The sequence below is a fragment of the Streptomyces sp. NPDC005955 genome (genome assembly GCF_042871255.1).
Lineage (GTDB): Bacteria > Actinomycetota > Actinomycetes > Streptomycetales > Streptomycetaceae > Streptomyces.
The window spans coordinates 1-57,671 of sequence record NZ_JBIAIF010000012.1; the positions used below are offsets into that span (position 1 = coordinate 1).

Here is a 57,671-nt window from a genome sequence, read left to right on the forward strand (position 1 = left end):
CCGGTCCGGCAGCAGCGGCTCGATGCGTGCCCACTGGGCGTCAGTCAACGACACACATCAACCAACGATCAGATGATCCGAAAGAAACGGCCTAGCCGCGTCTACGGGCGAGCTGTACGTGAGCCTTTCCTTCGACAATCCCTCAGCATGGCGGGCTGCGTTGGACGGCAATCCTGGTACAGAAAGTGAACGTCCCTGGGTCGGCGTCCGTGGCGCCGAACCTGGGCTCCTCGATCTGCGCCTCTACGCGGAGGGCATGGCCAGCCTTCTCGCAGAAGCAAATGGAGCCGACCGCATCCTGCTACGAGCCCTGCTTGAAGGCATCGCGCAAACCGCCGGATTGGTGGAGGAGGATCTTGACGCGCTCATCGATCAACTGGCGCCCGAGGGTCCCAAACAGATGATGCACGTCGAACTGAACCCACGCCTTCCGCTGCGCCCCGGTCCACTCCCTACGGCTCGACTGGTACAACCTGCCGCTTCCGCCACGGTTCTTGACGTATTGGGCCGGTACCTCGATAGCGCGCCGGTACGCCAGTGGAGCCCATCCCCTCGGAGAAGCGTACCCAGGTTCTGCAGAAGGTCGTGGGGCACTACTTCGCGCTCATCGAGGATATGGTGGCCGGTCTGGCGGCCGAGGGACTCATCGAGTCGCTGATTTCGCGGCACGAAGCGCTCCTGCACGACGAGGCTTTCAATGACCAGATCCTCCCATCGCGCATCGCCTGCTTCGGAGAGGCAAGCCAGCCGGCCGAGAACCTTGTCAGGACCACCAAGCGCCAAGTGGAAGCTGCTCAGGCCAGCCGATTCCTCATCGAATACGTCGCTGCCCAACCTCCCAGTGGGGACTCGTCACTCACCCTGGACACGTACGACCACCTCATGGCGTTGTCTGCAGAACTCATCTCTCGTGCCACTCTCTCGGAAGCCATTCACCACGACTTCTCAGAGGCTCAACTTGTCTTGTTGCCCTCCGGCCGACTCGGTGTCTCCCGCGGCGACCAATACGAATCAGGCTCCAACGCCCTTGCTGCAGCCCGAGCAGAGGCACTCCTGCTTGCGGCACCGACTCGTCATTCCCGCCGGGGATCCGAGCCCCAAGGGCCCACCGCACAGGTAGAGGAAGCAATGGTCGCCGAGTTCGGCTTCTCTCTCACCGACTTGGCCCAGGGTGTCTGCGAGGTCATCGCCCTGGGGGATGAGCGCTGCCAGTCAGAGCCCTACACCCTTTCAGAGTCGGTTGTTGCCAATCACTTGTCCACGACGCTGTACTGGGAACATGAGAAAGCGCAGACTTTCCTCGATCGGCTCGCACTGCGTCCCCGGGCCAAGTTCCTCTCTGTCAAATCCGATGCGTGGCCGTGGCGCTACAACCGTGAATGGTCGTACGTTCGACGCCCGCTTATCCGTGTGGGCACAGGGGACGGCTCTCAACTCGTCTGGGGAGCTAGACACACTTGGAGCAGTGGCTCGTATTGGGTCAACCTCATCTACTCCGGACGGTTGCGCAGCACGTCATCGTCGATGAAGAAACTGCTGGGAGTGATTCGGCAGGACGAGAACAAGGCCTTCGAAGCGCATGTCGTCGACACACTCAGGGCTGGAGGCTGTTCCCTCGCTGTCAGGGATGTCTCCAAAATCGCGGGACGTAGACTCACGTCGGTCGAGGGTTACGATCTGGGCGACATCGATGCGCTTGGTATCAACGCGGCTAGACGCGTGATCATCGTTATCGAAGCCAAGGACTTCGAGATGTCACGTAATCCGACCGAAATGGCCAACGAAGCCGATGCTCTACTGCGCGGCGACAAAAGTGCTCTCTTCAAGCTTGGTCGCCGCACAGAGTGGGTACGCCAAAACCTTGCGGCAACGTTGACTCACTTCCTTGGGGATCGCGATAGCACCAGCTGGACTGTTACATCCGCCATCGTCACCAGCAGGGATCTTATGGCTCCCCGAGTGTTTGCCTCCAACGTGCCAGTAGTCCCTATCGGTGAATTCGAGCAGTGGGTCGCCGCGGAGCTCGTTCGGGGTAAGCGAGGCAATGGGCGACGCCGCTCTTGATCTGGACCCATATGTATGGGATCGAGGGGGGCGCCGTCCAAGCGAACCGCCATGTGGCCGAGGGTGCTGTCTGAGGTTCTTCCGGCGTGCGGTGGGTACTTTTATCGGATGGTCAGAGCGGGTTGTCGGTTTTCAGGTGCGTTTGGCCGTTGCCTGGTCGGTGTGGTGCTTCCCTTCGAACTCGGTGTGCTGAGGTAGCGGAGCCATTTCTGGCTGTGCCGGGAGTTGTAAATGCCCTCCATCTACCCGAACAGCGCGATGCTCGCCTCGGTCGTTGATGAGACTCGTTGGATTTGATTCAAACCGCAATTCCGTGAATGATCTTGGTATCCGCCGGCCCGCAGGCATCACGCTAGGGCCCATCTCAAGGATGGATGATCCCTGAAGCGAACCAGTCTTGAAGTGTGGACTCCGCCCCTTCCGGGAGATCGTTGACGAAAACCACGGCCAGGCCGCGCTGGGCTCGCGAGCAGCACACGTAGAACAGGTTGCGTGAGCGCTCGGTACGGTCGGGTTTGTCGGTGCCTGCGAGCATCTTGCCGATGTTGTACCTGTTCCAGGCGCTGTCGTCGACCACCACCACGACGTTCTCGAATTCGTCGCCCTTGACGCCGTGCTGGGTTGAGAACGGGGTGAGTTCGTCGATGAAATGGGTGACGCTGATCACTTCCCGGTAGGACACGCTGCGGAGGTTGTTCGAGAAATCCGCTCGTCGCTGGTCGCGCTCATCGAGACCCGTTGCGGTTCTGTGGCGTTCGAGGCTTTTGAGCTTTCCGGGCATGGCGAGGAGGTGGCCGTCGCCCATCAGGTCGAGCACGTCGCCGATGGTGCCGCTCGTACGTACGGCGTCGAGTGCACGGATGGCCTGACTGATGGCGCGTTTGTCGGAGTGACGGGTAATCCGTGTCCATCCCTCGTCTAAGAGGCTGGTCAGCTCCGCGAAGTCGTTGTTGCGGAAGGCCGTGCTCACGGACTCGACGCGCGTCAGGTACTGGATGTAGGGCTCATTGCGTGCCATGAGGTCGTCGGGGCCGTACCGGCTCAACTTTCTGTACTGTTCGAGGAGGTTGGCGTACTCCAGTGTGCCCGCGATCCTGCGGTGTGTGAGCAGGAGATATTTGCTGTTCTCCCGAGTCCAGCCGTTCTGGGCAAGTGTTGCTTCGGCGGCGGTGAGTCGCTCAGGGCCGGCTGGGGTGCCGGTGTTGAGGAACAGGTGGACCTCGCCTGTCTGCTGGTCGCCGATGGCGTCCTGGATGAGGTCGGGACGCATCCGGTTGAGCACCTCGACGACGGGAGGTGAGCACCGGTAGTTCTCGTGCTTGGTGATCTCGGTTAGGAGGCCGGGGCGTTTCACCGCTCCGACACCGGACTCGTAGATCTTCTGCATGGAGTCGCCGAAGAGGCCGACCACGCAGTTCTCGTGGCCGGCGCCCGCCAGGTGGTCCAGCAGGAGCTGGATCGTTTTGGGTGAGGTGTCTTGGTACTCGTCGACGAAGATGATGGGGTACTTGCTGGCGATGATGCGTATGAGCTTGGGGTGTGCTGTTACGAGGCGGAGCGACAGCGCGATGACGTCGTCGTGGGAGATGCGCCCTTCGCTCAGCCTGCGCCCGCGGTCGGAGTACTCGATCACTGGGGGAGCGGTGACGTCATCGAGGTCTTCGGGCTTGGTCAGGTCCTTGTTGTAGTCGAGGATCTGCAGCCAGAGCTCACGCTGGTAGGGCTGGATGGCACTCCAGAGGAATTCGTGGATGGTGCCGACGTCGACGAGGGGGTCCGCGGCGATGCGTTCGTGGATCTTCTTCTTGGCGACGTTCGTGTATGTAATGCAGGCGATCCGCCGACCGTGTGCCTCCAGGTCTGTGCGGTGGTGGTTCAGGAGGTGCTGCAAGGTGCGGACCAGGGTGGTCGTCTTGCCGGCGCCGGCTCCTGCTTCGACGAGGAAGCTGCGCCGGGCCTCCATCTCCGCGGCGACGGCTTCGAGGGTGTCTAGGCGAGCCACTGCAGTCCTTCGGCGATGTAGCGGGGAACAGCCCAGTCCTCCACGAGCATGACGTCGAAGGCGAAGTCGGTCTTGTGGTCGCTGAGTTGCTGTGCGATGTCGTAGGCCTTGGCTTCGATGTGGTCAGCGGTGGGGTCGGCCCCGACCTCCTTGGCGAAGGCCGCCTTCAGAGCGAGCTGGCGGAAGTCACGCGCGAGGGGTTCTGCGTTGGCGATGATGAAGGCATCCTCGAAGCTCCGCGCGCAGACTCCCGAATCTCTCTCCGGGATCTGGTAGGCGACGCGGACGTGTCCCTGCTCCTTCTCGGCCGGGTCGGTGGCCAGCAGCTCGGCGATGCTGGACTTTGCGGGCAGCCAGTTCTTGAGCGTCTGGTTCGAGGTGACCGTCTGTCCCTGGCCGGGTGGGCAGGCCTTGCGGTGTTTGGGGCATACGGAATCAATGTCGGTGATGACGAGGGTCTTGACGTTCAGGAAGGCGAGCAGTTCCCGGAAGCGGACGGCGTAGGCGTCGCCGACCTCGATTACCGATACGTACTGGTGCAGCAGCGCCTTGGCGCATCGTCGGACCATCTCGGGCAGCAGCAGGCGTTCCGCGGTGCCCTCGATAAGGATCACCTTGTCGGCGAAGAACATGTCGCACCGGTGCAGGACCATGTACTGGCGCAGGAAGCGCAGGGTCTCGTCGCCCTGCGGGGTGGCCTTGACGTTTGCCTGGAAGGTCGAGAGGTCCTTGACCGTGAGCTGCGGCTCGGAACGGTCGAAGTAGCGCACGGTTTGGAAGCCGCTGCTGGCGACGATGTGGGAGGAGTGCGTGGTGATGAACACCTGCACCTTCCAGCCCGTCTTGCGGTCGATGAAGTCCTGGATGTTTTTGATGAACGTCTCCTGCATCTGTGGATGCAGGTGGGCTTCCGGCTCCTCTATGAACAGCACCTGCAGCGCCGGCTTGGGCATGGTGCGTTCGTAGGTCTGGTGAAAGCTGATGACCTGCAGGATCGTGAAGATCAACTTGCTGTAGCCCAGCCCGTTGTGGCCTTCGGGAAGGTGGAAGTTGTCGTCCCCGGACGGGTACTGGATGCGGGTACTTCCGCGCAGGATTCCTGAGGCCTCGATGAGGGAGACGATGCGGGGCTTCTGGACTGGGGTGATGGTGCCCACCCCGAAGGTGCGCAGGTCCTCGAAGATCGGGTCGAACAGCGTGGCGTAGTTGTCGTCGAGCTGCTGCGAGGCGGACGCCAGAGCGGTCTCGATCTGCTCGATGCTTTGGTGGCGGTCCTCTTGCCCGCTGTTGACTTTGTAGTAGGCCTCGAACGTCTTCGACAACGTGCGGGCCTTGTCGGTCGGCGTGTCGTCCACCTTGGTCTGCGCGTAGACGAACTTCACCGACAGGATGGATTCGGCGGCGCCGCGCTTGATCTCCTTGCGGACGTTCTCATCCAAGGGACTGACCGCTCGGTAGGCCGTGGCGACGTAGTCCGAGAAGTTCTTGCGCAGCCACTTGATGCGATCGAACGGCTTCCTCTGGCTGGCCGACCAGAAATCCTTGAGGAAGTCGTGCGGGCGGGCAACCTCCAAAGCCGCCTCGATCTTGACCTCGAAGCAGGCATCGTCCAGGTCGAGGATCACACCCGTGAGTGGCGCGAGGCCGTCGTCTTCCGTGTACTCGATGGTAAGGACCAACCGGATGGCCGGGACGAGGTCGTACGCCTTAGCCAACAGGTCCTCGCTCGTCTCCGTGTCGCCCCGGTCAGCCTCCGTCTGCGCCTCGCCGAAAATCTGCCGCGCTTGCTCGATGTCGGCGATACGACAGGTGGAGAAGTCCTCCAGGACAAACCTCGTGTCCTCCTCGCCGAAGAACTTCTCGAAGAGATTGACGAACGATGTCTTGCCGCTGTTGTTGCGTCCGACAATCAGGGTGGCCTTCGGATCAACCCGGACGTCCACTTTCTCCAAGGCGCGAAAGTTGATCACTTCGGCACGGGTCAGCTGCATCTCACTCCCGACATCGTTCCCAACCCAGCCCCCGGGGCGACATATGCCTGTAACTACCGAGAGTCAGAGCAGTATCTGATACGGAAGGAACGGGGATCCCCACTTGGCTCAAAGTGGTCAGTGATGCGAAAAACTACGTCCAGTTCGGTCCTGACCGGTCACTCGGTCGTTGATCCCGCCCAGGTGCTTTCACGTGCGTGCAGGCGGTGGGTACGGGACGGCGCTGCCAGTCCGTTGCAGGCGTCCGGGCTCACCGACCACTGGGGGGAGGGCATTCCCGTGACAGCCGTACCGTAGCCTCCGACGGCCGGCTCCGCTTCGGGCACAGCGGATCGGGTCGTATGCCAAGGCTTTCCAGGACCAGACGGCGGGGCGTCTGCGATCCACTCGCCGACCGCCAGCAGGGAGGCCGCTCCGGTAAGAACCGCGTACGCGGTCAGTGCGGGTACGACGGCCCGAGCGTGCCGCACGCCGCGGATCTCGGGGGATCGGGCACCTCGGCCAGTCGCTCCAGCAGGCCCGGGATCTCTTCAGCGTGGACTGGCAAGCTCACCCGCGCCTACCGGCCGCAGACCAACGGCAAGTCGAACGCTTCAACCGCACCCTGCTCGACGAGTGGGCCTACCTGCGGCCCTACACCAGCAACACCGAATGCACAGAGGCCCTGGAAGACTTCCTGCACACCTACAACCACCACTGCTGCCACACCGCACTCGGCGGCCAGCCACCGATCAGCCGCGTGAACAACGCTGCGGCTCAATACAGCCAGAACCTGCGACGGAAGGCTGTGGCCAGGGTGTCTTCCTCTCTGAGTGTGGGCCTGTGCCGTCTCGTGATGCGCCGTGCTGCAGCGGCTGATCCGTTCATAGCCCGGCAGGACTGAGAGAGGCACACCGGACTGTCTTCATGTCCGGAAATGTTTGTGCGCGAGTCCCCCACATTGCCTGGCATGCAGCAGTCAGGGATCCTGAAAGGCTTGCCACAGTGGTAGGCGTTTGGGGGATGTGATGGCCCGCCCGGCAGTACGAGATGGCAGCGATCCCAAAGCCGTCCGTGACACTCGCGTCTTGATCGACTGTCTGCAGGAGCTGGTGCGGGGCGCCGTCTCCAAGACCATCCGCGACTGTGCCAAGTACCCGGAAACGGTATGGCTCGCGGACGCTCCCGATGGGACCGTGCGCCCTGCTGCGGACGCTGATCCTCGCATCATGGTGGTCAAGCACCGTCCGCCCCAAGAGGCACCGCGGCTGCCGGCGATCCTGCATGGCAGGGTCTCCGCCGAGGCCGCCGCCACCGCCGGACCGCAACCTCCCGGCCTGATCGACAGCACCCCGAATGATCGAATGGCCGACTTCCAGGCGGTTGTGGAGGAGAACCAGCCGGCATTGGAGAGCGGCAGCTCCGAAGAACGCAAGGCGTACGAGACGTGGGCCGGCAAGTGGATGCGATGGTCGCAGGAAGAGCTGGCGGCCGAGCCGCAGCGGCGACTGCACCGGCAGCTCTACCGGATGGCCAAGAAGATCGAGCAGGACAGTGACACCTTCGAAGTAGTCCTGGCCGTAGGTCTCTTGCAACTCGGAGCCGGTCGTCCCTCGGCCCGGGTCCGCCGGCACATCGTGACCACACCGGTGACCCTCACCGTTGAACCGGCATCGATCAACGTGACCGTTTCTCTCGTGCCGGAGCACCCCGGCCGTCTGGAGGACACCGACTTCCTCAGCGAGTCCGACGGCTACACGTCGGAGCTGCTGGGGGTCGTGCGCTCCGCTGTCGAGGACGTCCCCTTCCACCCGCTGTCGGACCGGGCTGCACAGGCCGTGCGCTCGTGGGCGCAGCGGGCTTTCGGAGTCGACCGCGTGCTCCCGTTCGACCCCACCGGCCAGCACCCCGACCGCACCGCTGAACCCCAGGCGCGGTCACTGCATCTCGCGCCCGCGCTCATCCTGCGCGAACACAGCCAGCGCTCCGTCCTCGGCTTCTACGAGAGCATCGCCCGGGCGCTGAAACGTCCCGGAGCACGGGCTCCTTTGGGGCTGGCGCAGCTGCTGTATGACCTTGAACCGGAGCACCGGACGGCCTGGGGGAGCAGGAATGGCTCCGTGCCGCCGGCACTGGGACCGGATCCGCTGTTCCCGATGGTCACCAACGCTGCCCAGCGCGATGTCCTGGACCGGCTGCAGCGCGACACCAGTGTCGTGGTCCAGGGCCCGCCGGGCACCGGAAAGACACACACCATCAGCAACCTGATCGCCGCACTCCTCGCGGACGGCAAGCGAGTCCTGGTCACCAGCGCCAAAAGCCAGGCTCTGAACGTGCTGCGCGACCAGCTGCCGTCCAAGCTGCGCAGCATGTGCGTGATCCAAGGCGATCAGTGGCAGGGCGGTAACTCCGATCTGAGCCAGTCGCTGGGAGCATTGGCCCACCTGAACGCGACAACGAACCTTGCTCGGCTCCAACAGCGCATCGACGACCAACAGACGCAGCGGCACCAGCTCATGGCAGAGCAGGCCAAAGTCCAAGACCGTCTGCGTCAGGTACGCGAGGTCGAGTGGTACGAGCACCCCGAGATCGCGCCGGGCTACCGAGGGCGGCTCGACGACATCGTGCAGGCAGTGGAACACGGCGCAGCTGAACATCAGTGGCTGCCGCCCCTGGATGTCCAGGCCCCACAGGTCCCGCCCCTGACCACGGACGAAGCTGAGCGACTGTGGCTGCTGGTTGCCCAGCACGGCCCCGGAATCCTCGACGCCCGCATCCAGTACTGCCCGGCCCCTGCCACGCTGCCCGACCCGACGGACGTTTCCCGCCGCATCACGGAACTTCAAGGAGCCGAAGAAGCCGTCGGCCGCGAGCCGGTCACACCGCTGGCGCAGGAACTGGCGGACCACGGTGACGCGCGGCTCATAGTGCTGGAAGCGCTCCTCGACCGAGCCCAGCAGGCCCTGCAGAGGGTAGGGCTGTCCGCGGACCCCACCTCCTGGCAGGCGGATACCTGGTCTACGCGCGCGCTGCAGGACGGCATCGCCCAGCGATGGCAGCAACTGTGGGACAGCATCCGAAACGCCTCACAACGTGCACAGCAGACCCACGACGAGATAGCCGCCTCCTCCTTCCCGGAAGTAGAGATCCCCCGCCTCTCCGAAAGTGAAGAGAAGGAACTCCTCATAGCAGGCCGCAATCTGGAGCAACACGTCCTGCGCACCGGAAAACTGAACACGCGATGGCCCCGGCCAGCCGCTGTCAAGCAAGCCCGATTCCTCCTCGAACAGTGCCGGGTGGAAGGCATGGCGCCAGCCGGCCGAGAGCACATCACCGCGGTCGTACGGCAACTGGAGATGCGCGCCCACGCCCGCACCCTGCGCGGCCGGTGGACCGGCGTCGGATCGGCCGTTGGACAGGACACCACCGAACTGATGACGTCCGAGCTCCTGGACAGGGCCGTCATCCTGCAAGCCATCGACACCTGCGTGGAGGTCATCCGCCAGATCCACGCAACCCTGCTGGCCGACGGAATCCAGACACCGGTCACCACCGCTGAGCAGTGGCGCGACATCCGCCAGGCCACGGCCCAGGCCCGCCAACTCCTGCACATCAGCACCGCAACACAACGCTTCGAAGAACTCCTCAAGAGCCTTCCGCCGCCCCACCCGCATGGCGTCGACGAGCTGCAGCGCGCGGCGGATGCCGTAGCGGCCCGTGATGAGCAGGCCTACGCACAGGCGGTGGACGCACTGGCTGCGGCATACCAGCGTGAGGCAGACCGGCGCGAGACCGGGAAACTCTTCGAGTGCCTCGCCGAGGCCCACCCCGAACTCGCCAAGGACTTCGCCGGCGATCCCCTCTCCCCGCACTGGCGCTCCCGGTTCGCCGCGCTGCCCCAGGCCTGGGCATGGCGGCAGGCGCAGGACTTCCTCGACACCCACCTGCTCCCAGGACGCGAAGATCAGCTCGAAGGCGAACTGACCCAGACCCAAACCCGGCTGCACGACCTGGTGGAACAGCTGGTCTGCGACCGCGCAGCACTCCATTGCGTCAGCCGCATGACCACCAAGCACAAACAGGCCCTGGCTGCGTACGCCAGCGCCGTGGCCAACGCAGGACAGGGAACCACCGAGTACGGCAAACGCCACCAGCGTCACGCGCGCTCAGCCATGCAGACAGCGCAAGGAGCGGTACCGGCGTGGATCATGCCGCTGAACCAGGTAGCGGAAACGATCAGTCCAGAGCCGGACTCCTTCGACGTCGTCATCGTCGATGAAGCAAGCCAAGTGGGCCTGGACGGCCTGCTCTTGCTCTGGCTCGCACCCCGCATCATCGTCGTCGGTGACGACCGGCAATGCGCCCCGTTCTACAGCGGCAGCAAGCATGACCGGATCACCCAGATCTTCGACGAGCGCATGGCCGACCTCGAACCCTGGCAGCGCGAAGGCTTCGACCCCAAGTCCAACCTGTACGAACTGCTGCAGTCCCGCTTCACCGAAGTGATCCGTCTCACCGAGCACTTCCGGTGCATGCCGGAGATCATCAAATGGTCCTCCATACAGTTCTATCCCGACAACCAGCTGGTCCTGCTGCGCCAGCACGGCTCCGATCGCCTACCGCCGCTGAAGGTCGTCCATGTGCCCGAAGGACACTGCGAAGGGCGCCGGGACAAACTCATCAACCGGCCGGAGGCGGAGGCCGTCGTCAACGAACTGCACCGCCTCACCCAGGACCCTGCCTACGCAGATCGCAGTATCGGCGTGATCATCCTGCGCCACGGCGACCAGACACGACTGGTACAGGACCTCGTCGACCAGCGCATCGACGTGTCGGCCCGCGAACGCCACAGCATCCTCGTCGGCACACCCGAGCAGTTCCAGGGAGACCAGCGCGACGTCATCCTCCTGTCGATGGTCGTCGACGGAGCCAACGTCATCGCCGCGACCGGCCGGAACCATGAACGACGCTTCAACGTGGCCGCCAGCCGGGCCCGCGACCAGATGTGGCTCTTCCATTCCCTGACCATCGACCAGCTCAGCAGCAAAGACCTGAGGCGCTCCCTGCTCACCTACATGGTGAGCCCACCCCCGCCCTACACACACCCACACCAGCCCGCCCACGTCAGCGCAGACCGACACTGCGAGCCCTTCGACTCGCTCTTCGAGCAACGTGTCTTCCTGCGCATCAAGGAACGCGGCTACGACGTGGTGCCCCAGTGGGAGGTCAACGGAAAACGCATCGACCTTGTGGTCACCGGAGGTCACGGACGCCTCGCAGTGGAGTGCGACGGAAGCCCTCACCACTCCACCCCGAAGCAGATCCACGACGACGCCGAGCGCGAGCGGGAGCTTCGCCGCGCTGGCTGGACGTTCTGGCGCATTCGCAGCAGCGCCTTCGCCCTCTCACCAGACGAGGCCTTGGAACCTCTGTGGGAACGCCTGACCGAGCTGGGCATCCATCCCCGCACGGTCCGCGAGTCATCCATCGATGACGCGCCAACTGACATGCCCTGGACTCCGGTCGGCCTGGCCGAGGCCGAACCCGACGAAGATGCGGACCCCTACGACGGCGAGCCGGACGAAGACAGCGAGGAACACTGACATGGACAACTTCGACGACAGCACCCTCGAAGAACTGGCCGCCATGGTCTGCGGTGACGAGCCGGGTATGAAACGCCGAGCGGGCTGGGAACTGGCTCCATTCCTCCGCCGGGCCGGCTGGGAAGACGTCCCCGACCACGACGGAAGCCCTCGCCACCGCTGGGTCCACACCATCCTGTGCGAACGGCAGGAAGACCAGGCAGGAGACACCGAGCGCGTCATCCTGCGTCTGGCCGACCGACGGGAATACCAACAACAACCCGCCGACTACGACACCGTCATCCAGCGCCTCCAGGAAGTCCTCGCCCTCGAAGGCCGCCGCATCGACTACCGCAAAGGGCAGCCGTTCCTCATTGAGTACGACCCCGACGAACCCCCTCGCCCGCAGCGCGTGGAGCTGAAGGTGGCCATCACCGACATCGTCTCCGATTCCGACCTGGCCCGCGCCGTTCAGCTTCGCCTCGACGAAGCCCGCATCTGCCAAGAACACGGCGCCTACACCTCCGCCGTCATCATGCTCGGGAGCCTCCTCGAAGGTGTCCTCGTCCACGCCGCCGACGTCAGAAACGCAGCCGTGCCGCTGACCCGGCCCGCCCGCGACACCCGGCTGCAGGACCTCATTCAGCACGCCCACACCAACCAGTGGATCGACCAAGACGCAAAAATGGCCTCCGACCTGCTCCGGACCTACCGCAACCTGGTCCACCCGCTCGCGGAGAAGCGAGCCAAACACAGCGCAGACTTCGACACGGCCGACCTCTGCTGGTCCACAGTAAACGCCGTGCTCAATGACCTGGCAGCAAGCCACCCTCATTAACCTCGAAGTTCGTGACGAGTGAGAATTCCTTGGCCAGGTCGTGGCCGGAGCAGTACTGCTTTCTCTCTGTGACGGGTGCGAGCCCTGCCTGCAACGCTGTAACCGGAATTCTTGGTAGGCAGGTCACGCTCTGAACGCGTCGGACTATTGGTTGACTGTTAATGACCTGCCTGTACCCGAGTCGATGCCCCGGGCGAGCTGTTGGGCATATCCGGCGAGGAGTTTCCGTAGGTCGGCATAGTGTCGAAAGGCATTTGGCCGGACGAGATTATACCAGGTGGTGTTGCGGCGAAGAGCCCATTCGCGTTGGACGTCTTGAGGCTGTTCGGCCTCGATGGGGCGTGGGGCGAAGAGGTGCTCGCCTTGTGTGACCTGTACCCAGATGTAGACGGAGGCGTCCTGGCGTTTGCGGTCGCCGACCGGTGGCCGGATGGGGCCGGAAAGCGGTGGCAACTCGCTGACCAGGGCGTCCCATTCATCAGGAGGAAGGGCCCAGTCCCTGAGCGCCTCGCGTCGGCGCTGGTAGTCGATGAGTGGTCGCCGGGGTGTTCGGAGTTCGGCACCGAGCTCGCGGAGGACTCGTTCGAACTCGGCTGGACTGCGTCCTGCGCGCTCCCAGCGTTTGAAGTCGGTGTTGGTTCTGAACCGCACCAGGCTTGGGGTGATGCCGAGGTAGGCCGCGGCCTCGTCGAGAGGTCCGCCTATGGCCCATTGGACGAGCCGGACTGCAGCGGTTCGGCGTAGCACCTTCGGGGCAATGCCGGTAATAGGTGCGAAGTATCTTTCATGCCAGTCCAGTTCCAGGTATGCGGGGATGTATTCTGGTCGGTAGTCGTCCCGCAGTGGTGCTCGGAATCCCTGTGGGCCGCCGATTATGCGGTAGGTGCGGGTCAGGGGTTCGGCTGCGTCTCGGAATCGTGGTGAGCACGAGTTTTCATGTCGGGCGTAGATGCGTACCCAGGGCGTACGTGTCGGCCGTTCCCCGGGGGTGTGGACGAGGTGGGAAAGGTCTTCGGACAGATCGTCTGCTTCGAGTAAGGCGTGTGCGGCGCGTAGGAGTCCGGCACAGGCGATCGGGTCACGGGGCGGTACATCGCGCAAGCGAGAGTGCTGCAAACCGTTGCTGGTACTCGAATTCCCTGAAGCGGAGTGGACGTACGCGGCCACATGCCCGGTGAAGGTGGTGTCGAGAAGATGTTGCCCTACTGGCCAAGTAGTAGCGATCAGTGCGGTGGCCAGCCGGAGATCAGTGAAGTACTCGGATGCGTCCGAGGCCGGAGTCAGCGGTTCTAGGCGGGCAAGCAGGGACTGCTGGAAGCGAAGGATGTCCGGTGTTGGGTGTGGCCGACGGTAAGGATCTGTAGCAACTCGCTGATCGAGTCTGCCGCCGCAGGCGCGGGACTTTCGTTTCCGGGTTGGGGTGCCGATCGTCCACCGGCATTTGCGCTGGGTGCAGGGTGTGATCGTTGGCCCGCTCAATCAGGCGCCCTGATATGGCGCGCGGCTGCCCACAGCGCGGGCAGCTTGCTTCCAGATAGGTCTGGTGTTCTACGCAACTGAAGACAAAGGGTAGGTGCCATAGCTTGCGCCAGGGACCGCCGTGGAATCGCTGGGCTGGGGTGTAGTCGCCCGCCAGACAGGTGGGGCAAGACCGTGGGGAGCCGACGAAGAGCCATGGGTCCGGCCTCTGTCCCGGTCCCGGTCCGGACACGGACGACCAGGCGATGGGGGGATACCGGTCTCGCCACTGTGTCAGTGTTAGTGCCGACACTTTCTCGGCTGTCTGGCGGGTCAGTCGGGCGAATCTTTGGGCCTCCGGCTCGGTGAGATTCAGCAGCAGACTGCCTGGGATGTGATGGGCTTGGACGCGATCGGTCCAGCCCGCCGCACGGATCAGTTGCAGAGGCGGGAGGCTGAGGCGATGCCCTAGCCGAAGCAGGTAGCTGACAAGGGACTCTCCTGAGGCAGGTTCGAGACTCCGGGGCAGTGGATGCATCGTGGCTTCTCCGTCAGGCGCCCGCGCGGGCAGCCGGGCCAGGGTCATCGAAAACGGTGTTCCGGGGTCGATTCGCCTGCGTGGCCTTCTTGACGGCGGTCCGTGGGGCGGCCGGGATGACGGGCTCGTCCGGCGGCTGTTCGGGCTCGTCCCGCCGGAGCACGATCTCGTCCAGCAGGCTCTCGTCGATCATTTCCTTCCCGGAGTCCATGGCTTCCTGGGCGCCGTCTTCGAGCAGGCGTCCCAGCAGGCCGATGACACCGCCGGTGCGACGCATCAAGTACTCCGGCATACCGCCGCCGGTGAGCATGCCCTGCGTCGCGTTCATCAGCCGCAGGTGCTTCTCGATTCCCTTCAGGTGATTGACGAAGGCCGCGATCTGTTTCGGGGTGGTGTAGCGGAACCGGTCGATCTCGATGAGCTCGAAGCGGTGTTCCGTCTGGGTGACCTCCAAACCGTGGATGCGGGTCGACTCCAGCGGTGGCATCTCCCATTGCCGGGTCTTCTTGTTCCACTTGGCCTCACGCAGCAGCCCGATGCCGGAGATGTTGACGCCGGTCAGGATCAGAGTGACGTCCAGGCTCATAAGGGCCCGCATCAGGTCGAGGACGTCCTGGTCGTCGGCTCTGTGCATCCGCAGCCGGCTGATGTCGTCCAGAATCAGAGCTTTGACGCCATGGTCGTAAAGGGAGTCGGCGACCTGCCGTACCAGTTCCGGCAGCGTGGCCGACTTGCGCGTCGGGGCCCGGAAGAAGCCTAAGATCGACGTGCAAAGGCTTTTCGGCGTTGCTGTCACCGGGGTCGAGACATAGACGACCGGTGCGTGGAGATCGCGGGTGCCCGGCAGAGCCTGGGGGTTGAGGTGGCTGTGGAGTTCAAGCCACTGCTTTTCGAACACGGCCCCGGCTGAGCAGACAGATGCGGTCTTGCCGTAGTTGCCCCAGCCGCTGATCATGACGCCGGCGCGGGTCGGGTCGTTCTTCTTCCTCGTGTTGCCGCTCAACCGGCGCCGGATCAGCTTGCCGACCTTGTCATGCATGGGGGTGTCCTGCAGCGGGAGGTTCGCGTTCGTCAGCTCCCGGTAGAGGTCGTAGTCGTGCCGGCGGCTCTCAGGGAGCATCGACCACTTTTGCGGGGAGATCGTCGGAGCGGGGACGAGTAGGTCGTAGTGGGTGCGGTAGTGCTGCCAGCCAACGTAGGTGTCGAGGGGCGGGCGGCTGCCCAGGATCAGCTCGGCGATCCTGGCTCGTGAAGGCAGACCGTCCAGCGGATCATCGTGAGAGAGGGCTCGGGTCACGTGTGGTCCTCCTGGACAGGTGTATCGGCTTCCGAGTCGTCGGGGGGCGGAAGCCGGAACATGGGACGCCGGTTCAGGGCCTCGTGCAGCGTTGCCGGGGCCACGGGCTTGACGTCGGCGAGGGCTTCTTCGCGTCGTCGACGGCGGTCGGCGTCTACCGCGTGGTCGATCGTGCGGGCGTGCTCGGCCCAGGCCGCGGGCATCTCAGCCGGAGCTAGCTCATCCGCGATGGCGGATGCGGCGGGGCGGTCAGCGGCCGCAGCCTGTGCGCGGGTGATCTCGTGGGCTTGGGCGACGCGCTGCTTCTTTCCGGCCTTCCTCTTGGCCTGGCTGGGCCATTGGTCGACTGGGGTGACCGAGCCGAGGATCCCGAGCAGATGTTCCAGGAGCTCGCTCTCGGAATGGATCCTGATCTTGTTCGCCCTCACGCGTGTCAGCAGGGCGTCGGCAGTCTTGTCCGAGAAATCAGGGATCTCACCTTCGGGCGGCAGTCCTCTCCAGCGCAGAATGTGCCAGGTCTCGTGGTCGGCAGGGTCCTGGAAGAACACCTGTCGGCGGTCCCTCCGGTCACTGCGGACAACCCATTTGCCCGCGTGTTTGCCGCCCCGGGCGGAGGGTTGCTGGAAGCGCGGCTCGTCGAAGACCGGGTGGTGATACCAGAGCCCGAGGATCTTCACCCCGCGACGAGGATGGATCTTCACGTGGTGTTTGCGCAGGACCTTGTAGTAGAAGCTCGGTTCGGGGAAGTCCAGGTCGAAGCCGCCCTGTTCCATCGCGGCAGCGAACAGGGTGTTGGGGCTGTGGTCTTCACCCGGCGCCCAACTGGGGGCGTGTTCGCCTAGTTTACGGTTCTGCCAGATCTGGACGATCCAGGTCGCGATGATGTGCTCGGCTTGCGCGAGCGTGAGGCTCGCATCGCGTTCCGGGTCGGCCCCGCGGTCCGCGACGTCACCGCCGGTGAATCCCAGCAGGTGCTCGAAGAGCATGGTCTGGACGGTGAGGAACTGGCGCTCGACCGCGAACTTGTCGGTCTGCCGCAGGACGCGAGCAGGCAGGATCCGGCAGCCGATCTCCGTCTCGGCTTCCACCAGGTCGTGATTCTTGTAGGGGCCGCCGTGGTCGGTGGTGACCGTCTCCGGGGCAAAGAACGGCAGAGCGGCGACCCGGTGCCCGGTGAACTCGGCGATCACCTCGGCCGGCACCCCTGCGTAGGGCCATTCCATGTCCTCGCCCCAGCCGTCCCGCATCGGAAGCGGCAGCATCACGTCCCGCAGCAGCATCGCGATGTCGACGGAAGTGTCGGACTGGAGCGTGAGCCGGAAGGCCGGCAGCCCGTGCGTGTAGAGATCGAGTGCGAGGGTCAGCGTCGCGGTGATCGCGTCGCCGAACACGGTCTCGCGCAGCTTCACCGAGTCCAGCACCAGAACCTGGCCCGGCCTGTGGACCACCACCCGGCCGGAGACCCCGGCCTCCGCGGCCGCCTCAGCCGTCCGCCCGTAACGCGGCCGGGCTCCGCCGGGCCCGAACCACTCCTTCCAGACGGCCGCGAGCGTCCAGCGTGAAGGGATCTTCTCAGTGGGAAACGTCGGGAACCGCTCACGCATGTACTGGTGCATCAACCGGTGCTTGGCACCCTGGCTCAGGCGGGCGCGTGGGCCGCACTCGGCCTTTACTGCGAAGATCGCCTCCCGGATCTCCTTCGTGATGGTGCGGTGCCCGCTGCGTCGCCGCGTCCAGCGCCCGTCCGCGCAGGCCAGCAGGAGACTGTCGCCCGCCAGGCCCGACGGACGTACCAGCGTCCGGTAGCTGAGGTGCTGCAGACCGCACCGGACCGTCTCCGGACGGGGCATCGCCTCTATCTCCGCAGCCTTCGCGTACCGACGCTGAGTCAACGTCGTGCGGTCCGGGTCGTAGGCCGGCCGAGGCTCACCCGGCAGGGCCCGAGCCGGGTGGCCCTCCCGGAACCCCGTCTCGGCCTCCAGCACGTGCGCCGCCCGCAGCCGGGCCCGCTCTAACTGGTCCTTGGTCAAGTCGGCCAGTGTCCTCGGCTGCCGGGCGACCGGCGGCGGGCGCCCTGACTCGACTGCCGGAAGAAGCCGCAGGTCAGCATGGTTGGACGTCGTCAACCGTCCACTCGACGCCATTGAGCGCGACCCGCCTACCCGGCGCGATCTGCAAGAATCCCCTCGCTGCCATCACACCGCCCAGATCAGTGAGCTGTGGCGCAACGGACTGCCCAGGTCAACGCCGAGCTCGCGGTGCCAGAGCAGCCGGACGATGTTCGCCCGGCCAACGGAAGGCACGCTGGTCGCCTCCGCCAGGTCGGAGAACGTCATCGCCTGCCCCTTCTGCCCGCTGATAGCGGTGAGCAGCTGCTCGCGCATGCCGAGAAGGTCCCTCGCCGGCCGCCGGCGCGAGGACAGGTGGTCAAGGACGCTCCAGACATGCGGTCGCCAGCCCGCGACCACCGAGTACCGCCAGCCGCAGGCAGCCGCCACTTCCCTGGCCGCCGCGAACTTCAGCGCGTCCTCTTCCTTGATCAGCTCCATCGGGCGGACGTCCAGCAACCACATCCCACCGCCGATCACGGCCAGGAAGTCCGGGATGTGCCAGGCGCGCCCGCCCGCATGCTCGAAATCAAGCCGGAACGGCTGCGACAGCACTTCCGATGCCCTCAAGAAGTCCAGCGCGACCAGCAGGCTTACTTCCTTCAGCGACTCGAAGCCATGCTTCCCGCCCGCTGACGCCATCGCCTCCAGGCCGGGGCGGTGCCGCTGCTTCGCCCGCCACGTGAACCCCCGCATCGGCCGGGACGACATCACCGGTACGTGAGCCATGTCCCGGACCGGCCAGCAGACCTCGTCGGCGCCCACCTGCCACGTCGAACTCCATCGACGCGGCCAGTCGTCCCCGAGCCGCAGCCGATCCCGCAATCCGGCGTCCCCGTCGTACGGCGTGACAAGGTGGTCCAGCTGACTTGAATCCGACGGGATCTTCGCTCTCGCTGCCTCGCCCACTCATCCAGAGAAGCACCACTCGACCGGCGACGGGGGCGTTTCGCTGGTACTGCCCGCAACACAGCGTGACGGGACCAAGATTTGCCAACCAGCGTTCTCCATGTGCCAACTAAAAATCTCCGTCGCAACTGGGGGGCGACGGTTCGCCGCCCCGGCCGTTGTATAAATGTGCGCTACTGCGTATAGTCATGTCATCCAGAGGAGAGGAACGGCATGACTACGCGGGTTGCGGTGGCCGGAGCCAGTGGATACGCCGGGGGAGAGGTGCTGCGGCTGCTCGTCGGGCACCCGGAGGTCGAGATCGGGGCGCTGACCGGCAACTCCAACGCCGGGCAACGACTGGGCGTCCTCCAACCGCACCTCGGGCCGCTCGCCGACCGCGTGCTGGAGGTGACGACCGCCGAGGTGCTCGCCGGGCACGACGTGGTGTTCCTCGCCCTGCCGCACGGCGAGTCCGCCGCCGTGGCCGAACAACTGGGTCCGGACGTGCTCGTCGTCGACATGGGCGCCGACTTCCGCCTGCGGGACGCGGCCGACTGGGAACGGTTCTACGGTTCCCCGCACGCCGGGACCTGGCCGTACGGCCTCCCCGAACTCCCCGGCGCCCGCACCGCGCTGGCGGGGTCCACGCGCATCGCGGTCCCCGGCTGCTACCCGACGGCCGTCACCCTCGCCCTGTTCCCCGCCTACGCGGCCGGCCTCGTCGAGCCGGAGGCCGTGATCGTCGCCGCCTCCGGAACCTCCGGCGCGGGCAAGGCGCCCAAGCCGCACCTGCTCGGCAGCGAGGTCATGGGCTCGGCCTCCCCGTACGGGGTCGGCGGCCTCCACCGGCACACCCCCGAGATGAGCCAGAACCTCGGCGCGGTCGCCGGCGAAGCGGTGAGCGTCTCCTTCACCCCCACCCTCGTCCCGATGTCCCGCGGCATCCTCGCCACCTGCTCCGCCCGCGCCCGGGCCGGAGTCAGCGCCGAAGCCGTGCGCACCGCCTACGAGAAGGCGTACGCGGACGAGCCGTTCGTGCGACTGCTGCCCGAGGGCCAGTGGCCGGCCACCGCCTCCGTGTACGGCTCCAACGCCGTCCACGTCCAGGTCGTCCTCGACGAGGCCGCCCACCGGGTCATCGCGGTGAGCGCGATCGACAACCTCACCAAGGGCACCGCGGGCGGCGCCGTCCAGAGCATGAACCTCGCCCTCGGGCTGCCCGAGACCACCGGACTGCCGACGGTCGGCGTGGCCCCCTGAGCCCCGTCGCACCCCGCACCGACCCGTCACCACCAGGAACCGCGCCCCCGTCGCCGCCGACCGAGCGGCCGACGGACGCCCTCCGCCGCCCCGCAGCGGCGTTCGAGAAGGAGATGCAGTGAGCGTCACGGCAGCACAGGGATTCACCGCGGCCGGAATCGCCGCCGGGATCAAGAGCAGCGGCGACCCCGACCTCGCACTCGTCGTCAACACCGGGCCCCGCCTCGCCGCTGCGGGCGTCTTCACCTCCAACCGCGTCAAGGCCGCTCCCGTCCTCTGGTCGGAGCAGGTCCTCAAGGGCGGTCAGGTCTCCGCCGTCGTCCTCAACTCCGGTGGCGCCAACGCCTGCACCGGCCCCCAGGGCTTCCAGGACACGCACGCCACCGCCGAAGAGGTCGCCTCGGTCCTCGGGCTGAGCGCGGGCGAGGTCGCCGTCGCCTCCACCGGCCTGATCGGCCTGCCCCTGCCGATGGACAAGCTGCTGCCCGGCGTCACCACGGCCGCCGCGCAGCTCAGCGCACACGGCGGCGAGAAGGCCGCGATCGCCATCAAGACCACCGACACCGTCCACAAGACGGCCGTCCGGGGCGGCGACGGCTGGACCGTCGGCGGCATGGCCAAGGGCGCCGGCATGCTCGCACCGGGCCTCGCCACCATGCTGGTCGTCCTCACCACCGACGCCGACGTCGACAGCGCCGGGCTCGACCGGGCCCTGCGCGACGCCACCCGCGTCACCTTCGACCGGGTCGACTCCGACGGCTGCATGTCCACCAACGACACCGTGCTGCTCCTCGCCTCCGGCGCCGCCGGCGTCACCCCTGACGCCGCCGCGTTCGCCGCCGCGGTGCGGGAGGTCTGCGACGACCTCGGCCGGCAGCTCATCGGGGACGCCGAGGGCGCCAGCAAGGAGATCCGGATCGACGTCGTGGGCGCCGCGACCGAGGACGACGCGGTCGAGGTCGGCCGGTCCATCGCCCGCAACAACCTCCTCAAGTGCGCCCTGCACGGCGAGGACCCCAACTGGGGCCGGGTGCTGTCCGCGATCGGCACCACCTCCGCGGCCTTCGAACCCGACCAGCTCAACGTCGCCATCAACGGGATCTGGGTCTGCAAGAACGGCGGCGTGGGCGAGGACCGCGACCTGGTCGACATGCGCTACCGGGAGGTCGTGATCACCGCCGACCTCGCGGCGGGCGCCGAGTCCGCGACCATCTGGACGAACGACCTCACCGCCGACTACGTCCACGAGAACAGCGCGTACTCCTCCTGAACCCGGCGGGCCCGGACCGCCCCGGCCACCCCGGGGCGGCCCGGTGTTCCCGGCCGGCGCACCACCGCGACCGGGTCCGCCCGTGCCCACCGGGGCGGAGCGGGCCGAGGACCCCAGGACCCCAGAGGAGCCATGAGCACCCGCAAGCACACCGCCCTCCCCAAGGCGCAGACCCTCATCGAGGCGCTGCCCTGGCTGACCCGGCACCACGGCAAGGTCGTCGTCATCAAGTTCGGCGGCAACGCCATGGTGGACGACGAGCTGAAGGCCGCCTTCGCCCAGGACGTCGTCTTCCTGCACCACGCGGGCCTGCGCCCGGTCGTCGTGCACGGCGGCGGCCCCCAGATCAGCGCCCAGCTCGATCGACAGGGCCTGGTCAGTGAGTTCAAGGCGGGACTGCGCGTCACCACGCCCGAGGCCATGGACGTCGTCCGGATGGTCCTCGCCGGGCAGGTGCAGCGCGAACTGGTCGGCCTCCTCAACCAGCACGGGCCGCTCGCGATCGGGCTCACCGGTGAGGACGCCCACACCATCACGGCCCGTCAGCACCGGCCCGAGATCGACGGGGAACTCGTCGACATCGGCCGGGTCGGCGAGATCACGGACATCGACACCGGGGCGATCGAGGCGCTGCTCGCCGACGGCCGTATCCCCGTCGTCTCCTCCATCGCCCGCTCCGCCGACGACACGCACGTCTACAACGTCAACGCCGACACCGCCGCCGCCGCGCTCGCCGCCGCGCTCGGCGCCGAGACCCTGATGGTCCTCACCGACGTCGAGGGGCTCTACGAGGACTGGCCGCACAGCGACGAGGTCATCAGCCGCCTCACCGCGCAGCAGTTGGAGAAGCTGCTGCCCGAGCTGGCCAGCGGCATGGTCCCGAAGATGGAGGGGTGCCTGTACGCGGTGCGCAACGGAGTGCGCACCGCCCGCGTCATCGACGGCCGGGTACCCCACTCGATCCTGCTGGAGATCTTCACCGACGAGGGCATCGGCACCATGGTCGTGCTTGACGACTCGGTGCGCCCGCGCCGGACCACCGCCGCGGACGAGACCACCACCGTGGACCCCACCAGCGTCACGGACCCGACCGGCACCACGGACCCGACCGGCACCGAAGACCGGAACACCACTGAAGGAGGAACCCGGTGACCACCCCCAACGAGGCCCTGACCCAGCGCTGGCAGGGCGCCCTCATGGACAACTACGGCACCCCCGCGCTGCCCCTCGTCCGCGGTGCGGGAGCCCGGGTGTGGGACGCCGACGGCACCGCCTACCTGGACTTCGTCGGCGGGATCGCCGTCAATGCGCTCGGCCACGGGCACCCGGCCGTCGTCGAGGCCGTCAGCCGGCAGATCGCCTCCCTCGGGCACGTCTCCAACCTGTTCGTCGCCGAGCCCCCCGTCGCGCTGGCGGAACGCCTCCTCGAACTCTTCGGGCGCCAGGGACGCGTGTACTTCTGCAACTCCGGTGCGGAGGCCAACGAGGGCGCGTTCAAGATCGGTCGCCTGACCGGCCGCACCCATGTGGTGGCCACCGACGGCGGATTCCACGGCCGCACCATGGGCGCCCTCGCCCTCACCGGCCAGCCCGCCAAGCGCGAGCCCTTCCTGCCCCTGCCCGGCGACGTCACCCACGTGCCCTACGGCGACGTGGACGCGCTGCGCGCGGCGGTCACCGAAGAGACCGCCCTGCTGATCGTCGAACCGATCCAGGGCGAGAACGGCGTGGTGGTCCCGCCGGCCGACTACCTGGTCCGGGCCCGCGAGATCACCGAGGCCACCGGCACCCTGCTCGTCCTGGACGAGGTGCAGACCGGCGTGGGACGCACCGGGCACTGGTTCGCGCACCAGGCCCACGAGGGCGTGCGCCCCGACGTCGTCACCCTCGCCAAGGGCCTCGGCGGCGGACTGCCGCTGGGCGCCACGGTCGCCTTCGGCCCCGCCGCGGAACTGCTGCGGCCGGGCCACCACGGCTCCACCTTCGGCGGCAACCCCGTGGTCTGCGCCGCCGGGCTCGCCGTGCTCGACACCATCGCGGGGGAGGACCTGCTCGCGAACGTGAAGCGGCACGGCGCCCACCTGCGTGACGCGATCGAGTCGCTGGGACACCCCTTGGTCCGGCGGGTCCGGGGCGCCGGGCTGCTGCTGGGTATCGTGCTCACCGAACCGCGTGCGGCCCAGGTGCAGCGCGCGGCCCAGGACGCCGGTCTCCTGGTGAACGCGCCCGCCCCCGATGTCGTCCGGCTGATGCCGCCGCTGAACCTTCGCGACGACGAGGCGGAAGCGTTTCTCCAGATCCTGCCCGGCGTTCTCGACGCAGCCCACGGGACGGACTAGCCGGAGAATGAAACGACGATGACGCAGGCGCAGGGCAACGAGCAGACCGGGCCCGCCGTACCGCAGACCCGCACCGCGCGGCACCGCAGGATCGTGGACATCCTCAACCGGCAGCCAGTGCGCTCCCAGAGCCAGCTGGCGAAGCTGCTCTCGGACGACGGGCTGAGCGTCACCCAGGCGACGCTCTCCCGGGACCTCGACGAGTTGAACGCGGTGAAGATCCGCGACTCCGACGGGGACCTGATCTACGCGGTGCCCAGCGAGGGCGGGTTCCGCACGCCCCGCGCCCCGCTCGGCGAGTCGGCGAAGGAGGAGCGGATGCGACGGCTGTCCGGTGAACTCCTGATCTCCGCCGAGGCGTCCGCGAACCTCGTGGTCCTGCGCACCCCGCCCGGCGCGGCGCAGTTCCTCGCCTCCGCCATCGACCAGGCCGAACTGCACGACATCCTGGGAACGATCGCGGGCGACGACACCCTGCTGCTCATCAGCCGGGAGCCGGCCGGCGGACAGGCGCTCGCCGCGCACCTGCTGCGCCTGGCGCAGAACGCCCGCTAGCCCGGTCCCGACGGCCCGTTCGCCCGCCCGTCCGTCCGGGGCGGGCGAACGGGGCCGCCGTCCGGCCGTCAGTACCGGGTGACGGCGGTCGCGCCGGACTCGGTGCCGATGGCGAGGTGCGGGCGGCGGGCGGGCTCCGCCCAGCGCAGCAGCGCGGCCATCGCCGCCGCCGGGACGGACACGCAGCCCGCCGTCGCGCCCGCGCCGTTGACGTGCAGGAAGATCCCCGCCCCCCGGCCGCGCTCCGGGCGGTGGTAGTTGAAGCCGACCACCAGCGCGTGCGCGTACGCGGTGCCGTAGTCGACGAGGTGTTCGGCCTCGGTGGCCCGGCAGTCGGCGGGCCGCGGGTCGGTCCACCGGTTGTACGCGGTGGACTCGTTGTCCTGACACCACCAGGACGAGTCGCGCACCGGCCGGTACGGGGTCCGGGTGCCGATCGGCGGGGCGGCCGTCCCGAAGGCGTAGGGCAGGTCGTACAGGCCGGTCGGGGTGGTGCGGGTGCCCTGCTGGCGGGTGGTGCCCTCGGTGAGGCCGCCCGCACCGAACCGGGCGGGGGCCGTGCCGGTCGCCCGCCAGCGTCCTCCGCGGCGGTCCCACCAGGTGAGCGTGCCGCGGGTGGCCCCCGCGGTGGCCGCGGTCGCGGTGATGAGCTGGCTGCCGCCGCCGGTGTCCGTCATCCGCGCGGGCAGCGGACGCACCGGCCCCGGGCCGGCGACGGCCGGCGGCGGGAGCGGCCCGGCGAGGGCGACGAGGGCCACGGACACGAGGGCGACGGCACCGGTGCGCATGGCCCAGACCGTAGTGCGGGGGCGGGTCCGCGGCAGCCCGCGTGGGCCGTCCGGGCGGGCCCGATGGTCAGGTCCGCGTCATCGATGGCGTGATCCCGTTCCCGGCATTGACGAAACATGCAGAGAACTGCATACTCATGCATGTCAGCGAATGCACTGTGAGGAGAAACCCGTGACCGAGCGCGTCGTACTCGCCTATTCGGGCGGCCTTGACACCTCCGTCGCCATCGGTTGGATCGCCGAGGAGACGGGCGCCGAGGTCATCGCCGTCGCCGTGGACGTCGGCCAGGGCGGTGAGGACCTGGACGTCATCCGCAAGCGCGCGCTCGCCTGCGGCGCCGTCGAAGCCGAGGTCGCGGACGCCCGGGACGAGTTCGCCGACGAGTACTGCCTCCCGGCGATCAAGGCCAACGCCCTCTACATGGACCGCTACCCGCTGGTCTCCGCGCTCTCCCGGCCGGCCATCGTCAAGCACCTGGTCGCCGCGGCCCAGAAGCACGGCGCCACCACCGTCGCCCACGGCTGCACCGGCAAGGGCAACGACCAGGTCCGCTTCGAGGCCGGCATCCAGGCCCTCGGCCCCGACCTCAAGTGCATCGCCCCGGTCCGCGACTACGCGATGACCCGGGACAAGGCCATCGCCTTCTGCGAGGAGAAGAACCTCCCGATCGCGACCACCAAGAAGTCCCCGTACTCCATCGACCAGAACGTCTTCGGGCGCGCGGTCGAGACGGGCTTCCTGGAGGACATCTGGAACGCCCCGATCGAGGACATCTACGAGTACACGCAGAACCCGGCGCTGCCCCGCGAGGCCGACGAGGTCCTGATCAGCTTCAAGGAGGGCGTGCCCGTCGCGATCGACGGCAAGCCCGTCACCGTCCTCCAGGCCATCCAGCAGCTCAACGAGCGTGCGGGCGCCCAGGGCGTCGGCCGGATCGACATCGTCGAGGACCGCCTCGTCGGCATCAAGTCCCGCGAGGTGTACGAGGCGCCCGGCGCGATCGCCCTGATCACCGCCCACCAGGAGCTGGAGAACGTCACCGTCGAGCGCGAGCTCGCCCGTTACAAGCGCCAGGTCGAGCAGCGCTGGGGCGAGCTGGTCTACGACGGCCTGTGGTTCTCGCCGCTCAAGCGCGCCCTGGACGGCTTCATCAACGAGGCCAACCAGCACGTCACCGGCGACATCCGCCTGACCCTGCACGGCGGACGGGCCGTCGTCACGGGACGCCGCTCCCCGGAGTCGCTGTACGACTTCAACCTCGCCACCTACGACTCCGGCGACACCTTCGACCAGTCCAAGGCGCAGGGCTTCATCGACATCTTCGCGCTCTCCGCGAAGATCGCCGCCAAGCGCGACCTGGTCTGAACCTCCGCCGCCCGGCGCGAGCCGAGCGGAACCGGCGCGAAAGGGACCCCGGTCCGCCGCCGCCCAGTAACGTGCACACCGCCTCCTCGCCGTCCGGGCCGGGAGGCGGTGGCGCATCACGACCACCGGTCCGCACGAGCGGCCCCGCACCACCCGTCGCAAGAGCCAAGGAGCAAGTGCAGTGAGCAGCAACAGCGGTGACGTCCGGCTCTGGGGCGCGCGGTTCGCCGACGGCCCCGCCGAGGCCCTGGCGAAACTCTCCGCCTCCGTCCACTTCGACTGGCGGCTCGCCCCGTACGACATCGCCGGCTCCCGCGCCCACGCCCGGGTCCTGCACACCGCGAACCTCCTCAGCGACGACGAACTGGAGCGGATGCTCGCCGGACTCGACCGGCTGGAGGCCGACGTCGCGGACGGTTCCTTCACCGGGACCGTCGCGGACGAGGACGTGCACACCGCCCTGGAGCGGGGACTCCTGGAGCGGCTCGGCCCCGACCTCGGCGGCAAGCTGCGCGCGGGACGCTCCCGCAACGACCAGATCGCCACCCTGTTCCGCATGTACCTGCGCGACCACGCCCGGATCATCGGCGGGCTGCTCGCGGACCTCCAGGAGGCGCTGGTCGGCCTCGCCGAGGCGCACGCCGACGTGGCGATGCCGGGCCGTACGCACCTCCAGCACGCCCAGCCGGTGCTCTTCTCCCACCACGTACTGGCCCATGTCCAGGCACTGTCCCGGGACGCCGAGCGGCTGCGCCAGTGGGACGAGCGCACGGCCGTCTCCCCGTACGGCTCCGGGGCGCTCGCCGGGTCCTCGCTCGGACTCGACCCGCTGGCCGTCGCCCGGGACCTCGGTTTCGAAGGCGGTTCGGTGGCCAACTCCATCGACGGCACGGCCTCCCGGGACTTCGCGGCGGAGTTCGCCTTCATCACCGCGATGATCGGCGTCGACCTCTCCCGGATCGCGGAGGAGGTCATCATCTGGAACACGAAGGAGTTCTCCTTCGTCACCCTGCACGACGCGTTCTCCACCGGCTCGTCGATCATGCCGCAGAAGAAGAACCCCGACATCGCGGAGTTGGCGCGCGGCAAGAGCGGGCGGCTGATCGGCAACCTGACCGGGCTGCTCGCCACGTTGAAGGCGCTGCCCCTCGCCTACAACCGGGACCTCCAGGAGGACAAGGAGCCGGTCTTCGACTCCTGCGACCAGTTGGAGGTGCTGCTCCCGGCGTTCACCGGGATGATGGCGACCCTCACGGTCAACCGGGAGCGGATGGCCGAGTTGGCGCCCGCCGGGTTCTCGCTGGCCACCGATGTCGCCGAGTGGCTGGTCAAGCGCGGGGTGCCGTTCCGGGTGGCCCACGAGGTCGCGGGCGAGTGCGTCAAGGAGTGCGAGGCCCGGGGGATCGAGCTGGACCAGCTCACCGACGAGCAGTTCGCGAAGATCTCCCCGCACCTGACGTCCGAGGTGCGCTCGGTGCTGGACGTGGCCGGTGCGCTCGCGGCGCGCAACGCCCGGGGCGGCACCGCGCCGTCCGCGGTGGCGCTGCAACTCGTCGAGGTGAAGTTCGACCTGGCCGTACAACGTTCCTGGGCCACGCCCGAGGAGTCCGCCGGTACCGAGGAGTCCGCCGGAACCGGGGAGTAACCCGCCGCCAGCCGTTCGACCCCAGGGGCCCGCCGATCCGGCGGGCCCTTCGTCGTGCGGGTGCACCGGTGTCGCGGTACAGCGGCCCGATACGTACAAACGATCGATGCGCTCACGTTCAGAATGAGACGTTGGTGTCTCATATGGGTTATGGTTGTCTCATGGCCGTAGATCGAGAAGCAGTACTGCGCAGTGCCGCCGCGCTGCTCACCCGGAAAGCCACCGCCACCATGGACGAGGTGGCGAAGGCCGCCGGGATCAGCCGGGCGACCCTGCACCGACACTTCGCAGGGCGCGACGCCCTGATCCGGGCGCTGGAGGACCTCGGTCTGCGCGAGTGCGAAGCCGCCCTCGACGAGGCCAGGCTCCACGAAGGCACCGCCGAGGCGGCCTTCCGGCGGCTGGTCGCCGCCTCTGAACCCTCGGCCGGCCTGATCGCCTTCCTGGTCACCGAGAACCAACTGTTCGAGGGCGAGGGCATGAACGAGGGCTGGGACCGCCTCGACCGCCGGATCGAGGAACTGTTCCGCCGGGGCCAGGAGGACGGCGAGTTCCGGATCGACCTGAGCGCCGCCTGGCTCACCGACGCGTTCTACGGCCTCGTCAGCGCCGCCGCCTGGGCGATCGCCAGCGGTCGGGCCGCCGCCAACGACTACCACCCCATGCTCGTCGAGATGATGCTCGGCGGCGTACGACGGAGAGTGACCCCATGATCAGCGTGAACCGGCCCGCCACCGGGTCGGAGGAAGTCGAGCGTCGGCCCGGGAGGTGGATCGCCCTCGCCGTTCTGGTCCTCGCCGTGCTGCTCGTCGCGGTCGACGCGACGGTGCTGGGCCTGGCGACGCCCTACATCAGTGAGGACCTGGGCCCCACCGGTACCCAGCTGCTGTGGATCGGTGACGTCTACTCGTTCGTCATCGCCGGTCTCCTGGTCTCGATGGGTAGCCTCGGCGACCGCATCGGCCGCAAGAAGCTGCTGCTCATCGGCGCCAGCGCCTTCGGTGCGGTGTCCGTGCTCAATGCGTACGCCACCTCCCCGGAGCTGCTGATCCTCGCCCGGGCGCTGCTCGGCGTGGCCGGCGCCACGCTGATGCCCTCCACCCTGGCCCTGATCCGCAACCTCTTCCACGACCCGCGCGAGCGCAGCCTCGCCATCGGCATCTGGGGCGCCACCGCCTCGGCCGGCGCCGCCCTCGGCCCGGTCGTCGGTGGGTTCCTGCTCGAACACTTCTGGTGGGGCTCGGTCTTCCTGATCAACCTGCCCGTGATGGCGGTCCTGGTCCTGGTCGGCTTCAAGCTGCTGCCCGAGTCCCGCAACCCCGAGCCGGGCCCGTGGGACATGACCAGCGTGGTCCTGTCCCTGGTCGGCATGATCGGTGTCGTCTACGCGATCAAGGAGGCCGCCTCCCACGGAGCGTCGGCCGGCGCGGCCGGCGCCGCGGTGGTCGGAGCGCTGGCGCTCTTCCTCTTCGTCCGGCGCCAGTTGTCGCTGCCGTCGCCCCTGCTGGACATGCGGCTCTTCCAGCACCGGGGCTTCTCCGGGGCGGTCCTCGCGGACCTGCTGACCATCCTCGGCATGGCCGGCACGGTCTTCTTCCTCTCGCAGTTCCTGCAACTCGTCCAGGGACGGCGTCCACTGGAGGCCGGCCTCGCCGAACTGCCCGCCGCGATCGGCGCGGTGGTCGCCGGCCTGATCGCCGGGACCATGGCGCGCCGCTACTCGGTGCGCGCCGTGGTGAGCGGGGGGCTCGCCGCGATCGGACTGGGGCTCGCCGCGCTGACGGCCCTCAGCCAGTCCACCGGCTACCCGGTGCTCGGTGTGGTGCTCCTGGTCGTCGGCGCGGGCGCGGGCTTCGCGTTCAGCGTCACCGCGGACGTCATCCTCTCCAGCGTCCCCAAGGAACGTGCGGGTTCCGCCTCGGCGGTCTCCGAAACCGCGTACGAGCTCGGCGCCGCCCTCGGCATCGCCCTGCTCGGCTCGATCCTGACCGGTGTCTACCGGGGCTTCCCGGTCCCCGCCGACACCCCGCCCGAGATCGCCGCCGCGGCCCAGGAGTCCCTGGGCGGTGCCGTCGACGTGGCGCGGAGCCTGCCGCCGTCCCAGGAGGACGCCCTGGTGTCGGCGGCCCAGTCGGCCTTCGTGGACGGCATGCAACTCGCTGCCGGCATCGGAGCCGTGGTGCTCCTCGTCACTGCGGTGGCCGCCTGGTTCATGCTCCGCGGTCAGCGACTGGAGGGCACCCCCGCCGACGAACCGGCGAAGGCGCCGGCGCACGCCTGATCGGCACGCAACAGCCCCGTCACCCCGACGGGTGACACCGGGCCGGCCCCGTACGGAGCCGGCCCGGTGTGCTGTCCTCGGAGCCGACAACGCCCGGAGCCGAAAACGCCCACGGCCGAAACGCCCACAGCTGAGACGCGCGGAGCCGGAACGCCCGGGGGCGCACGCCGCCGACGACGTCCGGCCCGTGCCCCGCCACGCGCCGGACGCAGGCCGTGGTGGGCTCCGGCGGACGGCCGCCGCGGACCCGGCGCCCCTTGAGAATCGCGGGCCCAGGGGGCATGTTGGAACGGGGCGACGCCCGGGGAGGGGACACCGTGACGCGCAAGCGGGGGAAGTTGCGGAAGCCGGGCGTGGCGCATCCCGGGTACGGCATGATGAGGCGCCCGCACCGACGGCGTCCGCTCCCGACCGGCCGCGGATCGGCACCGCCCGACCCGCCCGGCGCGTTCCCGTTCCGGACCCGTCCCACGGGTTCCACGGGTACGGGCTGATCCGGTACGACCGCATCGTGCACGAGGAACGGGGGAACCACTCGTGAGGAAGCGCCTCTTACGCCGCGCGGAACCGCGCGCCCTGCCCGGGGTCCTCCTGGCCGCGTCCGGTGCCGTGGCCGTCGGGGTCGCCACCGGACACCTCATCGGGTCGCGGGCGCTCACCGAGGCGTCCTGGTACCCGCTGTTCGCCGGACTCCTCCTCGCCCTCGGCCTCTACGGCAGCACCCACGAGATCGACCTCCGGGAGGTCCGCCGCGACCTGCGGGCCCTCGTCCTCACCGTGACCCTGGGCGTCCTGCTCAAGTCGGCCCTCATCGCGGGCGTCATGGTCGCCGCCTTCCAGGAACCGGAGTACCTGGTCCTCGGCATCGCCGTCGCCCAGATCGACCCGCTGTCGGTGGCCGCCATGAGCCGCAGCAGCCGCATGTCGCCGCGGGCCAAGAACCTGCTCTCCGTCTGGGCGTCCTTCGACGACCCGGTGACCGTCCTGCTCACCCTCTCCTTCTCCGTCCTCGCCTTCCGGCTCAGCGGCCGCTCGGGCTCCCCGGGCACCGGGCCCGTCGGCGACGGGGCGGGCGCCTACGCGGCCGGCCTCGGCGCGAACCTGCTGCTGCTCGTCGCCGCCGTGGGCCTGTGGTACCTCCCCGGACTGCTGTGGCGCCGCGCCCGGGACCGCGCACGCGCCCGGTCCGGACGACCCCCCGCACCGAAGGGGCGGGCGACCTCCGCACCGTTCCCGGGACCCGCCGGTCTACGGGACCTGCTCTGCCTGTTCCTCGTCACCGCGGTGCTGGTGGTGGCCGCCCAGAGCATGCTCATGCTCGCCGTCGCCGTCCTCGGCCTCGTCGTCCGCACCGGCCGCCACACCGCCCTGGTCAACCACGCGGTCTCGGTCGCGTTCGTCCTCGCCGCGCTGGTCCTCGGCCTGCTCCTGGCGGGCGGCGTCTCCCCGTGGCGCGGCCTGGTCCTGGGCCTCGCGGCGTTCGCGGCGCAGGCGCTGATCGGGCTGCTCGTCGCGCCGCTCCTCTTCCGGGGGCTGAACCGGTCCGACCGGGTCCACCTCGGGCTCGGCCAGCAGAACGGCATCACCGCGATCATCCTCGCCCTCGCCCTGGAACCCGACTTCCCGGGCACGGTGGCCATCGTCGGGCCGGCCGTCCTCACCATCAACACCCTGCACTACGCGTCCAACCGCGGTTGGCACGCCCACCGGGACCGCGTCGACCGACGCGCCCCGGCCGGGCCCCCGCCCGAGCACCAGCGCACCGCACGCCCGGGTACCGACGACGCACCGCGGGAACACCCGGCCGGCCCGCCCCCGTCCGAGCCCGCCGACCCCCACCGCACGCGCGTGGTCCACCGGTCGGCCACCGACGGACACGGCACGGACCGGACGGCCGCCCCCGCGCCCCCGGACCCGCCCGCCCCCACCCTGCCGGCCACCGACACCGCGCGGCCCTGACCGGACGGGAACCCATGACGAACCCGGGCGCACCACGCCGTCCCGCCGCGTTCCGCGCCACCGTCGCCACCCTGCTCCTGGTCGGCGCCGCCCTCGCCCTGACGCCCCCGCAGACCGCCCGCGCCGACGGCCGCGAGGACGACCTGCACCGCGTCTACTGCCTGGCCGACGACCGCCGGGCGGACGTCGCCGAAGCCGCCGTGCGGCTCGGCGTCGCCACCGCCGTGCCCGGGGAAGCCGAACAGCTGCGCACCGGTCCGGGCACCGACGGCGAAGTCACCGTCGCACAGTGGGCGGACCGGCAGCCGGGCGACTTCCGACGGGTGTGCCGGACGGTCATGGCGGCCCGCGGGGACGCACCCGACAAGGGCGGCGGCGACAGCCCCGGGGCACTGGGCACCGGACTGCTGCTCGCCGCCGTCGCCGCCGCGTTCACCCTGCTGGGCAGCGCGGTCGAACGGGGCGCCACCTACCGGCGACAGCGCGACGAGGCCCTGGCCGCCGCGGTGCACGCCTACTCCTACGCCGCCGAGTCGTACCTCGCCGGCTGGCAGACCGGAGCGGCCACCCCGCACGAGGAGGTGGCCCGCTGCCGAGCGGAACTCGCCACCGCCCTACGCGGGCTGCGGGACACCGGGAGCCGCCGCCGGTACGCCCAGCGCCTCGCCGTGGACCTCCCGCTGTCCGATGCGCCGGCCACCTCGGTGCGCGCCGGCGCCGGGGGGTTCCACCCGCTCGGCAGCCAGGAGCTGCGGGCCGAGGCCACCCGGCAGCGGGGACTCCTCGCCGACGCGGTGGCCGGTGTCGAGGGGGTGAACGCCTCGTTCGCCGTGTGGCACCTGCGCCGCACCGGCCGGGGCGCACTGCGCCTGCGGTCCGCCGGCACGCGTGCGCTACGACGGCGCTGGGGACGATCCGAAGGAGGGGGTGACGGCCGATGAGCCCGTACGAGGAGCCGGAACGCCGGCGTCCACCGCAGGACGGGGAGTCGTTCAACCCCTTCGGGGTACCCGTGAGCTACGAGCGCCCCGGGCGCGGCGACCTGGTCCGCTGGGAAGCGGACGCCCCGCTCACCCCCTGGTGGATCCGGGGCCACGCGGACCTGTGGGTGCCGGTCGACCACACCGAGGCCCTGTTCAAGCACTTCGTGGAACGGGGACCGGACCCGGTGGTGCTGGCCGACGCCGGCAACCACGGGCACGTCGTGGTCGCCAGCGGTGCCGCGGGCACCGGAAAGACCTCGCTGATCAACCGGTGCGTGGACGACCTGGCCAGGCGGCTCGCCCCGACCACGGCCGGGCTGCCCCCCGACGGGCCGTCCGACGGGGGAGGGGACGGCGCCGGGCCGTCGGAAGGAGCTTCGGGGCTCTGGCTGCCGCGTGACGGCTATCCGGGCGTGGAGATAATCGCCGTGGGCGGATTCCGCAACGCCGACAACGGATTCAGCAGGCGGAACGGCCGCCGGAGCGGTGTCGACGAACTCAACCGGAAGATCGCCGACCGTGTTTTGGAAAGGCTCAGGGCCGACGAGGAATTCTGGCAGGGTTTCGATGAACGTCGTACGCAGGCCGATGATCTGTCCTACCTCTATGAGGACATCAGTCGCCGGCTCAACTTCGTCCGCCGCATTCTTCTGATCATCGTGCCCGATATGAGATGGCTGGACTCCGGATTGACGACGCAGTTCGTCAGCAGCTTCCACAGTTGGGCCCAACCGTCCATTGTCTTCTTCCTGGAGACCTCGCACACCACGCTCCGGGAAGAGTTGCAGGAAGAGTTCGAGGGTGTGCACCAACCCCACCTCACCCTCCTGGAGTTGGGGTCGGTGAACGCCGAGGACTGGGATGTGTTCATTACACGCCGTACAGTGGTGGATGGACTTCCGGGGGACAGCATTACCTTTGCGGAGGAAGTCATTCAGAACCGCCCAGGGCGGCATCTGTACAGAAATGTCAGACAACTACAGGGATTCCTGTACGACATGTCGGACGAGGCGATTCGGAATCGGGAAGCGGCAGTGAGGATGAATCGGCTGCTCCGCTTCGCCGAACGCCGGGACTCGGACGATCTGCCGGACCTGGAGTTCTGAAGCCGACCGCACGGCCCCCCGGGAGGACCACCGAGATGAGCCAGACCGACACCTTCCTGCGCAACGACAACCCCTTTCCCTTCAGCCCGGTCGTGCAGCTGGGCGGGTTCGCCGACGCGGTGCGCATGGGCGTCCGACCGCCGAAGCGGTACCCGACGATCGTCACGGACGAGCTGACCCGGCTGCGCCGCCAGGTCGCGGACTACCTCGAACGCCCCGGACCCGGTGGTGACCTCGGGCGGGCGGTCGCCCTGGTCGGGGACTTCGGCGTCGGCAAGAGCCACATGGCGCGCGAGGTGACCGCGGCGATCCGGGCCGACGCCTCCGTCCCGCTGTGGGTGATCAACCAACCGACCCTCGACCTCGGGGTCGTCTACCGCAACCGCATGCTGAGCCTGCGCGACGACACCGAGGCCCGCATCGCGTTCGAACGGGTGGTGTCCGCGTACTACGCCAACGTGGTGGTGGAACTCCTGCGCAGCTCGGACGCGGCCGACCTCCACATCGGGCCCCAGCACCAGGCCGTGATCGCCGGACTGAGCGACGGCACCTTCGACCCGCGCAAGGTCATCCAGGCGTTCGGGATCGACAAGGAACTGATGCACCGGCACCTGCGCGAACACCTGCGGGTGGCCGTCGACCACCGCAAGTTCGCCGTGGGGCTCTCCCTGCTCCTGGAGGGGGACTTCAAACGGGAGGTGTGGGACTGGTTGACCGCGGAGGAACCCAGCCAGGCCCTGCGCGACCGGGGCATCGGGGGCGCCATCGACAGCACCGAGGCGGTGTTCGACGCGCTCTGCGTGTTCAGCTTCCTCCACGGCCGCGTCGGACAGCGGTACGTCCTGGTCGTCGACGCGCTGGAAACCGTCCTGAGTTGGCCCCAGCGCGACCGCAGCGAGTTCATGAACGGCTTCGAGAAGCTCGTCAACACCTATGTCAACCAGGACGGGCTGCTGGTCATGTGCATCCAGCCCGAGCCCTGGAGCCGGATGCCCCAGGGGCTGCACGAGCGGGTGCTCCAGATCTGGCCCACCGGACTCGACGAGACCGAGACGGCCCGGCTGATCAGCGGCTACCTACGGGTCAGCGGGGTGCACGACCAGCCGACCGCCACCGACCGCCCGGGCGAGGACCCGCAGTCGGGGTCCGGGGCCGCCCGCGCCCTGGACGACGCGGCGTACGCGGCGGACGGCGTGCCCACCGAACCCGCCGACTACCAGACCGTGGTGCCGCCCACCGACGACGACACCGGAGACGTCGTCACGGCGCCCTTCGCTCCCGACGCCGTCGCGGAGGTCGCCGAACTGTCCAACGGCGTGCCCCGGGAGATCCTCAAGATCTGCCGCCAGGCGTGGCAACTCGCCCGGGACGCCCTCGCCGCCCGGATCGCCGCCACCGCCACCCCACCCGACAGCGCGACCGGCCCGCCGGGCGCCGCCGAAGCCCCCGCCGACGCAACCGTCGACACCGGGGCGACGGACGGCGAGACCCTCGTGGACGTGTCCCGGGTCCACGAGGCCGTCCGCCACCTGTACGAACAGCGGGCCGGGGCCGACGTCCTGCGCACCGTCGAACGCTCCCTCGCCCAGGGCCAGTGGCGGCGCGAGGCCCAGCCCCCGGAGTTGGGCGACCCACCGCTCCCGGGCACCCGGGAGATCGCCTACTGGGTACGGGTGGGAGCCGGTGCCGTCCTCGGCGTGCTGCCCTCCCGCTCCGTACTGGAGCCGCACGACGTCGAACGCATCGGCCGCGTGACCCGGGCCGCGCACGGCGCCTTCCCCCGCGGGGAGTGCGAGATCCTGGTCGTCGCCAACGGCTACGTCTCCCGGAGGATGCGCGACCGCATCGCGGAGACCACCCGCACCGCGCCCGTGGTCGTCACCGACACCGGGTTCAGCGAACACCTCGACCACGCCGTGGAGGTGTTGGCCCGACGGCTGGAGTCCGCCCAGCGCGAGAGCACCCTCGACCAGGTGCGGGCCCGCCTCGGTCGGGTCACCGCCCAGCAGACCGGCACCCTGGAGCGCATCGAACAACTCGACTCCCGCCTCGAACGGTTGGCCCTGACCCCGGACCGGCGCCCCGCCGCGGACCCGCTCCGCGACGAACTCCCGCAGCCCGTGCGGCGACTGTTCGCCGAGGCCGCCGAAGCCCTCGACCTGCTCATGGGGGAACCCACCGACCTGAGGCGTTCGCTCGGCGTGGACGCCGCCGGCATGGCCCCGCCGGACGGCCGCCCGCAACGCGTCACCTTCTCCGCACCGCAGTTCCAGGCGATCGGCGTCACCACCCTCGTGCGGATGCTGCTCCGGGCCTTCCGCGACGGCGTCGGCGACTGGCTCACCACCGTCGCCGGCGGGGACGGCGGACCCACCGACGACGAGCGCAACAGCCTCTTCGTGCTGTGCCGCAGCTTCGAGATCACCGTGGAGGTGCTGCCCGAGATCAGGCCGGAGACCCTGCCGCCCGGCCCCGCCGACCCCGACCGCGGCACCCGGGAACTGCGCAGCAGTCAGGTCGCCGAGGTCCTGAGCAGCCTGGCCGAACGGGTGCAGTCGGCCGTGCTCGGGCTCGTCACCAACGGACGGAACGGGGGCGCGGCACCTTCCGCGGCAGCTCACTGAGCACCTCGCGCAGCCGCCGCTCGGCGTTGCCCACCTCGTGCTGGTCGAGGGTGACCCCGCACACGAAGTCACCGCTGCGCCCCCCGGGCAGCCAGTGGAAGTACACCGCCCCCTCCTCCACGTCCAGCACCAACCGGTTCATCGGCTCCCGGCTCACCAACTGGAGCATGTCCCGCAGCCGGGCGATGTCGTCACGCAACTGGTCGGCCACGTCCCGGTACTTGCGGCGCCGCGCCGACGGTTTGATGTTCAGGAACCGCTTGCCTATCCGGCTGTCGTCGAACGCGTCGCCCACGCACGCCAGGTGCCAGTTCTCGTAGTACGCCAGGTACTGGAGGTCCACCGGGTTCAGATGTCGCTGCCACAGCCCGCGCAACCGGGCCACCATCGGCTCGTCCACCCGGCTGCCGGCGGTGAAGTGCAGCTCCTGGGAGCCGTCCGGGGCGTGGTACGGCTGGTCGGGCACCCCGCCCGGGTTCTCGTCCGACCGGTTCAGGACGTGCACCCGGATGTCGGTCACCAGTTCGTTGAGGGTGTCGTCCATGGCGTCCACGCCGTCCCCGCGCAGGGTGATGCCCACGATGTGCTGCTGCTCCTTGACCCGGCCGCAGTACAGCCCGCCCGTCGGCGTGGCCACCACCGTCCGCATCAGCGCACCGGTGAGCAGCGGTCCGAGCGCCTTGTCGAAGGTCTCCATGCTCAGCACCAGTTGGTGACCGGGGCGACTCTCCACGTCGATCGGGAGGTCCAGCTCCCGGCCGCCGGGCAGCGCCGGGGCGTCGGCGGGACGGATGACGAAGTCGACGACGCCGTTGTTGAAGTAGCTGAGCGACCGCAGCGCGGCGCACCCCGCCGCCGCACCCGTACAGCGGTCGCTGATCTCCTCGAACGGCGCCCGGCGCCAGTGCTCCGCGTACAGCGGGACGAGTTCGGCGCTCTGCCGTTCGTCCGGTCGGTGGTCCCCACTCACGTGCCGTCACTCCCTCGTGCCGTCGGGTTCCCGTCCGCCGCCCCGCTCGCGCGCCGGACGCTCCCCCGCCCCGTCGTGTCGCGTTCCCCTGCCCGTCCCCACCCGGATCCCCGGCTGCCGCCCGCGTCAGACACCGGGCAGCTCCAGATCGACGTCCCCGCGCCGCACCCCGGGCGCGGGCCGACCCGTGTCCAGGTGGGCGCGGGTGTCCACCAGGTTGGCGGCGATCAGCGCGCGGGAGGGGTGCTGGGTCATGCGCAGTTCCTCGAAGCCGTCCAACGCCTGTTCCTCCAGCCACTCCGCTTCGTCGTAGGCGCCGTCCGCGACGAGCGTCCCGGCGAGCCCGGAAGCGGCGGCCAGGGTCCACGGGTGGGTGGCGCCGAGGCGGGCCTCCAGCCGCCGGTACGCATGGCCGCCCCACTCCAGTGCGACGGCCACCCGTCCCGCCGCGCGCTCGTGCACGGCGTGCCGGATGCGTGCCAGATGGGTGTACGGGTGGTCCGTGCCCATGCTGGCGTCCAGGGCCTTCAGACACCGTTCGGACTGTTCCAGCGCCTCCTCGTGGCGACCGAGGGCGTGCAGGTCGCTGGCGAAGCTGAACCGGGTGCGCACGGTGACGGGACTCGACGCCCCGAACAGGCGCAGGCACTCCCGCAGGACCCGGCCGTCGCGTTCCCAGGCGCCCGTCGGATTGCCGAGCCGCCGCTCGCACACCGCGAGCCCGGTCTCCACCCGCGCCAACTCCGCGTAGGGGACGCCCGTCCCGGCCTCCCCGCTCTTGCGGCTCACGAACTGCTTGAGCAGGTCGTACGACTCCCGGTCCTGCCCGAGCGCCCGTTGGGCGGCGGCCAGGGGCACCAGGACCGTCCAGGCGGCGGGGTCGTCGGGCCCGCCGATGGCCCGCCGCCGGTTCAACTGGCCCTGGAGCCGGTCGAGGGCGGAGGCCACATTGCCCATCAGCGCCTCGCACAGGGCGAGGTTGTGTTCGGCCTGTGCGGTGGTCCGGTGGTCCGGGCCGAGGAGTTCCCGCATCCGCTGGTAGACGTGGTTGCCCTGGGTGAGGGCGTCCGCGAAGTGCCCGTCGGCGCGGAGCAGGGCCCCGTACGCGTCCGCGGAGAGCAGCGTCCGCGGGTGGTTGACGCCGAACGCCGAGCGGTAGCCGCGCAGGGCGATCCGTGCGTGTCGGGACGCCTCCGCGTACTCCCCGAGGACGCGCAGCGCCGAGGCCATCACCGTGTGCAGCCGGAGGTACTCCGCCGAGGGCTCGTCCTCCTGCCAGTGCTTGTGCGCCCGGCCGCCCAGCTCCAGGACCTCCCGCAGCCGCAGCTCGTCGCGGGTCCTCGCGAGGTTCCCCAGGTGCTCGTTGAGCCGCTGGCGGACCTCGGGGCGCGGGTCCTCCCAGATCCGCAGGGCGGTGAGCTGGCGGGCCTGCTGGTCGCTGAACTCGGCGAGGGCCCGCCCCCGGGGCTCCGCCTGGGTGAACCCGGCGACCACGGCCCGCAGCTCGTGTTCGCGCTGCTGGCGCTCGGCGGCGCTCATCCGTTCCAACACCGCGTCGCGCAGCACCTGGTGCTGCCGGACCGGGCGCTCCTGCCGGGCGAAGTCGACCTCGATCAGGCCGTAGCGGGCCATCGCCCACAGGGCCACGTCGACCATCAGGTCGTCACTGATCGCGGTGTCCGGCGTGTCGCCGTTCACCTCGGCGGTGCGCCGGGCGAGCGCCGCCTGCATCTGCGGGGACCGCAACAGTTGCAGGCTGGCACCGGGGCCGGTGAGCAGCGCGCAGCACTCCAGCAACCAGCGGGTGACGGTGCTGTCGCCGCGTTCGTGCCCCCACGCCTCGGAGCCGGGGGACTGGCGCAGCGCGCGCAGCGCCACCTCCAGCACCACCCGGGACGGGGAGACCTCCTTGTGCAGGGCCAGGAGTTCCTGCTGTTGGGACACGAACGCGTCCGCGAACTCGGCGACGGCCTTGTCGACGGCGTCCTTGCGGGGCCGGTTCAAGGAGGTCAGCAGGGCCGCGCGCACCTCCACCCAGGCAGCGGCCAGCTTGACCCGCAGCGGAACGTGGGCGACGGTCCGACTGAGGCGTTCGGCGTGTTCCGTGGTCAGGCCCCGCACCCGGGTGGTCAACAGGGCCCGGCTCTCCCCCTCCGAGAAGGCGGGCACGTCCAGTTGGTGCGGAACGGACAGTCCGACCGAGCGGCGGGCGGTGAGCAGCACGTGGCCGCCGTCGCCGCCGCGCGGAACCAGATGGGTGTCGAACAGGATCTCCGGGTCCCGCACATCGTCGTAGATCAGCAGCCAGGGCCCCACGGCGGCGGAACGCAGGTGTTCGATCACCCGGCGGGGCACGTCCCCGACGGTGGGCACCCCGAGGCGTTCGGCGAGCCGGGTGAGGCTGCGCCGGGCCGCCCCCGCGCTGTCCGCGCGCACCCACCACACCACCTCGTGGTCGCCGGGGAAGCGGTGGCAGTACTCCAGGGCGAGTTGGCTCTTGCCGATGCCGGGCGACCCGCTCAGCACACCGTGGCCCCGGGCCCGTTCCGCGGCGGCCAGCATCGACCTGATCCCCTCGAAGACCTCGTCCCGACCGACGAAGTCCGGGTTGCGCGGGTGCAGGTTGTTGCACGGCGGCAGCTTGGGGAACCGGCTGAGCGCCACCGGGAGTTCGCCCGCCGGCGGCAGGTGCAGTCCACGCCGCAGCCGGAGCAGGGCCTCCGGTTCGGTCAGTCGGCGCAGCACGATCTGTTCGTGGTGGGACAGCCCGCGCGGCAGGGGCTCCTCGTCGACGAGGACCGTGCGGACGTCGGGGTGGGACAGGGTGGCGAGCAGGTCGGTGTGTTCCGGGGCCACCCCGATCGGGGACAGTGCCACCAGCATCCCCCCGGGGAGCGGCGGTTCGCCCTTGTAGAGCCCGTAGCCGAAGCGGCGCACCCGCACGCCCCGGGCCTGGAGTTGGGTCTCGATCCACTCCGCCCAGGCCAGGTGCCGTGGCGTGTGCAGCAGGGTGACCCGGCGCAGGTCCGCGGGCCGGGTCCGGGAGAGTTCGTCGGCGAGCCGGAGGAAACCGGGACGCAGTCCTTCGCCGCCCGCCACCGCGTCGACGCCGCCGCCCGCCGCGGGCCGTTCCTCGTACACGGCGAGGGTGTCGGACTGGGTGTAGAGCGGGTCGTAGGGGAACTCGACGTAGTGGGCGCCGGCTCCGTCGCTGAACCCCTCGAAGGAGTCGCGGATCAGGGCGCGGGCGATGCGGAGTTGGTCATGGGTCCGGCTGTCCGCCTTGAGCCCGACGGCCAGTACCCCGAGCCGTCCGGTGGCCCGCTTGCGCAGTGCGCGGGCGAGGGTCGCCGCGCTCTCGATGAGCCAGGAGTTGAGGGTGAAGCAGACGGCGAGGACGTGCGGCAGGGGCGCGAGCACGGCCCGGTCGTCGGCGGACCGCGGGACGGGCGCGTCGATGAGCACGTCGTCGTACTCCGCGAAGGAGGCGCGGCCCGCCGCCGTGCCGCCCTGCCGCACCGGGAGGTCGGCGAGGTCGGCCGGGCGCCGCGCGCTGAGCAGGTCCAGCCGGACCGGCCGCCCCTGCGGGGCGAGGGACCACACCGTGGGCCGGGGCAGGTCGGTGCCGGGCACGCGGGCCCCGGCCGGTGGCGTCTCGCGCCGGTGCCCGGGCAGGGCGCCGAGGTAGCGGGCGGCTCCGATCCCGGCGGCGACGTGATCGACCACGAGCACCCGGCGGCCGGCCTCCGCGAGGATCAGCGCGGTGTTGAGGACCGTCGTGGTCTGCCCGATGTTCTCGGCCGGGGAACAGAACAGGGTGACGCGTGGGCGGATGTCGTTGTCGGCCTCGACTGCCATGGGGGTCGCTCCACTTCTGGGCTGCCGGACCCGGGTCCTCCCCGCTCGGCTCGGACGCGGCCCCGGAGGGGACCGGTGCCTGCCGGGTCCGCCGGCCGGGACGCTACAGGGAATCCTGGTACTGGGAGGCGAACATGCGGTCCGGGGTCCGCACGGCCTCGTGGAGTCTGCGCAGGGCGCAGCCGAGGGCGGAGTCGGGTAGCTCCGACACCGTCTCGAAGGGCAGTTCGGCGAGGTCCACCAACAGCGATTCGAGGTCGTCTAGCACCTCGGCCGGATCGGCCATGTGGGGATCGTCCACCCTTCTCGTCTGCGGGACGGCCCGTGCCGCGGGACTGGTGGTGCGGGGCGGTACGCGTACGGACGCGCGTCGCGTACCGGTGGGGTGCGGTGGAGCGGGTGTGCGGGTGCGTGGCTGTGCGGGGTGCTGGACGGGCGGACGCACGCAAGGCCATCGTAGCCATCCCCGCAGTCAGCGACCAGGTTTCGGCATCTCGGGGCACCCTGGAGCGAAGCGCCGCCGCAGGGGCTCGCGGGCCCGGTGGCGGCGGCGCCCGGGCGCCCGCCGGCCGGTGCGGACGTCACCCGAGCAAACGCCCCGGGCGGACCACCGGCGACCCGGCGGACCAGTGGAGGGCGGCAACGGGACAGGGCGGCCGATTCGCCTTCTTGACGATCGCGAGGACCGCTGAAAATACTGAGTGGGCTTTCTGTGCTTCGGTCGGAGCACGGCCCGGCACGACCGTCCTGAGGGGTGCACGCACCGTGCGCGACGCGAATCCGGCCCGGTCCGACGAACCGGAGGCGAGGGGGACCCGGGTGCGGGACGCGGCCGTCGTCACCGGTGCCGCGCCCGACGGTCACGCGCCGACGGTCCCCTTCCACTCCTTCATCCTCAAGATCCACAGCCGTTGTGACCTGGCCTGCGACTACTGCTACATGTACGAGGGCGCCGACCAGAGTTGGCGCGGCCAGCCGCGGACGATGGCACCCGCGGTGCTCGACCGCACCGCCGCCCGGATCGCCGAACACGCCACCACCCACGGCCTGTCCGCGGTGAAGGTCGTCCTGCACGGCGGTGAACCCCTGCTGGTGGGCCCCGCCGGGCTGGGCCGCGCGGTCCGTGTCCTGCGGCGCGCCCTCGACGCGGTCCCGGTGCAGCGCGTCGACGTCGTCGTGCAGACCAACGGCCTCGGCCTGGACGAGCGGTACCTGGCGCTCTTCGCCGACCTGGACGTCCGGGTCGGCGTCAGCCTCGACGGCGACGCGGCCGGCCACGACCGGCACCGGCGTCGGGCGAACGGCCGCGGCAGCCACACCGAGGTCGCCGCCGCCCTGCGGCGCCTCACCGAGGGACCCCACCGACACCTGTTCGGCGGGTTGCTGTGCGTCATCGACCCGCGCAACGACCCGCTCGCCACCTACCGCCACCTGCTGGGCTACGCGCCGCCCGTCATCGACTTCCTGCTGCCCCACGGGAACTGGTCCCAGCCCCCGCCGGGCCGCCTCCCCGGCTCCCCGGCCACGCCCTACGCCGACTGGCTGGCCGCGGTGTTCGACGTGTGGTTCGACGCGCCCGTGCGGGAGACCCGGATCAGACTGCTCGACGACCTGGTCGCCCTGCTGCTGGGCGGCCGGGCCGAGACGGAAGGGCTCGGGCTCGCCCCCGTCGGGTACGCCGTGGTGGAGACCGACGGGGCCATCGGCCGGGACGCGACCCTGCGCACCACCTACCCCGGCGCCATCAGCACCGGACTGCACGTGCTGCGCGACCCCTTCGACCGCGCCCTGCACCCCACCGGGAACCGCCCGCCGCCCGGCGCGCCCGCCCCCGCCGCCGTGCCGGGCCCCGGGCTCGCCGGGCTGTCGGCGACCTGCCGGGCCTGCCCGCTGCACCGGGTCTGCGGCGGCGGCCACGTCACCCACCGCTACCGCGCCGACGGCACGCACTTCGCCAACCCCAGCGTCTACTGTCCCGACCTCGCCGCTCTCATCGCCCACGTCGGCCGTCGACTGAACCAGGACCTGGGACGGCTGCTGGCCCGTCCGGCACCGGCTCCGACGGGGGCGGCATGAGCACCCCCCGACACCGGATGGACGGAGCGCTCTTCGACCGGATCGCCCTCGGCGGCGGCGGCCCGCAGGCCGTCGAACTGCTGCGCCGCGGCCAGTACAGCCGTCGACTGCTCCTGGTCCGTGAGGTGGTGGTGCACGCCGAGCGGCACGGCGGGCCGACCGCGCGGACCGCCCGCGACGCCTGGTCGCTGCTGGCCGCGGTGCACCGGGCGGCCCCGGGAGCGGTGCACGAGACGCTCACCCACCCCTCCCTCGGGCCGTCCCAACTGCGCACCCTCAACGCCCTGCTGGACCCGGACGCCGCCACCGTCAGCGGCCCGGACCGGTTGCTCGCCGCCGCCGCGGTGGCGGCCCTGCGGGCGGGGCTGTCCACCGAGGTGACGCTGCCGCTGCGGCACGGCCGGGTGCTGCTGCCCTCCCTCGGTGCGGCCCAGTTCGGGGACGCCGGCCCCGGGCAGTCGGCGCGGGTGCGCACCGGGCCGGGCGGGGCGAGCGTGACCGTCGCGGGCCGCAGCGTCCGCGTCGACGTGACGGTGCCCGGCACCCCGACCCCCGAACCGCCGGCCGACCCGGAGCCCGGGGGTACGGGCTGGCTCGCCCTCCACCCCCTCGCCGCACCGGCCGGGGGCCCGCCCTTGCTCCTCGACGACCTCGACCCGGACTGCTTCCCCGCCTCCCCGGGAACCGGCCGGCTGGCCCCCGGGGAACGGGCCCACTGGCAGCGGACGTTCACCGCCGCCTGGCAGCTGCTGCACCGCGTCCACCCGCAGCCGCTGGCGGAGGTGGCGGCCGTGTTCCGGGCCGTCGTCCCCGTACTGGCACCCGACTCCCGTGATCTGAGCGGAAGTTCCAACGAGACCTTCGGGTGCACCGGCATGTCCGCACCGCGCTCGGTGCTCGGCCTCGCGGTGGACCTGGTCCACGAAGCCCAGCACAACAAGCTCGCCGCCCTCACCCACCTCTTCGACCTCGTCGACGAGCACCCCGGGGAACTCTTCTACGCCCCCTGGCGGGACGACCCCCGCCCGCTCGTCGGGCTGCTGCACGGCGTGTACGCGCACCTCGGCGTCGCCCGGTTCTGGCTGAGACAGCTCGAAGTCGCTGCCGAAGCGGAGGCACGGCACCGTGCCTGGATCGAGTTCGCACGGTGGCGGGACGTCACCCGGGAGGCCAACACCACCCTGCTCGGGAGCGGCCGACTCACCGCCGTCGGCGCCCGGTTCGTCCGGCGGACGGGGGAGGCCCTGACCGCGCTGGAGGCCCACCGGGTGCCGGGCCCGGCGGCGGCCCGCGCCGCCGAGCTGGCCCGGGCCCACCGGGGCCGCTGGACCCGTCGGCACGCCGGCCCCCTGCGGGCCACCCGGCCGTAGCCGCCGGAGCGGCCCGTGCGAGCGCGGTTACGCGGCCTTCGCCTTGGTGGCGTACACGTCCACGTACTCCTGCCCGGACAACTGCATGACCTCCGTCATCACCGAGTCGGTGACGGCCCGCAGCACGTACCGGTCGCGGTCCATGCCCTCGTAGCGGGAGAACTCCATCGGCTCGCCGAACCGGACGGTGACCTTGCCCGGGTGCGGGATGCCCCGGCCGCCGGGCTGGAGCTTGTCGGTGCCGATCATGGCGAACGGCACCACGGGCGCCCCGGTCATCAGGGTGAGCCGGGCGATGCCGGTGCGGCCCCGGTACAACCGCCCGTCGGGGGAGCGGGTGCCCTCCGGGTAGATGCCGAACATCCGGCCGTCCTCCAGGATGCGACGCCCCGTCATCAGGGCGGCCACCCCGCCCCGGCCGCCGTCGCGGTCCACCGGGACCATGCCGACGCCCGTGAAGAACCACGCCATCGCACGGCCCTTGAGCCCCTTGCCCGTGACGTACTCGTCCTTGCCGATGAAGACCACCTGACGGTCACAGACGAGCGGCAGGATCATCGAGTCGATGAAGGTCAGGTGATTGCCCGCCAAGATGACCGGCCCCGTGCCCGGAACGTTCTGCGCGCCCTCCACCCGGAGCCGGAAGATCAGGCGCATGATCGGTCCGAGCACTGCCTTGATGAGCGCAAAACGGGACAACGGGCCCTCCGGGGTCGGGATTCTTGGGTGCGCCGGTCACGGAATCCGCGAGCAGTCCGTGCAGGTGAAGGACGATACTCGCGCGTCACCGGCCCGTGCACATCGGGTTTACGAAATGGTCACGCGGTGTCGATCAAACGTAACGCAGGGTCCTCCGGTCGGCGGGGGTGCGCCACGGGCCGTACCGCCCCCGTCCGGCCGGAGTTCCCCTGCGGGTCCCCCGACGGTCACCGTCCCGCTCCTACGATCGGCACCGCACATGACGGCCACGCACACGGGACGGGCGCACCGAAGGGCGCCCGTCGGAGGGAGCACGCGATGGGTACCCGAGCAGGAGCCGCGGACGCACCGCGCCCGGACGGCACCGAACGCCCGCACGGCACGGCTGACGGGGCTGGTGCGGGCGGGCCCGGGGCGGGACGCGCCGCTCCCCGTCGGCGGGCGCTCCTCGGCGCGGCGGCTGCGGGAACGGCGGCTGCGGGAGGGGTGCTCACCCTGGGGACGCCCGCCTCGGCCGCCCGGCGTCCGGCCGGGGGAGACGCCGCCGAACTCCCCGTACCCACCGTCATCGCCCACCGGGGCGCCAGCGGTCACCGTCCCGAACACACCCTCGGCGCCTACCAGTTCGCCGTCGACCTGGGCGCCCACGTGGTGGAGCAGGACATCGTCCCCACCCGGGACGGCCAGCTGGTGTGCCGCCACGAGAACGACATCACCGCCACCACCGACGTGGCGGACCACCCCGAGTTCGCGGACCGCCGCACGACCAAGACCGTCGACGGCACCCGGATCACCGGCTGGTTCACCGAGGACTTCACGCTCGCCGAACTGAGGACGCTGCGCGCCACGGAGCGCATCCCGGCGAACCGGCCGCACAACACCCTCTACGACGGCCGGTGGCGGGTGCCCACCCTGGAGGAAGTGCTCCAGTGGGCCGACCGCACGGGGCGCCGGCGCGGCGAACCCGTCTGGCTGCACATCGAGACCAAACACCCCACCTACTTCCGCGGACTCGGCCTCGGGCTGGAGGAACGACTCGCCCGACTGCTGCGCCGGTACGGTCGCCACCGCCGCGACGCGCCCGCCTTCGTCCAGTCCTTCGAGCCGAGCAGCGTCCGGCGGTTGGCCCGGCTCGTGGACACTCCGGGGGTCGTGCTGCTGTCCGGCGCCGGATCGCGGCCGTGGGACTTCGTCGTCGGGGGCGACCCCCGCACCACGGCCGACCTGGTCACCCCCTCGGGACTGGACTGGATCGCCTCCTACGCCCGGGGCATCGGCCCCACCCTCGACCTGGTGATCCCCCGGGACGCGGCGGGACGGCTCACCAGGCCGACGACCCTCGTCGCCGACGCCCACCGCGCCGGACTGCTCCTGCACCCCTACACCCTGCGCAACGAGAACCCCTTCCTCCCCGCCGAGTACCGCAGGGGCACCGCACCGGACGGTTACGGCGACGCCTTCGGCGCCTTCCGCCGGTACTTCGAGACCGGGATCGACGGGATCTTCACCGACCACCCCGACACCGCCCTGTTGGCCCGCGCCGACTTCGTCAACCGCTGAGCCGTCGGCCCCCCGTGCGACTGAACCGGCGCCGCACCGGCAACCCGGACCGGGCCGGTGACGTCCCTGGTCCACATGAGCCACCCCACCCCCCGTCCGCACCCGTTGGTGGATGACCTCACCCCGTTGCTCGCCCGCGCGGTGGCCGCCGAGGCGGACCACCGCCCCGGGTTCCCGTCCGAGGACCTCACCCAGGACGTGTGGCTGCGCCTGTTCGAACACCTGGACGCCGCCGGGCCGCCGGTGGACCCCGCCCGCTGGGTGCGCGCCGCCGTCCGCGCGGAGGCCCACCGCGCCCGGTGCGCGGCCCGCCGCGAACTGCCCTGCGGCACCCGACTGCCCGTCGCGGTGCAAGGCGACCCCGAAGACCTCGCGTTCGCCGCCGACCTGCGCCGCTCCCTGCGCGCCGCGGTCCGGCGGCTGCCCTCGCGCTGTCGTGGACTCGTGCTGGCCTTCCTGTCGCCGGACCGCCTGACGTATCGCGAAATCGCAGGGGAGTTGGGTATCTCACAGGGGAGCCTGGGGCCGGAACGTTCCCGATGCCTGGGATGTCTGCGCAGAATGCTCGCGGCGGAGGTTGCGGTTCCCGACCCGCGGGGAAGGGTGCGTTAGACAACCGGTGGAGCAGGTGAGCGGGAGGCATGCGCACATGGGCATGAGCGTGACCATCTCTGCGGCGACGGAGCAGGACGCCGAACAGATCCTGAAGTTGCAGTACCTGTGTTACCAGAGCGAGGCGGAGCTCTACGGCGACTACTCCATCGAACCCCTCACCCAGCCCCTGGCGTCCCTCCGGTCCGAACTGAGCACGGGCCTGGTCCTGGTCGCCCGGCTCGGCGACGAGGTCGTGGCCTCGGTCCGCGGCACGGTCGACGCGGTGGGCGTCGCACACATCGGCAAGCTCATCGTCCACCCGCGGATGCGCCGGCACGGGCTCGGCGGCCGGCTGCTCGCCGCGATCGAGGAACGGCTGGGCGCGGCGGGCACGGCCACCCGCTTCGAACTGTTCACGGGCCACCGCTCCGACCGCAACCTGCGGCTGTACCGCAAGCACGGGTACGCGCCCGTCGGCACCCGCGAGATCGACGACCGGCTCACCGTCGTCACCCTCACCAAGACCGTGGGCCTGTTGGCCACCACGGCCTGAGCGGTTCCGCGGCGGCGGGCCACCCGCCGCCGCGGAAGCGACGCCGACGGCACGCGGAAGGGACTCAGCCCGTCCCGGTGGCGGCGGACGGCGCGGTGCGCGCCCGACGCAGCCAGTACAGGGCGGTCAGCGGCAGCAGCACCGGGATGAAGAGGTAGCCCATGCCGTACTCGGACCAGACCGTGGTGTCGGGGAAGGCCGAGGGGTCGACCAGCGTCCAGGTGCCCACGACCAGCACTCCGGCCAGTTCGGCCGCGCAGCACACCAGCGCGGCCCGCCGGGCCCGCTCGCCGCCGCGCACCAACGAGTAGGTGATGAACCCGTACACCACACCGGCGATCGCGGACAGGGCGTAGGCCAGCGGCGCCCGCTCGAAGTCGGTGGCGATCTGCACCGCGGAGCGCGACACCGCGCCGACGACCATCACCCCGTACACCCACACCAGCAGGGTGCCCGGCCCGCTGATCAGCGTCCGGCGCGCGTCCGGCGCTGCCTGCTCGGTCTCCGCCACCTCAGCCTCCCCAGATGTCGTAGAGGCGCACCTGGAGGACCGCGAGCACCACACCGCCGGCCGCCACGGTCACCGAACCCCAGCGGGTGCGCTCGGCCAGTGACAGGAATCCGGCGGCGGGGACGCAGCACGCCGAACCGATCAGGTACCCCACGAAGATCGCCGTGCCCTTCACCGGTTCCTCGCCCCGCGCGAGCTGGACGATGCCGATCACCAGCTGGACCAGTGCCATGACCGAGACCACGGCCATGCCCATGAAGTGCCAGTCCTTGGTCGGCTGGTCGCGGTACGCGGCGAAACCGCACCAGGCGGCGAGCACGAGCGCGGCCACCGCGGTCGCGACCGTCAGTGCAGCAAGCATGCGGTGACCCTATTACGCGGCCGGGCGCGGGCCCGCGCCGCCCCCGTCGCGCGCGGCCGACGTGCCGGGGCGCGCCCCGGCCGGCGCTCGGCACCCCCGGACCGTGGTCTTGGCCACAGTCGCCGGGCGCGTGCCGGGCCGCACCGGTCAGGCCCGCATGCCCGGAGGGTCCCGTACCGGCTGGTGACGGGCGGGGTTGCGGGCGTTGGCACGGGTACGGGCGGGTGTCCAGGGATTGTCCAAGCCCGTCCGCTATTCGGACAGAGGGGGTGGACACCGCCCTGACGTCTGCTTTACTTGCCCGCATGACCACGACGAGCAGCCGCACCCTTGCGACCGAGGCGATGATGACGCCCGGTGCTGCTTGTATGTGTCGAATGTGCGCCTTCTGAGGGCCCCCGCACCACCAGCCTCGCGCCCCGAAGCGAGACGGTCGAGCCGTGTCCCCGACCGAACGTCGGCCGGACCCGCCTGCCCCGAGCGCACGTTTCTCCCCCCGCACCACCGCCACCACGAGAACCGTGCCGCGTTCTGAAGACGAATGCCCCGTGCCCGGCGCCCACCACGGCGTCGCGCACTCGACAGTGACGGAATCCCAGTGATCACCACCCAGGGCCTCACCAAGGTCTACCGTTCGCGCGGTCGCGAGGTCACCGCCCTCGACGGCGTCGACCTCCATGTACGGGAAGGCGAGGTGTACGGCGTCATCGGACAGAGCGGCGCCGGCAAGTCCTCCCTCATCCGCTGCGTCAACCTCCTCGAACGCCCGACCGCCGGCACCGTGACGGTCGACGGTCAGGACCTCACGGCACTCGCCGGTCGCGGTCCCCGCGCGGGCAAGGCCCTGCGCGACGCCCGCAGCCGGATCGGCATGGTCTTCCAGCACTTCAACCTGCTGTCCACGCGCACCGTCCAGGACAACGTCGAACTGCCGTTGGAGATCCTCGGCGTCTCCGGCAAGGAACGTTCCCGCAAGGCGCTCGAACTGCTGGACCTCGTCGGGCTCGCGGACAAGGCCCGGGTCTACCCCGCGCAGCTGTCCGGCGGCCAGAAGCAGCGCGTCGGCATCGCCCGCGCCCTCGCCGGCGACCCCAAGGTCCTGCTCTCCGACGAGGCGACCAGCGCCCTCGACCCGGAGACCACCCGTTCCATCCTCCAACTGCTGCGCGACCTCAACCGGCAGCTCGGACTGACCGTCCTGCTCATCACCCACGAGATGGACGTCGTCAAGTCGATCTGCGACTCCGCCGCCCTGATGGAGCACGGACGGATCATCGAGTCCGGAACGGTCGGCGAACTGCTCGCCACCCCCGGCTCCGAACTCGCCACCGCCCTCTTCCCCGTCAGCGGGGACGCCACCGGGCCCGACCGGACCGTGGTGGACGTCACCTTCCACGGCGAGGCGGCCACCCAGCCCGTCATCTCGCAGCTCTCCCGCACCTACAACATCGACATCTCGATCCTCGGTGCCGCGATGGACACCGTCGCCGGGAAGCAGGTCGGCCGGATGCGCATCCAACTGCCCGGCCGCTACGAGGACAACGTCGTACCGGTCGGCTTCCTGCGCGAGCAGGGCCTCCAGGTGGACGTCGTCGACCGGACCGAGCGGTCCACCCTGGTGAAGGAAGGTGCCAAGTGACCTGGTCCGAGATGTGGCCGCTGCTGGAGCAGGCGTGTTGGGACACCCTGTACATGGTGGGCTGGTCCACAGTGATCGCCGTGGTCGGCGGACTGCCGCTCGGCGTCCTCCTGGTCCTCACCGACCGGGGCGGCCTCCTCCAGAACACCGTCGTGAACAAGGTGATCGGGCAGGTCGTCAACATCGCCCGCTCGATGCCGTTCATCATCCTGATGGTGGCCCTCATGGGCTTCACCCGGACGATCACCGGCACCACCATCGGCCGCGAGGCCGCGATCGTCCCGCTGGCGATCGGCGCGATCCCGTTCTTCGCCCGTCTGGTGGAGACCGCGGTGCGCGAGGTGGACGGCGGTCTGGTGGAAGCCGTGCAGTCCATGGGCGGCAACACCTGGACGGTGGTCCGCAAGGTCCTCGTCCCCGAGTCGCTGCCCTCGCTGATCTCCAGCGCCACCACCACCGTCGTCGCCCTCATCGGCTACAGCGCGATGGCCGGCACGGTCGGCGCCGGCGGACTCGGCGACATCGCCATCCGCTACGGCTACCAGCGCTTCGAGACCGAACTGATGTGGATCACCGTGGCGGTCCTCGCCGTCGTGATCTCCGTCATCCAGTTCGCCGGCGACTTCGCCGCCCGCTCCCTGCACCGCAGGGGAGGCCGCGCCGGGTCCGCGCCCCGACTGCGCCTGCTGCGGGCCGCCCCGCAGGCCTCCGGCGGCGCCGCTCCGGCGAGCGCCGAACTCGACCCCCTCAAGGTCCCCTGACCCCGGTCGGCGGTGCCGACCGCACCGCCGACCGCCCACCCACGCGTCCCGCGCAGACCGCCGGGACCGGCACCATGGAGAAAGGCACTTTTCGTGCGTAACACCGCCAAGATCACCACCGCTGTCCTCGCCGCCGGAGCCCTCACCCTCGGCCTCACCGCCTGCGGTGCGGACGACTCCGACTCCGGCTCCGACGGGCCCCTGAAGGTCGCCGCGACCGCCACCCCGCAGGGCGAGATCCTCGCCTACATCAAGGACAACCTCGCGGCCGACGAGGACCTGGAGCTGGAGGTCAAGGAGTTCACGGAGTACGTGACCCCGAACACCGCGGTCCAGGAGGGCGAGCTCGACGCCAACTACTTCCAGCACAAGCCGTACCTGGACGACTTCAACAAGAAGAAGGGCACCGACATCGTGCCCGTCCCGGGTGCCACGGTCCACCTGGAGCCGCTCGGCGTCTACTCCGAGAACGTCAAGGACCTCGCCGACCTCAAGAAGGGGGCCACCATCGCGGTCCCCAACGACACCACCAACGAGGCCCGCGCCCTCCAGCTCCTCGCCGCCAAGGGCGTCATCAAGCTGAAGGAAGGCGTCGGCTTCGCGGCGACCCCCAAGGACATCACCGACAACCCGAAGGACCTCAAGTTCAGCGAACTGGAGGCCCCGCAGCTGCCCCGGGCCCTGTCGGACGTCGACGCCGCGGTGATCAACGGCAACTACGCCATCGAGGCGAAGCTCAGCCCCGCCAAGGACGCCATCGCCGCCGAGGACGCCAAGGACAACCCGTACGGCAACTTCCTCGCGGTGAAGAAGGGCGACGAGGGCGACCCCCGGGTCAAGAAGCTCGCCAAGCTGCTGACCTCCCCCGAGGTGAAGAAGTTCATCGAGGACAAGTACGACGGCGCCGTCATCCCCGCCTTCTGATCCGGCGGATCCGGCACCCCCGACCCCTCGCACCCCTCAGCAGCGGAGTACCACCCCCATGCGCACCACCCGAACCCTGTTCGCCGCGGCGGCCGGGACCGCACTGGCCGTCGCCCTGACGGCCTGCGGCTCCGGCTCGTCCGGGGGCGACGACAACGGCGCCCTGGTCGTCGGCGTCACCCCCGTCCCGGCCGGCGAGGTCCTCGCCCACGTCAAGGACGAACTCGCCGAGAAGGCGGGCCTCGACCTGGAGATCAAGGAGTTCCAGGACTACGTCCTGCCGAACACCGCCCTCCAGGAGGGCTCGCTCGACGCCAACCTGTACCAGCACCAGCCCTACCTGGACGACTTCAACAAGTCCAAGAAGACCGACCTGGTGCCCGTCGCCGAGGTGTACCTGCCGCCCATGGGCGTGTACTCCAAGGAGGTCGACGACCTCGCCGACCTGCCGGACGGGGCGACCGTCGCGGTGCCCAACGACACCACCAACGAGGGACGGGCGTTCCAGCTCCTCGCCTCCCAGGGCCTCATCGAACTGAAGGCGGACGCGGGCCCCGACGCCAGCCCCGCCGACGTCGCCGAGAACCCCAAGAAGCTGGTGTTCAAGGAACTCGACCCGGCGCAGCTGCCGCGCTCCCTCGACGACGTCGACGCGGCGGTCATCAACAACAACTTCGCCCTGGACGCGGGCCTCAGCCCGAAGAAGGACGCGATCCTGCTGGAGACCGCCAAGGACAACCCGTACAACAACGTCCTCGCCGTCAAGAAGGGCGAGGAGGACGACCCCCGGGTCAAGAAGCTCGCCGACCTGCTGACCTCGCCCGAGGTCGCGAAGTTCATCGAGGACACCTACCAGGGATCCGTCCTCCCCGTCGGACGCGGCTGACCCCGGCGCCCGGGGCGTTCGGCCACCGCGCCGCGACGCCCCGGGCCCTCCCGCACCACGCCCGCGCCCCCGTCGGACGGCGGCCCCGTGGTGCGTCGGCGCCCGCAGATGTTGCATGCTGGTCCACTCAACAGAGACCTGAAGGTTCCTGAAGGTTACGGAGCGGCGCCATGACGACCACCTTTCCCGACATCTCCCTCAGCACGGAACGGTTGGTCCTACGCCCCTTCGAGGACGCGGACGCCCCGGCCCTGACCGAGATGATGAACGACGAACTCGTCGTCATGTGGAGCTCGGCACCGCACCCGTACACCGAGGACGACGCCCGCACCTGGATCACCGAAGGGGCCCCGGGGACGCGCACCGGCGGCCACGGCATCGCCTTCGCCGTGACGGAGTTCCTCACCCAGCGCCTGGTCGGCACCGTCCGACTGCGCGCCGTCGACTGGCGCGTGCGGTCCGCCGAACTCGTCTACGCCACCGCCCCCTGGGCACGCGGCGAGGGCTACGCCTGCGAGGCGTCGCTCGCCACCGCCGGGTGGCTGTTCCGCGACCAGAAGTTCGAGCGCCTGGAGTTGCGGACGGCTGCCGCCAACACGGCCGCACAACAGGTCGCGCAGAAGATCGGCTGCATCAGCGAAGGCGTCCTGCGCGGCGCACGGATAGCGCGTGCCCGCACCGATGACGACGGCTGGACCGACCAGCGCACCGACCTCATCGTGTGGAGCCTGCTCCCCGAGGACCTGGAGGGCTCCGGCGACCAGTTCGCGGACGCCGGCTCCTACACGGCCTTCACCGACTGGAACTGACCGGAGCCCTGCCCGGCCCGTCCCGTGCACGGCGGGGGCACCGGACGTCCGCACCCGGTACGCTCACGGTGCCCGATCGCGCGCGGCACCCTCCCGCCGTCCGGGCACCCTCCCGCGCCCTGCTCCGCGCACGCCCCGTTCCCCCCGGTTCCCCACCCCCACGCGCCCCCGCGCCCGCCCCCCGCACCGCCGCCCGGACACCGTCCCGACCGCCCCGACCCCTGGAGACTGACGACGATGGCCGACCGGGTCACGGTGATCGGCTGGGACGGCTCGCCACTCCCCGCCGGGGCGCGTTCCGCACTCGCGGTGGCCACCCTGGTCGCCGGGGCCCCGCACCACCTGGCCTTCCCGGAAGTGCCCGAGCACGCCGAACGCATCCGACTCGGCAGCTTCGCCCTCGCCGCCCGCCGGATCGCCGCCCACCGGGGCACCGCCGTCGTCCTCGCGGACGGCGACCCGGGCTTCTTCGGCGTCGTCCGCGCCCTGCGCGACCCCGAGTTCGGCCTGGAGGTCGAGGTGGTGCCCGCCACCTCCGCGGTGGCCCAGGCGTTCGCCCGGGCCGGGATGCCCTGGGACGACGCGGAGGTCGTCGTCGCCCACCGCCGCACGCTGCGCCGGGCCGTCAACGTGTGCCGCGCCCACACCAAGGTCGCCGTGCTCACCGCCCCCGGCGCGGGCCCCGCCGAACTCGGCCTCCTCCTCGACGGCGTGCACCGCACCTTCGTCGTCTGCGAGGAACTCGGCACCGACCGCGAACGCGTCACCGTGATGACCTCCGACAAGGCCGCCGACCGCAGCTGGCGCGACCCCAACGTGGTGATCTCCATCGGCGGGACGTCCGCCACCGAACCCGGCTGGATCGCCGGTCGCGACCCCGGCACCGGGCCGCGCGGCTGGGCCCTGCCCGCCGACGCCTACGGGCACGGACTGCGCGAGAGCGAGAACGAGCGGCTGCGCGCCGCCCAACTCGCCCGCCTCGGTCCCCGCGTCGGCGACCTGGTCTGGGACATCGGCTGCGCCAGCGGCGCCTTCGCCGTGGAGGCGGCCCGCTTCGGCGCCGCCGTCATCGCCGTCGACCAGCACCCCGACAACTGCGCCCGCGCCGCGGCCACCGCCCGTCGCTTCGGCGTCCAGCTCCAGACCGTCCACGGTCGCGCCCCGCACGTCCTGGAGACGCTGCCCGAGCCCGACGTCGTACGGATCGGTGGCGGCGGCGCCCCTGTCGTCTCCGCCGTCGCCGACCGGCGCCCCGGCCGGATCGTCACGCACGCCGCCACCCGGGACGCCGCCGAACGCATCGGCCGTGACCTGGTCGAACACGGGTACGAAGTCGAATGCGCCCTCCTCCAGTCCGTCGAACTGGACACCCGCGCCTGGACGGAGAAGGAACGGACGGTCGGATTCCTCCTCTCCGGGCACCTCCCGGACCGCGCCCCCTGAACGCCGCGACGGTGCGCGCGAGGTAGGCTGGCCGATCGTTGTACCGCACTGGCCGCCTGGCTCATTCGTGACCCAATGTCCAGAAATCCCGCCCGTTTTGGGTGGACTGTGGTACGGCAGAGGCCAAGGACGCGCGAAGTGGCGCAGTCCAGCAGTCCAACAGGAGACCGTTCCGGGAACTACGTGCCGAGGTGGGGGCCAACCGGGACAATGCCTTGTGGCGGCGCCGCCTGCGCCGTCGGCACGTGCCGCGTGGCGCGCCCGCTCGTTCTCCGGACGGGCGGTCGGACGCCGCCCGGTTCGGGCGCGCCGACCGGCGGGGGCCGGGACGGTCGTAGAAGCACTACCGATGGGCGAGGGGTACGCATGACCGACACCGGCCGGATTCCGGACGAGGCACTGCCGGACCACCCCGGCGAGGGGACCACTGCCGCGTCCGTCCGCGGCCGGACGGCACCGCAGCCGGGCCCCGGAGCGCCCGCCCCGTACCCCGACCACGCCGAGCCCCACGACGACGACCAACTCCTGATGCCCGGCTCGCAGGGCGCCTGGATCGAGGGCCGCAGCGGCTCCGGAGTGTTCCCGATCGCCCCGGCGGTCGACACCTACCCCCCGGTGGTCCACACCACCGGATCGACAGCACCCTCCGTCGCTGCTGCCGCTCCCGCCGAACCGCGCCCCACCGCGCCCGCAGGGCCCGCCCCCGTCCTCTCGGTGCCCACCTCGCTGGAGACACCGGACGACGACGAGCCCCCGAACCCGTACGAGGCCGACGCACCCGTGACCGCCGAACCCCCCACACCGACCCCCGCCGCCCAGGCGCCCGTGCCCGCGGCCGGTCCCGAGACACCCCGGACCGCCACCGGGCACGAGCCAGGACCGCACGAGACGGCCGGCCGCGACAGCGCCTCCGTCGAGGTGTCCGACGGTCGAGCCCCCGGCGCGCACCCCGCGCCCGGCCAGGGCCCCGGCGCGCCCCGCCGCCCCCTGCACCTCGGTCCGCCCACCCCGGACACCGCCTCCAGCCCGGTGCGCTCGCTCGCCGACCGGGGACCCGCCGGCTCCCGTCGAGGTGCGGTCAAGGCCCGCCGGAGCCCGCAGGCCGAGCAGCCGGACGCTCCCGAGCAGCCGGAGCCCCAGCGCGCCGCGGCCCCCCTGCCGGGCCCCCAACTCGCCGAGATCCCCCCGCAGGCCGGTGCCCCCTGGGGCCCGCCGCCCGCGTCCGGCGGGCCCACCCCGGGCCCCAGCGAGCTCCACCCGGTGGGGACCGCCCCGCAGGGCGCCCAGACCGTGCCCGCGGCCCAGGTGGCCGCGCCCGTGGCCACGACCGGCGTCCCCGTGACCGACGGGTCCCCGGCCCCCGCGCTCCCCGTCGAGACCCCGTCGACCGCCCCCGCCGCTGAGCAGCAGCCGTCCACCGGGACGGCGGTCCGACCGGAGGGCGACGTACCCGCCCCGGTCGCCCCGGTCGTCGGGGCGTTGCCCACCGAGGCGTTGAACCCCGCCGCCGGTGCGCAGCCGGTCGGGGACCCCACGGAAGGCCGGGGCGTGCGGGTGACCCCCGTAGCGCCCGAGGCCGCCGCGCCCGCGCCCGTGAGCGTCGCGCCGGTGACCCCCGCGCCCGATGCCGCGCTCGCCGCCGTGGCCCGGGCGACCGGCACGTTCCCGATCCAGGACCTGCTCGTTCAGGAAGCGGCCGCCCAGGAAGCGCCGGTGCACGAGGCGCCGGTGCA

The 57,671-nt window shown here is 70.4% G+C and carries 41 protein-coding genes and 2 pseudogenes (1 of these 43 running past the window's edge); 30 read left to right on the forward strand and 13 right to left on the reverse strand.

Going from position 1 to position 57,671, the window contains the following annotated elements:
• Positions 1-537 precede the first annotated feature (537 nt).
• Complete coding sequence (locus ACFYOU_RS25035; RefSeq protein ID WP_391308671.1) at positions 538-2,064, forward strand: hypothetical protein; 1,527 nt, start codon at positions 538-540, stop codon at positions 2,062-2,064.
• A gap of 364 nt (positions 2,065-2,428) precedes the next feature.
• Here ACFYOU_RS25035 and ACFYOU_RS25040 read toward each other — a convergent pair whose 3' ends face one another.
• Positions 2,429-4,066, reverse strand: a complete 1,638-nt coding sequence (locus tag ACFYOU_RS25040) for a UvrD-helicase domain-containing protein (protein ID WP_391308672.1) — start codon at positions 4,064-4,066, stop codon at positions 2,429-2,431.
• On the reverse strand, positions 4,054-6,057 hold the full coding sequence (locus tag ACFYOU_RS25045) for an AAA family ATPase (protein WP_391308674.1): 2,004 nt from the start codon (positions 6,055-6,057) through the stop codon (positions 4,054-4,056). The genes ACFYOU_RS25040 and ACFYOU_RS25045 overlap by 13 nt, the downstream gene beginning before the upstream one ends.
• A 551-nt stretch (positions 6,058-6,608) precedes the next feature.
• Here ACFYOU_RS25045 and ACFYOU_RS25050 point away from each other — a divergent pair.
• From ACFYOU_RS25050 to ACFYOU_RS25065, 4 genes and pseudogenes are all read left to right on the forward strand, one after another.
• Positions 6,609-6,823, forward strand: a pseudogene (locus tag ACFYOU_RS25050) (integrase core domain-containing protein); the annotation flags it as partial.
• 301 nt (positions 6,824-7,124) lie between these two features.
• Positions 7,125-11,639 (forward strand): AAA domain-containing protein, encoded by a 4,515-nt coding sequence (locus ACFYOU_RS25055; RefSeq protein WP_391308676.1) that lies wholly within the window; start codon positions 7,125-7,127, stop codon positions 11,637-11,639.
• Position 11,640: 1 nt separating this feature from the next.
• Positions 11,641-12,456, forward strand: coding sequence for a hypothetical protein (locus ACFYOU_RS25060; protein ID WP_391308677.1), 816 nt, complete (start codon positions 11,641-11,643; stop codon positions 12,454-12,456).
• 240 nt (positions 12,457-12,696) lie between these two features.
• Positions 12,697-13,200, forward strand: a complete 504-nt coding sequence (locus ACFYOU_RS25065; RefSeq protein WP_391308679.1) for a hypothetical protein — start codon at positions 12,697-12,699, stop codon at positions 13,198-13,200.
• A 502-nt stretch (positions 13,201-13,702) separates the two neighbouring features.
• Here ACFYOU_RS25065 and ACFYOU_RS25070 read toward each other — a convergent pair.
• The 4 genes from ACFYOU_RS25070 to ACFYOU_RS25085 all read right to left on the reverse strand — a co-directional run bounded on the left by ACFYOU_RS25070 (position 13,703) and on the right by ACFYOU_RS25085 (position 18,766).
• Positions 13,703-14,500 (reverse strand): TniQ family protein, encoded by a 798-nt coding sequence (locus ACFYOU_RS25070; protein WP_391308681.1) that lies wholly within the window; start codon positions 14,498-14,500, stop codon positions 13,703-13,705.
• Positions 14,466-15,749, reverse strand: coding sequence for a TniB family NTP-binding protein (locus ACFYOU_RS25075; protein ID WP_391308682.1), 1,284 nt, complete (start codon positions 15,747-15,749; stop codon positions 14,466-14,468). The genes ACFYOU_RS25070 and ACFYOU_RS25075 overlap by 35 nt, the downstream gene beginning before the upstream one ends.
• The gene (locus tag ACFYOU_RS25080) at positions 15,746-17,779 is read right to left on the reverse strand and encodes a transposase (RefSeq protein WP_391308683.1); all 2,034 of its coding nucleotides are present in this window, start codon (positions 17,777-17,779) and stop codon (positions 15,746-15,748) included. The genes ACFYOU_RS25075 and ACFYOU_RS25080 overlap by 4 nt, the downstream gene beginning before the upstream one ends.
• A gap of 165 nt (positions 17,780-17,944) precedes the next feature.
• Complete coding sequence (locus ACFYOU_RS25085) at positions 17,945-18,766, reverse strand: TnsA-like heteromeric transposase endonuclease subunit (protein WP_391308684.1); 822 nt, start codon at positions 18,764-18,766, stop codon at positions 17,945-17,947.
• Positions 18,767-18,979: 213 nt separating this feature from the next.
• On the opposite strand from ACFYOU_RS25085, the gene argC reads away from it, so the two are divergent.
• From argC to ACFYOU_RS25110, 5 genes and pseudogenes are all read left to right on the forward strand, one after another.
• Positions 18,980-20,008, forward strand: a complete 1,029-nt coding sequence (gene argC, locus ACFYOU_RS25090; protein WP_391308685.1) for an N-acetyl-gamma-glutamyl-phosphate reductase — start codon at positions 18,980-18,982, stop codon at positions 20,006-20,008.
• A 118-nt stretch (positions 20,009-20,126) separates the two neighbouring features.
• The gene (gene argJ, locus ACFYOU_RS25095) at positions 20,127-21,278 is read left to right on the forward strand and encodes a bifunctional glutamate N-acetyltransferase/amino-acid acetyltransferase ArgJ (protein ID WP_391308687.1); all 1,152 of its coding nucleotides are present in this window, start codon (positions 20,127-20,129) and stop codon (positions 21,276-21,278) included.
• Positions 21,279-21,410: 132 nt separating this feature from the next.
• Positions 21,411-22,307, forward strand: a pseudogene (gene argB, locus ACFYOU_RS25100) (acetylglutamate kinase); the annotation flags it as partial.
• 119 nt (positions 22,308-22,426) lie between these two features.
• The gene (locus ACFYOU_RS25105; protein ID WP_389765513.1) at positions 22,427-23,617 is read left to right on the forward strand and encodes an acetylornithine transaminase; all 1,191 of its coding nucleotides are present in this window, start codon (positions 22,427-22,429) and stop codon (positions 23,615-23,617) included.
• Positions 23,618-23,635: 18 nt separating this feature from the next.
• Positions 23,636-24,172 (forward strand): arginine repressor, encoded by a 537-nt coding sequence (locus tag ACFYOU_RS25110; RefSeq protein WP_385493172.1) that lies wholly within the window; start codon positions 23,636-23,638, stop codon positions 24,170-24,172.
• Positions 24,173-24,240: 68 nt separating this feature from the next.
• Here ACFYOU_RS25110 and ACFYOU_RS25115 read toward each other — a convergent pair whose 3' ends face one another.
• On the reverse strand, positions 24,241-24,960 hold the full coding sequence (locus ACFYOU_RS25115; RefSeq protein WP_391308690.1) for a L,D-transpeptidase family protein: 720 nt from the start codon (positions 24,958-24,960) through the stop codon (positions 24,241-24,243).
• A 172-nt stretch (positions 24,961-25,132) separates the two neighbouring features.
• On the opposite strand from ACFYOU_RS25115, the gene ACFYOU_RS25120 reads away from it, so the two are divergent.
• The 8 genes from ACFYOU_RS25120 to ACFYOU_RS25155 all read left to right on the forward strand — a co-directional run bounded on the left by ACFYOU_RS25120 (position 25,133) and on the right by ACFYOU_RS25155 (position 36,924).
• The gene (locus ACFYOU_RS25120) at positions 25,133-26,326 is read left to right on the forward strand and encodes an argininosuccinate synthase (RefSeq protein ID WP_389765517.1); all 1,194 of its coding nucleotides are present in this window, start codon (positions 25,133-25,135) and stop codon (positions 26,324-26,326) included.
• 181 nt (positions 26,327-26,507) lie between these two features.
• On the forward strand, positions 26,508-27,971 hold the full coding sequence (gene argH, locus ACFYOU_RS25125; RefSeq protein WP_391308692.1) for an argininosuccinate lyase: 1,464 nt from the start codon (positions 26,508-26,510) through the stop codon (positions 27,969-27,971).
• Between the two features lie 161 nt (positions 27,972-28,132).
• The gene (locus ACFYOU_RS25130; protein WP_389765520.1) at positions 28,133-28,684 is read left to right on the forward strand and encodes a TetR/AcrR family transcriptional regulator; all 552 of its coding nucleotides are present in this window, start codon (positions 28,133-28,135) and stop codon (positions 28,682-28,684) included.
• Positions 28,681-30,252 carry an MFS transporter gene (locus ACFYOU_RS25135; RefSeq protein WP_391308695.1) on the forward strand — a complete coding sequence of 524 codons (1,572 nt, stop codon included), beginning with the start codon at positions 28,681-28,683 and terminating at the stop codon, positions 30,250-30,252. The genes ACFYOU_RS25130 and ACFYOU_RS25135 overlap by 4 nt, the downstream gene beginning before the upstream one ends.
• Before the next feature lie 537 nt (positions 30,253-30,789).
• The gene (locus ACFYOU_RS25140) at positions 30,790-32,211 is read left to right on the forward strand and encodes a hypothetical protein (protein WP_391308697.1); all 1,422 of its coding nucleotides are present in this window, start codon (positions 30,790-30,792) and stop codon (positions 32,209-32,211) included.
• Between the two features lie 14 nt (positions 32,212-32,225).
• Positions 32,226-33,152: a hypothetical protein gene (locus ACFYOU_RS25145; protein WP_391308699.1), complete on the forward strand. Its 927-nt coding sequence runs from the start codon at positions 32,226-32,228 to the stop codon at positions 33,150-33,152.
• Complete coding sequence (locus ACFYOU_RS25150) at positions 33,149-34,300, forward strand: hypothetical protein (RefSeq protein ID WP_391308701.1); 1,152 nt, start codon at positions 33,149-33,151, stop codon at positions 34,298-34,300. The genes ACFYOU_RS25145 and ACFYOU_RS25150 overlap by 4 nt, the downstream gene beginning before the upstream one ends.
• A gap of 35 nt (positions 34,301-34,335) precedes the next feature.
• Positions 34,336-36,924: a hypothetical protein gene (locus tag ACFYOU_RS25155; RefSeq protein WP_391308703.1), complete on the forward strand. Its 2,589-nt coding sequence runs from the start codon at positions 34,336-34,338 to the stop codon at positions 36,922-36,924.
• On the opposite strand, the gene ACFYOU_RS25160 is transcribed toward ACFYOU_RS25155, so the two are convergent.
• From ACFYOU_RS25160 to ACFYOU_RS25170, 3 genes are all read right to left on the reverse strand, one after another.
• Positions 36,875-37,894, reverse strand: a complete 1,020-nt coding sequence (locus tag ACFYOU_RS25160) for a hypothetical protein (RefSeq protein WP_391308705.1) — start codon at positions 37,892-37,894, stop codon at positions 36,875-36,877. The two genes, ACFYOU_RS25155 and ACFYOU_RS25160, sit on opposite strands and share 50 nt — an antisense overlap.
• A 126-nt stretch (positions 37,895-38,020) precedes the next feature.
• Positions 38,021-41,752, reverse strand: a complete 3,732-nt coding sequence (gene fxsT / locus ACFYOU_RS25165; protein WP_391308707.1) for an FxSxx-COOH system tetratricopeptide repeat protein — start codon at positions 41,750-41,752, stop codon at positions 38,021-38,023.
• 103 nt (positions 41,753-41,855) lie between these two features.
• Entirely contained in the window at positions 41,856-42,038 is a 183-nt protein-coding gene (locus ACFYOU_RS25170) for a hypothetical protein (protein ID WP_385493186.1), read from the reverse strand.
• Between the two features lie 479 nt (positions 42,039-42,517).
• Here ACFYOU_RS25170 and ACFYOU_RS25175 point away from each other — a divergent pair, with 479 nt between their 5' ends.
• Together ACFYOU_RS25175 and ACFYOU_RS25180 are read left to right on the forward strand one after the other, a co-directional pair.
• The gene (locus ACFYOU_RS25175) at positions 42,518-43,828 is read left to right on the forward strand and encodes an FxsB family cyclophane-forming radical SAM/SPASM peptide maturase (protein ID WP_391308709.1); all 1,311 of its coding nucleotides are present in this window, start codon (positions 42,518-42,520) and stop codon (positions 43,826-43,828) included.
• The gene (locus tag ACFYOU_RS25180) at positions 43,825-45,198 is read left to right on the forward strand and encodes an aKG-HExxH-type peptide beta-hydroxylase (RefSeq protein WP_391308712.1); all 1,374 of its coding nucleotides are present in this window, start codon (positions 43,825-43,827) and stop codon (positions 45,196-45,198) included. Before ACFYOU_RS25175 ends, ACFYOU_RS25180 begins: the two co-directional genes overlap by 4 nt.
• A 27-nt stretch (positions 45,199-45,225) precedes the next feature.
• Here ACFYOU_RS25180 and ACFYOU_RS25185 read toward each other — a convergent pair whose 3' ends face one another.
• Positions 45,226-45,855 carry a lysophospholipid acyltransferase family protein gene (locus ACFYOU_RS25185; protein WP_389765621.1) on the reverse strand — a complete coding sequence of 210 codons (630 nt, stop codon included), beginning with the start codon at positions 45,853-45,855 and terminating at the stop codon, positions 45,226-45,228.
• Positions 45,856-46,215: 360 nt separating this feature from the next.
• Here ACFYOU_RS25185 and ACFYOU_RS25190 point away from each other — a divergent pair, with 360 nt between their 5' ends.
• The 3 genes from ACFYOU_RS25190 (at position 46,216) to ACFYOU_RS25200 (ending at position 48,604) form a co-directional block, all read left to right on the forward strand.
• Positions 46,216-47,457: a glycerophosphodiester phosphodiesterase family protein gene (locus ACFYOU_RS25190; protein WP_391308714.1), complete on the forward strand. Its 1,242-nt coding sequence runs from the start codon at positions 46,216-46,218 to the stop codon at positions 47,455-47,457.
• Positions 47,458-47,532: 75 nt separating this feature from the next.
• Positions 47,533-48,069 (forward strand): sigma-70 family RNA polymerase sigma factor, encoded by a 537-nt coding sequence (locus tag ACFYOU_RS25195; RefSeq protein ID WP_391308716.1) that lies wholly within the window; start codon positions 47,533-47,535, stop codon positions 48,067-48,069.
• 37 nt (positions 48,070-48,106) lie between these two features.
• Positions 48,107-48,604 (forward strand): GNAT family N-acetyltransferase, encoded by a 498-nt coding sequence (locus ACFYOU_RS25200; RefSeq protein WP_389765623.1) that lies wholly within the window; start codon positions 48,107-48,109, stop codon positions 48,602-48,604.
• A gap of 64 nt (positions 48,605-48,668) precedes the next feature.
• Here the strand turns inward: ACFYOU_RS25200 and ACFYOU_RS25205 are convergent, their stop codons facing one another.
• Both ACFYOU_RS25205 and ACFYOU_RS25210 read right to left on the reverse strand, forming a co-directional pair.
• The gene (locus ACFYOU_RS25205) at positions 48,669-49,115 is read right to left on the reverse strand and encodes a hypothetical protein (RefSeq protein ID WP_391308719.1); all 447 of its coding nucleotides are present in this window, start codon (positions 49,113-49,115) and stop codon (positions 48,669-48,671) included.
• 1 nt (position 49,116) lies between these two features.
• Complete coding sequence (locus ACFYOU_RS25210; protein ID WP_391308721.1) at positions 49,117-49,476, reverse strand: hypothetical protein; 360 nt, start codon at positions 49,474-49,476, stop codon at positions 49,117-49,119.
• 598 nt (positions 49,477-50,074) lie between these two features.
• Here ACFYOU_RS25210 and ACFYOU_RS25215 point away from each other — a divergent pair.
• From ACFYOU_RS25215 to cobT, 7 genes are all read left to right on the forward strand, one after another.
• Entirely contained in the window at positions 50,075-51,115 is a 1,041-nt protein-coding gene (locus ACFYOU_RS25215; protein ID WP_389765545.1) for a methionine ABC transporter ATP-binding protein, read from the forward strand.
• Positions 51,112-51,876, forward strand: coding sequence for a methionine ABC transporter permease (locus tag ACFYOU_RS25220; RefSeq protein WP_389765547.1), 765 nt, complete (start codon positions 51,112-51,114; stop codon positions 51,874-51,876). The genes ACFYOU_RS25215 and ACFYOU_RS25220 overlap by 4 nt, the downstream gene beginning before the upstream one ends.
• 93 nt (positions 51,877-51,969) lie before the next feature.
• Positions 51,970-52,800 (forward strand): MetQ/NlpA family ABC transporter substrate-binding protein, encoded by an 831-nt coding sequence (locus ACFYOU_RS25225; RefSeq protein ID WP_391308723.1) that lies wholly within the window; start codon positions 51,970-51,972, stop codon positions 52,798-52,800.
• Between the two features lie 58 nt (positions 52,801-52,858).
• Complete coding sequence (locus tag ACFYOU_RS25230) at positions 52,859-53,686, forward strand: MetQ/NlpA family ABC transporter substrate-binding protein (RefSeq protein ID WP_391308724.1); 828 nt, start codon at positions 52,859-52,861, stop codon at positions 53,684-53,686.
• 170 nt (positions 53,687-53,856) lie between these two features.
• Complete coding sequence (locus tag ACFYOU_RS25235) at positions 53,857-54,495, forward strand: GNAT family N-acetyltransferase (protein ID WP_391308725.1); 639 nt, start codon at positions 53,857-53,859, stop codon at positions 54,493-54,495.
• Positions 54,496-54,732: 237 nt separating this feature from the next.
• Positions 54,733-55,938: a precorrin-6y C5,15-methyltransferase (decarboxylating) subunit CbiE gene (gene cbiE, locus ACFYOU_RS25240; RefSeq protein ID WP_391308728.1), complete on the forward strand. Its 1,206-nt coding sequence runs from the start codon at positions 54,733-54,735 to the stop codon at positions 55,936-55,938.
• A gap of 366 nt (positions 55,939-56,304) precedes the next feature.
• On the forward strand, positions 56,305-57,671 hold the 5' end (the start) of the coding sequence (gene cobT, locus ACFYOU_RS25245) for a nicotinate-nucleotide--dimethylbenzimidazole phosphoribosyltransferase (RefSeq protein WP_391308730.1). Its footprint extends 3,337 nt past the window's final position; only the first 1,367 of its 4,704 coding nucleotides appear in the window; its start codon is at positions 56,305-56,307; the stop codon falls past the right edge of the window.

What these genes read in the sequence shown, in the direction of transcription:
- ACFYOU_RS25045 (WP_391308674.1), bottom strand. Translation starts at nt 6,057, where the DNA reads ATGCAGCTGACCCGTGCCGAAGTGATCAACTTTCGCGCCTTGGAGAAA.
- ACFYOU_RS25060 (WP_391308677.1), top strand. Translation starts at nt 11,641, where the DNA reads ATGGACAACTTCGACGACAGCACCCTCGAAGAACTGGCCGCCATGGTC.
- ACFYOU_RS25070 (WP_391308681.1), bottom strand. Translation starts at nt 14,500, where the DNA reads ATGACCCTGGCCCGGCTGCCCGCGCGGGCGCCTGACGGAGAAGCCACG.
- argC (WP_391308685.1), top strand. Translation starts at nt 18,980, where the DNA reads ATGACTACGCGGGTTGCGGTGGCCGGAGCCAGTGGATACGCCGGGGGA.
- ACFYOU_RS25110 (WP_385493172.1), top strand. Translation starts at nt 23,636, where the DNA reads ATGACGCAGGCGCAGGGCAACGAGCAGACCGGGCCCGCCGTACCGCAG.
- ACFYOU_RS25115 (WP_391308690.1), bottom strand. Translation starts at nt 24,960, where the DNA reads ATGCGCACCGGTGCCGTCGCCCTCGTGTCCGTGGCCCTCGTCGCCCTC.
- ACFYOU_RS25130 (WP_389765520.1), top strand. Translation starts at nt 28,133, where the DNA reads ATGGCCGTAGATCGAGAAGCAGTACTGCGCAGTGCCGCCGCGCTGCTC.
- ACFYOU_RS25135 (WP_391308695.1), top strand. Translation starts at nt 28,681, where the DNA reads ATGATCAGCGTGAACCGGCCCGCCACCGGGTCGGAGGAAGTCGAGCGT.
- ACFYOU_RS25145 (WP_391308699.1), top strand. Translation starts at nt 32,226, where the DNA reads ATGACGAACCCGGGCGCACCACGCCGTCCCGCCGCGTTCCGCGCCACC.
- ACFYOU_RS25150 (WP_391308701.1), top strand. Translation starts at nt 33,149, where the DNA reads ATGAGCCCGTACGAGGAGCCGGAACGCCGGCGTCCACCGCAGGACGGG.
- ACFYOU_RS25155 (WP_391308703.1), top strand. Translation starts at nt 34,336, where the DNA reads ATGAGCCAGACCGACACCTTCCTGCGCAACGACAACCCCTTTCCCTTC.
- fxsT (WP_391308707.1), bottom strand. Translation starts at nt 41,752, where the DNA reads ATGGCAGTCGAGGCCGACAACGACATCCGCCCACGCGTCACCCTGTTC.
- ACFYOU_RS25170 (WP_385493186.1), bottom strand. Translation starts at nt 42,038, where the DNA reads ATGGCCGATCCGGCCGAGGTGCTAGACGACCTCGAATCGCTGTTGGTG.
- ACFYOU_RS25180 (WP_391308712.1), top strand. Translation starts at nt 43,825, where the DNA reads ATGAGCACCCCCCGACACCGGATGGACGGAGCGCTCTTCGACCGGATC.
- ACFYOU_RS25185 (WP_389765621.1), bottom strand. Translation starts at nt 45,855, where the DNA reads ATGCGCCTGATCTTCCGGCTCCGGGTGGAGGGCGCGCAGAACGTTCCG.
- ACFYOU_RS25190 (WP_391308714.1), top strand. Translation starts at nt 46,216, where the DNA reads ATGGGTACCCGAGCAGGAGCCGCGGACGCACCGCGCCCGGACGGCACC.
- ACFYOU_RS25195 (WP_391308716.1), top strand. Translation starts at nt 47,533, where the DNA reads ATGAGCCACCCCACCCCCCGTCCGCACCCGTTGGTGGATGACCTCACC.
- ACFYOU_RS25200 (WP_389765623.1), top strand. Translation starts at nt 48,107, where the DNA reads ATGGGCATGAGCGTGACCATCTCTGCGGCGACGGAGCAGGACGCCGAA.
- ACFYOU_RS25210 (WP_391308721.1), bottom strand. Translation starts at nt 49,476, where the DNA reads ATGCTTGCTGCACTGACGGTCGCGACCGCGGTGGCCGCGCTCGTGCTC.
- ACFYOU_RS25230 (WP_391308724.1), top strand. Translation starts at nt 52,859, where the DNA reads ATGCGCACCACCCGAACCCTGTTCGCCGCGGCGGCCGGGACCGCACTG.
- ACFYOU_RS25235 (WP_391308725.1), top strand. Translation starts at nt 53,857, where the DNA reads ATGACGACCACCTTTCCCGACATCTCCCTCAGCACGGAACGGTTGGTC.
- cbiE (WP_391308728.1), top strand. Translation starts at nt 54,733, where the DNA reads ATGGCCGACCGGGTCACGGTGATCGGCTGGGACGGCTCGCCACTCCCC.